The following is a 57,671-nucleotide window of genomic DNA, read 5'->3' as shown; positions in this document are numbered from 1 at the left end:
ACAGCCCATGATCAGATCCAGGTTGCGCAGGCCCACATCAAAATCGATGACGGCAGTTTTGTAACCACGCAGGGCAAGGCCCGACGCGAAGCTGGCGCTGGTGGTGGTCTTGCCGACCCCACCCTTGCCGGACGTTACGACGACAATACGTGTCACGGACTTTTCCCCGCAAATAGAAAGACGAGATTTTACCTGCAGAATTCGCTTTCTGTTGAATCGCCCTGATGCTTGCTGGCGAGTGTCAGACCAGCAGCGTCGCTAATCGGTCTGCAGCGGTTCGACGATCAGTTTGCCAGGTTCCGCACCGGGGGTTTTTGACAGCCTCACCTGTACCGGTTTGCCGGCCATTTCCAGGGGGACGCCACTATCGAAGGTCCGGTACAGACCAGCCACCGAAACCAGTTCGGCATCGAAGCGGGTGCAGAAAATTCGCGCCTCGGCTGCGCCGCTGGCGCCAGCCAGCGCGCGCCCGTGCAGGGGCGCGTAAATGTGGATGTTGCCGTCAGCGATGACTTCCGCTCCGGCATTGACCGCGGCCAATACGACGAGGTCGCCACCGCGTGCGTAAACCTGTTGTCCGGAACGTAGCGGCCGCTCAATGAAGACCGTTGGCGCGGCGGCGGACGCGGTTGCTATCGGTGGGGGTGCCGCTACACTGGTCAGGGCTGTTTGGGGCAGCGGCGAGGGAGTCGCTTGGCAAGCAGTGGCAGGGGGGGATGAACGTTCGCCAGCAGCATAGGTCGGCAAGCCGGCGAAGGCGGCGCCGTAGCGGAGTTCCTCGCTGCCACCACGGACGCCAATGACGTTCAGGCCATGCGATTTCAAGACCTGCTTCACTCGCCGCCAGTCGGGTTCCGGAACGTCTACGATTTGTGACAATTCAAGCAATGCCGCATCGCCGTCGAAAAACTCATCGTCACCGAAAAGCGCGCTGGCTGCTTCGGCCAGAGCGTCCGGGTGCAACGAGCGCAGGGTGACGACGACGACCGGCAGGGTGGTTCCCTTGAATTCGATCAGTTGGCGTGTCTTGTTGGTTGGTGGCATGGGGTCGTCACGAATGTCAGCCAAGTGCTGATTAAGCGGGCAAGTCTAGCCGAATCGGCAACAAAGCGAAACATGGCGGTGGCCGTTTCTCAATACCCAGCAGCTGCCCCGGTTTGCCTACCGGGTCAGCGGGCAACCAGATCCTGCGGCCGGAGGCAACCGGTCAAGGCCAGGCCCGTGCTCCCCACATCATGCGCCGGGCGACGAAATGACGTAACGGTGGCAGCAGGTCAAGGCTCAGCAGGCCCAGGCCGCGAGCGACCCGCAACGGCCCCAGGTCATTGGAGAAGAGGCGCACGATGCCATCGGTGAAGGCCATGCTGCCCCTCCGGTCACCCCGGCGTCCCTGCGCGTAGAAGGTGAGGGCAGAGGCGTCGCCTGCGTCGCCGCTGGCGCGTGTGAGCAGGGTTTCAGCCAGCTCCCAGGCGTCGCGCAGGCCGAGGTTGAAACCCTGGCCAGAAACTGGGTGCAGGCTTTGCGCAGCGTTGCCGATCCACACCTGACGCGGGACGGTGAGTTGCTGGCGGACGCGAAGCGCCAGCGGGAAACTGGCGCGCGGGCCGCTGGCAACAAAGTCCATACGGCTGCCGAACTGTATTCGCAGGGCGGCGAGAAACGCTTGCTCGTCCAACTCGATGAACTGGCCGGCCTTCTCGGGAGGCATCGTAAACACGACGGAGTAGTCCTTAGCAAGTGGTAGCAGGGCGACTGGCCCGTCCGGCGTGAATCGCTCCCAGGCGCGGTGACCGTGCCCGGCGAGTGGGCGGACTTCGGCGACCACGGCGTGCTGTCGGTAATCGTACACCCGAACCCCTGCGTCGTTGCCCGGCGTGCCCTCGGCATGAACGACCAGGCGGGCGGCGATCCTTCGCTTCTCGCCATCATCGCCGAGCGTAATGTCGGCAGCATCGCGGTTGGCCAAGATCTTGACGACCGTGCAGTTGCTCAGCTGTCGTGAGGTCGCCAGGCTTTGATCAAGGGTCGCCGCGAGATCGCGGTAACGCATCACGTAGCCGAGCGCCGGGATGCCGTAGTCGGCGGAGTCGATCAGCGTGCGGCCAAAGCCACCGCGCTGCGAGACATGAATGGTCTCGATCGGCGTGGCCAGGCGGCCGTTCCAGGCGCCGAGGCGTTCGAGAATCTGGCGGGTTCCATGCGACAGCGCCAGGGCGCGCGGGTCCGCGGCCCAAGCGCCGCGCTGGCGGGTGTCGATTAGCAGGACGCTGTAGGGACCGCCGGCCAGGGCCAGCGCGAGTGCCATGCCAACCGGGCCAGCGCCAACGATGGCGACGTCCACTGAGTCGAGGGTATCAGCCATGGCACATCACTTCTTCGATTTCGGCAACCGTCTTGGGGGCGCTGGTGTACACCGTGCAGCCATCGGCTCTGACCAGCACATCGTCCTCGATGCGCACACCGATACCATGTAGGTGCGGCGGCACATTCGTGCCCGGGCGGAAGTAAAGACCGGGTTCGACCGTCAGCGTCATGCCGGGAAGCAGCGTGACCCAGGCGTTGTCTTCGCTGCCGGTGCGGTACTCGCCCACGTCATGAACATCGAGGCCCAGCCAGTGGCCGGTGCGGTGCATGTACCAGGGCTTGTAGGCTTCACTCTCGATGGCCCCGTCGACGCTGCCGGCGATCAGCCTGAGGTCGATCAGGCCTTGCGAAAGGATGCGCAGTGCTGCCTGGTGATAGTCCATGAACGAGGCGCCGGGACGCACCGCGTCAATCGCCGCCTGCTGCGCGGCGAGGACGATTTCGTAGACCTCGCGTTGCTCCGGGCTGAAGCGGCCGCTGACCGGGAAGGTGCGGGTGATGTCCGAGGCGTAGCCGTCGAGCTCGCAGCCGGCGTCGATCAGCACCAATGAATGCCCGGCCAGTAACCGGTTGTTTTCGACATAGTGCAGGATGCAGGCATTGGCTCCGCCGGCGACGATCGGCGTGTAGGCATGTCCGGCGGCTCCCCGCCGGCGGAACTCGTAGCTCAGCTCGGCTTCGAGTTCGTACTCCGCCATGCCTGGCCGGCAGGCGCGCATGGCGCAGGCGTGTCCGGCCGAAGCGATGTCGGCAGCGCGGCGCATGATCTCGATCTCGTGCGCATCCTTGGTCAATCGCATCTGGTCGAGCAGGCCGCGCAGATCGCGGATTTCACCCGGTGCCCGTATGCCGCTGCGGCTTTCGGCACGCACGGCATTCAACGCGCTGGCGATCCGGCGGTCCCAGTCGGCATCGTGGCCGAGCGAGTGCCACAGCACGCTGCGGTTGGCGATCAACTCGGGCAGCTTCTGTTCGAGCATGGCGATCGGATGAGCTTCGGAAAAGCCGAAGGCGTCTGCGGCGGTTTCGGGTCCATAGCGGAAGCCGTCCCAGATTTCGCGCGCCTCGTCTTTCTCGCGGCAGAACAGGATCGACCTCGGTTCCTTGCCGCCGACCAGTACGATCGTCGCCTCCGGTTCGGGAAAACCGCTCAGATACCAGAAATAGCTGTCGAAGCGATAGGGGTAGTGCGCATCGCGGTTGCGCAGACGCTCTGGCGCGGTCGGGATGACGGCGACGCCATCACCGAGTTCCGCCAGGACCTGCTGGCGGCGGCTAGAATATGGCTGGTGACGCATGGGTTTACGCAAGCTCCCTGTCGAGTTCGGCGAGACGTTCGGGCGTGCCGACGTCGACCCAGCGGCCGCTATGTCGTTCGCCGGTGATGATCCCGCGGGCAATGCCCTCATCGAGCAGTGGCCGCAGCTTCATCACCGCGTCCGCGGGAACGGCAGCAAAGAATTCCGGCCAAAAGACGCCGATGCCAGCGTAGGTGGCGGTGTCGCTGGTAGTTTCGCCCGCGCTCAGCACGATGTCACCGGCGAGGCGGAAATCGCCGCCGCAATGGTGCCGGGGGTTGGTGACCAGCACCAGGTGGGCACGTCGTTGGTCGCGAGCCTGCGCCACATGGCGGGCGCGCGCAAAATCCCAGTCGCACCAGATGTCGCCGTTTACCGCTAGAAAAGGCTGCGATCCGAGCAAGGGCAGCGCGGCGGCGATACCACCGGCAGTCTCCAGGGCCCCGACAGGTTCCCGGGAGTACGTGATGCTGAGGCCAAATGAGCTGCCATTGCCGAGTGTTGCTTCAATCTGCTGCCCGAGGTGGGCGTGGTTGATCACTACATCGTGCCAGCCCGCTGCTGCCAGGCGTTCCAGGTGCCACACGATCAGCGCCTTGCCACCAGCGCGGAGCAGAGGCTTTGGCGTCAAGTCGGTCAGTGGCCGCAGGCGCTCACCGCGGCCCGCGGCAAGAATCATCGCTTTCATCAGAAGGTATAGCCGACTTCGACCGGCCGCTGCTCGAGTCCGTCGAGGAGCCGCGCGAGCGGCCGCAGCTCGCCGTAGCGCTGGCAGGTCCGCCGTAGATAGCTCAGCACACGCGGCATGTCCTTGAGGTAATCGTCCTTGCCGTCGCGGTGGCAGAGGCGGGCGAAGATACCCAGCACCTTGAGTTGGCGCTGCGCGCCCATCCATTCATAATCGCGGTAGAAGTCATGAAAGTCGGCGTGAACCGGTAAACTCGCCCGTCGGGCCGCTTCCCAATACCGGATCACGTAGTCGAGTTCCTGCTCTTCTGACCACTGGATGTAGGCATCGCGATAGAGCGAGACGAGGTCGTAGCTTATCGGGCCGTAAACGGCGTCCTGAAAATCCAGGATTCCCGGGTTGGTCGGGAAGGTCGGCGCATTGTCCCCGATGACCATCAGGTTGCGCGAGTGGTAGTCGCGATGGACGAAGACCTGCGGCTGCTTCAGGTTGTTGGTCAGGATTTCCGAAAAGACCCGGTGCAGCGTGTTTTGCGTCGCCTCGTCCGGCGTCAGACCAAGATGGCGTTCCAGGTACCAGTCGGGAAAGAGTGCGAGTTCACGGCTGAGCAGGGCGTAGTCGTATTCTGGCAGGACTCCTGGCCGGCTGGCGATCTGCAGGGCGAGGAGCGCGCTGGTGGCGTCGCTGTACAGTCGCGGCGCCAGGTTCCGGTCTTTCAGTGCTGTCAGGTAGGTCGTGCTGCCGAGGTCGGAAAGCAGCAGAAAGCCTTGCTCGAGATTCTCGGCCAGGACTACGGGTACATGTGCGCCGGCCTCCCGAAACAAGGCGGCGACCTTCAGAAAGGGACGACAGTTTTCCTTGTCGGGCGGTGCGTCCATGACGATGCGCGTTGTCCCGTCCGGCAGCGTGAGCCGAAAGTAACGCCTGAAGCTGGCGTCGGCCGAGGCGGGTTCAAGGCGGAAATCGCGATCGGGGAAATCTGGCTCGAAAAGCTCCCGGACCCAGTGACCCAGCAGGGCGGTGCGCGGCATGCCGCTTCTCCTTAAACGTTGATGCTAGAATGGCCGGATTTTAGCATCCGACCGCGCACGCACGCGCCGACCGCCACAACAACCCATCGTACCTCTCACTGATCACTCCGGAATGAAGTTTCCTTATCGACGCAAGCCGCTGACCCTGGTCCTCTGCTGCGGTTTCGCCGGAACCGTTGCCGCGAGCCTGGCTGGCGAGGCTTGCGGGCAGAGTCTGGTGCCCTTCCGGGTCGATCCCAGTTTGCTCGGCTTGCCACCAGTGAGGCCGGTCACGCCGCCAGCCAAGGATCCACTTGACCGACCTGCCGCCGAGACCAGGCCGGTCGATGCGCCTGTGGTTGAAACGCGGCCGATGCCTGCGGCGACTGCCCCGACCCCTGCGGTCCAGACTGATGCCAGGCGGCGCGAGTCGTCTGGCGATAGATCAGTGGCACCCGTATCGCCCCCGGTGGAGCGTCCAGCGCCGGAAGTCACTCCGGCGGCGCGCTGGGTGGCCGAGGATACAAGACCGTCGGCCGTGCCCCAGGGTTTGCCGCAGCCGTCTGCCGCCGTTCGCAGCACACGTTCGGAGGGCGCGGTTCCCGCAGCCAAACCCGCCGGCCAGCCGCAGGTGCCTGCGCCGCCCGCCGTGCCCGTCCCCGATGGGCCGCCCCTTGCCCTGCGGATGGCCAAGGCGATAGTGCCGTTGCCAATCGAGAGCGAGGCCCCGCGCCCAGTTTTTCTGAGCGCACAGCGCATTTCTGGCCTCGTCGGCCGGGAGGTACTGGCCGAGGATGATGGGGAATTGCGCAAGGCTGGGACGCTGTTGACTGCCGACCGTCTGACCTACTGGCCGATCGACGACGAGGTTGAGGCGATCGGCAACGTTCGCCTCCAGCAGGGGGATGACCTCCTTCTAGGGACCAGGGCTCGCCTGAAGCTCGAAGACCAGGTCGGGTTTGTCGACCAGGCTTCGTACTTCATGAAACGGCAGTCGTCGGCTGCCACCCGGGCGCAAGCTGGCGAGCTGTCGGACGCGTACTGGGCCGCGACGCAGCCGGATGCCGAAGCCTCGACTGGTTTCGCGGCGCCGCGCGTGTTGGACATCAAGCCCGGACAGACCAAGCTGAAGAGTTCAGGCACGGCTGTCGGCGAGGTCACGGAGGCGCGTGGTGAGGCAGAACGCATCGATCTTGAAGGTGAGAATCAGGTTCGCATGACTGCTGCCACCTACACCACCTGCAAGCCCGGTAACGACGACTGGTATCTCAGTGCCAGCGATCTCCAGCTCGATTACGACAATGATGTCGGAACGGGCAGGGACACGACCGTTCGTTTTCTCGGTGTGCCAATCCTCTATTCGCCGTGGATGTCCTTTGCGCTCAACGATGAGCGCAGATCGGGTTTCCTGATGCCGACCTATGGCTCGAGCAACAACAGCGGCTTCATGATTTCGGTGCCGTACTACTGGAACATCGCGCCGAACATGGACGCGACCTTCACGCCCCGGTTGCTAACGAAACGCGGGTTGCAGATGGGCGGCGAGGTTCGCTATCTCAACGCGGCCTTTGGTGGGTTCTACAACAGCAGCGCAACCGTCGAGTACCTTCCGAACGACCGGGAGGCCGGCATTGACCGCTGGGGGGTGGCTCTGAGCCACATCCAGACCACAGCCAACGGCTTTTCTGGCTCAATCAACTACAGCCGGGTGTCGGATAACGACTACTACACCGATTTGTCAAGTCAGATTACCAGTACCGCGAAGACCCAACTTCTGCAGCAGGGTGTGCTGAGCTACGGTGGTGCGGGGTGGTGGACGGCGACCGCGAATTTGCAGTCTTTCCAGACTTTGCAGCCTGATCCCCAGAATCTCATCGCTCAGCCATATCGTTTGTTGCCGCAGATCACGGTGAACGCGCGGCAGCCAGACCTGTTCTTCACGGACAGCGCCTTCTTTGGGCAGTACACCAATTTCGTCAGCGCTGGCGCTACCAAGGTCGCTGGACAGGTGATCATCCCCAGCAAGTTGGAAGGACAGAGGACCGTTCTCCAGCCACAGATCTCGCTGCCCTATGTCACGCCAGGGTGGTACGTGACGCCACGGCTGGGCGTGAATCTCACCCACTACGCGTTGTCGTACCCCACCTCGGGTGACGTTCGTCCCGATTCGATTAGCCGGACGTTGCCGATCTTCAGTGTCGATTCGGGGATGACCTTCGAGCGATCGAGCACCTGGTTTGGTCGCGACTACACGCAGACCCTTGAGCCACGACTGTTCTACCTGAACATCCCATACAAGAACCAGGACAATATCCCGATATTCGACACCGCTCTGGCCGACTTCAACTTTGCCCAGATATTTGCTGACAACCAGTTTTCCGGTTGGGATCGCATCAACAATGCCAACCAGTTGACTGCCGCTCTCGGTTCTCGCCTGATCGATCCGTCTAGCGGTGGGGAAATCATGCGGGCAATGTTTGGCCAGCGACTGTACTTTTCTGACGACAGGGTGACGCTTCCGGGGACCACCAACCGCAACTGGGACAAGTCGGATTTCCTGGCTGGCTTCAGTGGCCAGGTGTGGCCAAGCGTGTATGCGGACGCAGCCCTGCAATATGATCCGGGTGATCAGCAGTTCGAGCGCTACTCGTTCGGCGCGCGTTATTTGCCGGCGCCGGGCAAGGTGATCAATGCTACCTATAGTTACAACACCGACGCCGCGATTCCGATCAAGCAGGTGGACGTTTCCGGCCAGTGGCCGCTTAGCGGTCGGTGGCAGGCGGTTGGTCGCTATAACTACTCGTTTCTGCAGAACCAGCCGATCGAGATCATAGGGGGGCTGGAGTATAACGCGGGTTGCTGGGCGCTACGTACGGTGGCTCATCGCGTGCAGACGACCGAGGCCGACTCGACGACTCAGTTCTTCGTGCAACTGCAATTGAATGGCCTGGCGAGCGTTGGCTCAAACCCCTTGAGTCTACTTCAGCGCAGGATTCCGGGATACGCCGTCGGTCCGGCGATGATGGACCAGGGTCTGGCTGAATGGTAGGTCACAGAATGATGCTTCTATTGCGCACCGTCCTTGTCTCAGTCTGCCTGGTCGGGCTGGCGGGGGCGCAGCCCCGGCCAGCTGCCCAACCGGTCGCGGTCGATCGTATCGTTGCCGTTGTCAATGATGAAGTGATTACCCTTCATGAATTGCGTTCTCGCCTTGACTCCGCCTTGGGCCAGTTGCAGCGACAGGGGATGGCCCCACCACCGCGCGATGTGCTCGAAAGGCAGGTCCTTGAGCGGTTGGTGATGGACAAGGTCCAGCTACAGTTGGCGCGCGACATGGGCTTGCGCGTCGACGACGGGCAGCTGGAGCAGGCGCTGCAGCGCATTGCCTCCGGCAACAAGCTGTCGCTTGCCCAGTTCCGGGCAGCACTCGAAAAGGACGGAGTGACCTTTGCCAGCTTTCGCGAGGAAATTCGCGCCGAGATGACCATTGGCCGGCTGCGTGAACGCGAGGTGGAGAGCAAGATTTTCATTTCTGACGGCGAGATCGACAATTATCTCGCCACTGTGTCGGTGCAGGGCGCGGCAGGGGAGGAGTATCAACTGGCTCATATCCTGCTACGGGCGCCAGAGTCAGCGAGCCCCGAACAGATTCAGAAGCTTAGGGCCAAAGCCGAGCAGGTATTGGACCGGCTGCGCAAGGGCGAGGACTTTGCGCAGCTCGCGGCCGCTTATTCAGATGCACCCGACGGTATGAAAGGAGGCAATCTGGGCTGGCGTTCGCTCGATCGTCTGCCAGCCATGTTTGCCGAGGCAAGTCTACAGCTCAAGGTCGGCGAGGTGTCGCCGGTCCTTCGCAGTTCGAATGGCTTTCACGTGATAAAGCTGCTGGCCAAGCGCGGGGGTGGTGCGGCGCAGGCGATCGAGCAGACGCACGCGCGGCATATTCTGATCAAGGTCAACGAGGTCGTATCCGAGCCGGAGGCTCGCCACAAGCTGGAGGGCTTGCGTGAGCGCATCCGGCATGGCGAAAGCTTCGCCGATCTGGCCAAGTTGTTCTCGCAGGACGGGTCGGCTTCAAAAGGCGGTGATCTTGGCTGGATTTATCCGGGTGACACCGTGCCAGAATTCGAACGGGCGATGAACCTCCTCGCGCCGGGAGAGCTCAGCCAGCCGGTGCAATCACCCTTTGGTTTTCACCTGATCGAGGTGCTCGAGCGTCGGGTCCAGGATGTGTCGACCGAGCGACAACGGGCGGCTGCCCGTCAGACGCTCCGCGAACGCAAGCGCGACGAGGCCTACCAGGACTGGTTGCGCCAGGCACGCGACCGAGCGTATGTGGAGATTCGACTCGAGGAGGGTTGAGTGTATGCAGTCATCGCCAACAATTGCGGTCACGGTCGGCGAACCCGCCGGGGTGGGGCCGGAGATCTGCCTGCACTTGATGGATCCTGTTCGCCAGGTACAGTTACCCGCCCGGATCGTCGTCCTGGGCGATCTTCCGTTGCTTGCCGAGAGGGCGTCGGCGCTACACCTGACCGGTACCCTGCGCCACTGGCATCCATCGCTGCCGTTGCTGCCCGGTACGCTTGACGTTCTCCATCTACCCCTGGCGGCCAAGGCCTGTCCCGGTCGCCTGGATCCCGTCAATGCCCGCCAGGTCCTCGGCTTGCTCGATCGCGCGCTGGCCGGTTGCCAGTCCGGAGAGTTCGCCGCAATGGTCACTGCACCCGTAAACAAGGGGGTGATCAACGATGCCGGCATGCCTTTCACCGGTCATACGGAATACCTTGCCGAGCGGACAGGTACGCGTCGGGTGGTGATGATGCTCGCCGGGGGCGGGCTGCGGGTCGCGCTGGTGACGACGCACCTGCCACTCAAGGACGTGCCGGCGGCTGTGACACAGGCGGCCGTCGAAGAAACCCTGCGTATCCTGCATTCTGATATGGGGCGAAAATACGGCATCAGTAGTCCTCGCATCCTGGTTGCCGGCCTTAATCCACACGCCGGAGAGGGGGGCTACTTGGGGCGTGAGGAAATCGACGTCATCAGCCCGGTACTTGAACGCTTGCGGGCTGAGGGCATGACGTTGCTTGGGCCGCTACCGGCCGATACGATGTTTTCACCGCCCGTGCTGGCACGTGGCGATTGTGTTCTTGCGATGTACCACGATCAGGGCCTGACCGCGCTCAAGTATGCGAGTTTTGGTCACGGCATCAACGTCACGCTTGGCCTGCCGATTATTCGCACCTCGGTTGATCATGGCACGGCGCTGGAACTCGCGGGGACCGGCCAGGCGGATCCGGGCAGTCTGTTCGCGGCCATCGAGCAGGCGATCGGGATGGCGGAGCGCGCCAACCGCGAGAGCTGAGCGCATGCGGCCACACGTCGCGCGCAAGCGCTTCGGCCAGCATTTCCTGGTCGATCGGCAGATCATCGCCGATATTGTCGAGCTGCTGGCGGTGCAGCCGGGTGACCACGTGGTGGAGATCGGGCCGGGGCTGGGCGCCTTGACCCGCCCGCTGCTGCAGCGCCTTGATCACCTGCAGGTCGTCGAGATCGATCGCGACATCATTGCCCGGTTGCAGCGAGAGTATTCGCCTGGCAAGTTGACGATCCACGCTGGCGATGCCCTGTTGTTCGATTTCGGTCATCTTGCCAGTGGCGCCGGCCTGCGGATTGTCGGCAATCTCCCCTACAACATCTCGACGCCGCTGCTTTTTCATCTCGCCAGCTTTGGCAGCAGCGTGCGCGATATGCACTTCATGTTGCAGAAAGAAGTGGTCGAGCGCATGGTCGCTGCCCCGGGCAGTGGCGAATTCGGCCGCCTGTCGGTGATGCTGCAATACCGGTTCGTAATGGAACGGCTGCTGGATGTGCCGCCGGAGTCTTTTGATCCCCCACCGAAGGTCGAGTCGGCTGTCGTCCGCCTGGTTCCTCGCGCAGCCGCAGACCTGTCGGCGCGTGACGAAAGGCAGTTCGCCACCTTGGTCTCAACCGCCTTTGCGCAGCGCCGAAAGATGCTGCGCAACAGTCTTAGGGGACTGGTCGAGGACTCTCACCTGGAGGGCCTCGGGCTTGCGCCAAGCTGTCGGGCCGAGGAACTTTCGGTCGATGACTACATTTTGCTGGCCAATAGTCTGAAATAGAAACGGCGTGCCGTGGTGGCACGCCGCTGAACTGCGAGCATGGGTTTCAGGTGCTTTTTTTCAGCGGGCAGGTATTCATGCCGAGCAGCGAGTACGCCGGGCAGGTGCCAAGCAGGCCGGTCAGCAAGGGGACTACGCCGATCCAGCCCCAAGTGCCGACCACTCCCAGGGCGGCCATGGCGATCAGGGCGATGCCGACAACGATACGCAGGATTTTGTCGATTCCACCGACGTTTGTTTTCATGATGGGCTCCGTGAGATGGTTAAGTAACGAAGCCAGTTTACCCAACTGCCCTGGTCGTGTATGTAACTCAGGTCACATAGCGCACATGCGCCGCATCTCAGCGGTCAAGGCCTGCCAGCTGGTTCAACTTGTCCCGGTCGATAACGTGATCTGCTCGCGGCCGAGTGCGACCACTCCCTGGGCGGCGAAGCCCTTGAGCAAGCGGCTGACAATCTCTCGCACGCTACCGAGCTCTTCGGCCAAAGCCTGGTGCGTGGCATGGATGGCTCCACCTTTGGCGAGCAATAGTTTGGCGAGGCGCTGGTCGAGACGGTGAAACGCGACTTCCTCAACCAGTTGCAGCAATTCCGCTATACGGTCGCCAAAGAGGTGGAAGACGAAGTCGCGGAACAAGCCATTTTCGGCGACCAGTTTCTCGAACAGGGGAACTGGCAAGAGCAGCAGCGAGAGGGGTGTTTCGGCGATGCCGCGGGCTGAATAGGCGCTGTGAGCGAGCAGACAGCTCGAGGTAATAATGCACGAGCCGCCCGGCTCAACACGGTAGAGAAGCAACTCGCGGCCGGCAGCGGTGTTCTTCACTACCTTGATCGTGCCGGCGAGAATCAGTGGGAACCCCAGGCAGTTCTGCTTTTCCGTAAACACCTGGGTGCCCGCGGGCAGCCTGAGCAAGGCCGTCGCCCGGCAGATCGCGGCGAACTGCTCCGTCGGCAGCGAACACAGTGCCGGGTAGAGCATCAGCACTGATTCTGGCAGGTTTCCCGGGAGACTGTGCATCAATCAGCCAGCTCCGCTATGACCGGCGCGTGGTCCGAGGGGCGCTCAAGCTTGCGCACCTCCCGGCTGATCCGGGCTGCCTTGCAGCGCACGGCGAGTGCCTCGGAGAGCAGGATGTGATCGATTCGCAGTCCCCGGTTTTTCTGGAAGCCGAGCATTCGGTAGTCCCACCATGAGAAGCTCTTGGCGGGCTGGTCGAACAGTCGAAAGCTGTCCTTCAGGCCAAGGCCCAACAAGCTGCGGAAGGCTGCTCGCTCGGGGTCTGAGCAAAGGATCTGCCCGGCCCATGCGGCCGGATCGTACACGTCCTGGTCATCCGGCGCGATATTGAAGTCGCCCGCCACGACCAGTTGTGGATTGGCGGCAAGTCGCTCGCTGACCCACCTGGCGAGTCCCTCCAGCCATTCGAGCTTGTAGGCGTATTTGTCGCTGCCGACTGCCTGGCCATTGGGGACGTAGGCACAGACGACACAGATGCCCCTGATTGTGGCGGTCAGAAGGCGCTTCTGTTCATCTGGGCAAAGCGGGTTGCCGACCACGATGTCCGTCGGCCCTTCTCGTGCCAGGAGGGCGACGCCGTTGTATGTCTTCTGTCCGGCGAAACAGACGTGATAACCGGCGGCCTCGATCTCCTGTCTGGGGAAGCCATGATCTTCGAGCTTCGTTTCCTGCAGACAGACGACGTCCGGTTGTTCCCCGGACGAGCCATGTGAGCAGTTGCGGCAGGCGGACCTTCAGTGAGTTGACATTCCAGGTGGCAAGCTTCATAGGTGACCGAAGTGATTGATCAGATTGTACAAGCGAGGTGGCGATGGGCTTCAGCTCCGGTCTCGGCGGTGAGCCGGATCGGTGAGTTGAATAAGCAGTTATATAAATATGTTATCGTGTCACTCGCCTTTCGTGGCTTCTCGGGCTAAAGAAATGCGGAAAATGTGCGTTATTTCTCTCAGGCAGGTCGGTGCAGCCATTATTCTGCAGTTGGCGAAGGGCTTGTGACGGCGGCAGACGGCAAGACAATTGTTGGGCAGGGCAAGAGGGGATGCAACAGCCGTAGACTCGGACGTGCATCTTTTGCCCTCACGGGGAATTCCACTATACTGTGGCGCGCTTACGAGACCCGTCAGCGCAATGGTCTTGCAACTTGCCGTAGACCGTTTCCAGCTGGCGACTAATAAAGGAGAGCATCATGGTTACACGCTTGCATACTGTGATGGCGTTGCGTTTCGTTGGGTTCTGCTCGGGCTGGTGGGCGGGCTTGGTGCGGGCTGTGCTTCCCACCCGCCGGCGCCAGTGTCCGCGGCTTCCGCGGACTATCGCTACATCATCGGCCCTGGCGATAACGTCAATATCATCGTCTGGCGCAACCCGGAACTTTCGATGTCGGTGCCCGTGCGTCCCGACGGGCTGATTGCCGGCCCGCTGATCGAGGACATGCCGGCGATGGGCAAGACGCCCACCTTGCTGGCACGAGACATGGAGAAGGCGCTCGGGCACCTTCATCCGGGATCCGATCGTGACGGTGGTGGTGACCGGTTTCGTCGGAACGCAGAGCGAACAGATTCGGGTGGTCGGCGAGGCCGCCAGGCCGCAGGCGCTCCCCTACCGACAGAACATGACGCTGCTCGACGTGATGATCGCGGTCGGTGGCCTGACCGATTTCGCCGATGGCAACGCGGCGACAGTCATCCGTTCCGCTGCCGAAGGTGCCCGCAAGCAGTACAGCGTTCGTCTGACTGACCTCATCCGGCGCGGTGACGTCTCGGCCAACGTCGACATGAAGCCCGGTGACGTGCTGATCATTCCGCAGAGCTGGTTCTGAACGGCATCTTGCCTGGCTTGACGACCTGCGCCCTCGCGTGGCTGGCGGTCACGGGCACTCCTGAAACCGATACTGATAGAGTCTGAATGCGATGGATGAACTGCTTCGACAAGCGATAACGCTCCTGCGCGGGATGTGGCAGCGTCGTTGGCTGGCGATCGTCGTTGCCTGGATCGTCGGCGTGGCGAGCGTCGCTGCGGTGCTGGCGATTCCCGACAAGTACGAGGCGTCGGCGCGTGTTTATGTCGATACCCAATCGATTCTCAAGCCACTGATGAGCGGGCTGGTCAACATGCCCAACGTCGATCAGCAGGTCATGCTGCTGAGCCGCACCCTGATCACCCGGCCCAATGTGGAAAAGCTGATCCGGATGGCCGATCTCGACCTCAAGATCGAGTCCAAAAGGGAGCGGGACCTCTGGCCGAGTCCTGATGTCCTCGCTCAAGATCAACAATACGTCGCGCGACAACATCTATACCATCACCTATCGCGACACCAGCCGGAGAATGCCCGGCGGGTGGTGCAGTCGCTGGTCTCGATCTTTGTCGAATCGAATCTCGGCAGCGCCCGCAAGGATACGGAAGCCGCCCGGAAGTTTCTTGACCAGGAGATCGCAGGTTACGAGAAGAAGCTCGAGGAGGCCGAGGCGCGCCTCAAGGAATTCAAGATGCGCAACCTCTCGACTGCAGAATTCCGACGGCAAGGACCACTTCTCGCAGATGAGCACGACCGCCGGCCTGCTCGAGCAGAGCCGGCTCGAGTTGCGTGAGGCGGAGCATTCCCGCGATGCGCTCAAGCGCCAGATCCTCGGTGAAGCGCCCACACTCCTGCCGGATGCCAGCCAGGAGCCGGTTGCCGGTTTCTCGATTCCCGAGATCGACGGTCGCATCGACACCCAGCAGCGCAACCTGGACGCCATGTTGCAGCGCTATACCGACAAGCATCCTGATGTCGTCACGACGCGTCGCCTGATCAAGGATCTCGAAGAGCAGAAGCAGGAGGAGATCGTTGCGCGCCGCAAGGCGACGGCGGACCAACCCGTCGTCGTCGGCCAGTGTCAACCCCGTGCAGCAGCAATTGAAGGTTTCCCTCTCCGAGACCGAGGCGAGAGTCGCAGCGCTGCAGACGCGGGTGGCGGAGTATCAGTCGCGCTACGAGCGGCTGAAATCTTCGATCGGCCATGGTGCCCCAGGTCGAAGCCGAGTTTGCACAGCTCAATCGCGACTACGACATCAACAAGAAGAACTACGAACAACTGGTTCAACGGCGAGAACAGGCGAGCATGGGGAGCGCGATGGAAGAGGCTGCCGGCGTCGATTTCCGCCTGATCGATCCGCCGCGGGTCTCGCCCAAGCCCGTAGCTCCCAACCGCGCCCTGTTCCTGCCACTGACCCTGCTGCTGGCGCTCGCGGCCGGGGTGGGGGTCGCATTTGCCGCCAGTCAGCTGCGTCCGGTGTTCTTCGATGCGCGCTCGCTTGCGCGAAGCCTGCGGCCTGCCGCTTCTGGGCACGGTGTCCCTGCTCACCGACGAGGCGACCAAGCGCCGCGAGAAAAAGGATCTGCTGCGCTTTGCGGCCGCCTGCCTGTCGCTCGTCGGCGCCTATGGTGCGGGACTTCTCGCCTTGTTTCTGCTTTCCGTGCGTACTGCCTGAGGAAAACTGATGAGCCTCATTGAACAAGCGGCGAAGGCGCCTGGAACAACTGCGCAAGGCGGGGGTCGAGGTTCCAGTCCGCCGGTCCGGCGAGGCGAACTCCCGACGCCGGCGCCGGTGAGCGGACAGCGACGGATGGCGCCACTGCGACCCTGATGCGCTCATCGGCAGGGGCCTGCCCCGTCGGCTGCCGTTTCTCGCCGCGTCGAGATCGATCTGAATGCGCTCGCGCCGCCGGTCTGATCAGCCCGGATGCGCCGCGATCCCAACTCGCCGATCAGTATCGCGTCATCAAGCGGCCCCTTGATCGCCAACGCGATGGGCAAGGGCGCTGCGCCGATCAAGCGTGGCAACCTGATCATGGTGACGAGTGCGATATCCGGCGAGGGCAAGAGCTTCACCGCGATAAATCTCGCCATGAGCATCGCCATGGAACTCGACAACACGGTCATGCTGGTCGATGCGGACGTGCCGAAGCCGTCGGTGCTGAAGATGCTTGGGTGCCGCCCGGGCCGGGCCTGCTCGACGTGCTGACCGATGAGTCGGTTGAACTGTCGCAGGTGCTGATGCGAACCAACGTCGATAAAGCTGAGCATCCTGCCCAGTGGTACCCAGCACGCGCGCGCGACCGAACTCCTGGCCAGCGATGCGATGATCCGCCTGCTGGATGAGATGGCCAGTCGCTATCCGGACCGGATCATCATCTTCGATTCCCCGCCGCTGCTGATGACCACCGAATCAAGGGTGCTGGCCACCCATATGGGGCAGGTGGTCGTCGTGGTGAAGGGCCGAACGTACGGCGCGCAGTGACGTCAAGCACGCCCTGGCAGCCATTGACGCCTGCCCGGTGAAGCTGGTGTTGCTCAATCAGGCGCGAACGTCGACCCAGGATGGCTACGGCTATGGTTATGGCTACGGCTATGGTTACGGCTACGGCTATGGTGAAGGAGGTGCTTGAGTCGATGGGCTGCGCTGCGCGCATCAGCCCGCGCTCGATTTCCGGGGAACTTGATCAGGCCGGGCCGTGGCAAGGACCGCCTAACCTCCTGTCGGCGCGTTCAGCTGTCGCCTCCTGGCTGGGCTGTGCCTTGCTGTGCATCGCGCCCCGCGCACGCCGAGAACTGGCGTATCACGCCGAGCATCGGGGTCAACGAGACCCTGACCGACAATCTCTTTCTCACTTCGACGAACAGAACCAGTGACCTGGTGACCGGCATCACGCCGGGAATCTCTATCGACGGCAAGGGTGGCCGCGCCAGCCTGCGTTTGAATTACGGCCTCACGCAGAACCTCTATGCGCGGGAGTCGTCGCAGAACAACCTGCAGCATGCGCTTGAACGCCGTCGGTACGCTCGAGGCCATCGAAGACTGGTTGTTCATCGACGCGACCGGAACGATCTCACAGCAGTACCTTTCGGCGTTCCGGCGGTTTCGCCCTCCGATGCCAACATCAACAACAACCAGACCGAGACAGCCTACTACTCTATCTCGCCGTACATCAGAGGCCGCTTCCTGTCGTCGACCGAGTACTTGCTGCGCTACACGGCGAGTACCACCCGGGCGGACTCGCCGCAGGTGTCTGATACGACCACCAGCCAGTGGCTGGGCCGGATCAATGGCAATACCCGCTGGGGTCCTCTCAGTTGGTCGCTCGACGCCAGCAGCAACAGCACCCAGTATGACATTGGCGGGACCGCGACGACACGCGCTATCAACTGACCCTGTCGTACCGCCTGACACCGCAGTTCCAGTTCTCCCTGATTGCCGGGCGCGAGACGAACAATTTGGTCAGCCTGGAGGAGGAGACCATAGCGATTCGGGTTACGGCTTCGTGTGGACGCCGAGCCCGCGGACCAAGCTCGATGCGCGCATGACGCAGGCGTTTCTTCGGCGACGGCTACCAGATTGGCTTCAGCCACCGGATGCCTCGCTCGCTGTTTAGCTATACGGCTACCAGGGATGTCTCGTATCAGCCGTCGGGGTCGGAAACACCGGCCAGGGCAGCAACTACGACGCCTACTATGCGATCATCGCGGCCAGCAATCCCGGGCTCGCGCCCGATGCGATCAGGGCACAGGTCAATCAGGTCCTGCAGAGCAGAGGCGTGCCGGCAGACGGAACGGTGGTCAACGGATACCTGAACAACCGCCCAACCCTGCAAAAACTGCAGCAGCTCTCCTACGCTCTTCTGGGTGCCCGGAATACCGTCACTTTCAATGCGACCGAGAGTCAGCAACAGCCGCTGGGTGTGGTCAGCGGGCTGACCGATGATTTTCTCTGGCGAACGAAGTCACTCAGCGTGGTTTCGGCGTCATCTGGGGCCATCAACTGACCGGTCATTCTTCGCTGTCGCTGTCGCTCAACGAGCAGCGCAGTCTTGCGAAGGGCACCAACGCAGTGGACACCAAGACGAAAGGCGCGTATCTGCTGTTCAGCACCCAGCTCTCGCCCAAGACGCAAGCCAACATCGGTGCCCGGGTGGTCTCCGATGGGGGGTCAACGCGGACTACACGGAGAGCGCGCTGACCGGCGCACTTTCGCACAGTTTCTGATCGGTCATCATGTACGAATCTTTCTATGGCTTGACCTGCAAGCCTTTTCAGCTTAACCCCGACCCCTCGTTCTACTTCGCCAGCAAGCAGCATCGGCGTGCGATGGCCTACCTGGAGTATGGCCTGAACCAGAATGAGGGCTTCATCGTCGTCACCGGCGAGGTGGGTGCGGGCAAGACGACGATCGTGCGGGGACTGCTCAACGACCTTGATTCAGAGAAGGTGGTGGCCGCACAGCTGGTCAGTACACAGCTCGACGCAGAAGATACCTTGCGCATGATTGCCGCGGCCTTCGGTGTCGGGACGCGGAATGTTGGCAAGTCGGAAATGCTGCTTGCCCTCGAGGCGTTTCTGGTCGACGTCACCCGTCAGGGCAAGCGTTGCCTGCTGATCGTTGACGAGGCACAGAACCTGACGCCCCGTGCGGTTGAAGAACTGCGCATGCTGTCGAACTTCCAGTTCGGCACCCAGGCCCTGTTGCAGAGTTTCCTGATCGGCCAGCCGGAGTTCAGGAAAATCATGCAGAGCCCGCAGATGCAGCAGTTGCGGCAGCGCGTGATCGCTGCCTGCCACATCGGTCCGATGGATCAGGACGAAACGCAGGCCTACATCGAACACCGGCTCAAGTGCGCCGGATCGAAAGGCTCGCCACGTTTTGACGCAGGCGCTTTCGAGGCACTCTTCGAGGCCAGCGGTGGTGTACCCCGACGCATCAACGCGCATTGCGATCGCCTTCTGTTGTCGGTTTCCTGAATGGGAAGAGCGAGTTTACGCGTGCGGACGTCGAGGAGGTCGCGAGAGAGCTTCGCGAGGAGACCCAGTCGACTTCGCAGATCACTTCGAGCAAGAACATGGATGGTGGCCAGGCGGCTATCAACCCGCAACTGACCGACAGCGGAATCCTGGACATCGACCTGTCGAGGCTGGCAGTGGATCCCAGTACGGCGGATCAGGCCTCACGGGTTATTGCCGACCTGAGAACCGGACAGTCCGAGCAGCGCTTGATCCGCATCGAGCGCAGCATGGTCCGTCTCGAACGCAACAATGCAGCGCTGTTATCGTTGCTGCAGCAACTGGTTGATGCGGTGCGGGCAAAACAATGAAAGGAAGCAGTCTTGGTTAATCAGGCATGGCCCAACAACTTGGGGCCGGTGATCTGCGTCGTCGGCGCACGCCCCAATTTCATGAAAATGGCGCCGATCCTGCGCGCTTTCACTGGCCATCATCCGGCGCTGCCGACGCTGCTCGTGCACACCGGGCAGCACTACGACAAGGATATGAACGATCGCTTGTTTGCCGATCTTCGCCTGCCGCGTCCGGACATCAACCTCGAGGTTGGTTCAGGTACACACGCGGTGCAGACGGCGGAGGTGATGCGGCGTTTCGAACCGGTGCTTGATGCCCATCGGCCGTCCTGCGTGCTGGTCGTTGGCGACGTGAATTCGACGTTGGCTTGTGCTTTGGTCTGCGCCAAAAAGGAGGTACCCGTTGTGCACGTCGAGGCGGGACTGCGCAGCTACGATCGTTTGATGCCGGAGGAAATCAACCGGGTGCTCACCGATCAGATTGCTGACCGGCTATACACCACCGAGCGCAGCGCCCACGCCAACCTCGCGCGCGAAGGGATTGCCAATGAACGGATGTGCTTCGTTGGCAACGTGATGATCGACTCGCTGCTGGCGAACCGCGAGTTGGCCCATCCACCGGCCGTCACCCTGCGGGCGGCCGGTGTCGATCCGGGTATCCTCAACGGGCCTCAGGGCTATGGTTTGGTCACTCTGCACCGACCGTCCAATGTTGATCATGCGGAGACGCTGGCACCGCTCTTGGGTGTGCTGCGTGAAGTCGCAGAGAAAGTCCCGCTTGTTTTTGCCCTGCATCCACGCACGCGTGCCAACGTTGAACGTTTCGGCCTCGGCGAATTGCTGGGCAGCAGGCGCATCGTCCTGCTGCCGCCGCAGGGCTATCTGGAGATCCTTGGCCTGCTGGCCGGCGCGAGGCTTGTGCTCTCCGATTCCGGGGGGCTGCAGGAGGAAACGACGGCGCTTGGCGTGCCCTGTCTGACAATACGTGAAAACACGGAACGTCCGATCACTGTCGAGCAGGGAACCAATACCCTCGTCGGTTGTGATCCGGGTGCGATTCGCAGGGGTGTGGACGACATTCTGTCTGGCCTCGGCAAGACCGGCCGCGTCCCCGAGTTCTGGGATGGACGGGCGGCAGAGCGAATCGCGTCTGATCTCGCATCGTGGCTGATCGCTCGCCATGCGCAGCGCGGCCGTTAGCCGCGGAGAGTCCCGTCAGATGCCCGGCCCGCCGATCACCAACGCCCTGACGATCGATGTCGAAGACTACTTCCAGGTTTCCGCGCTCGCGCCCTATATTCCGCGCGATCAGTGGCACCTGCGCGAGTGTCGGGTGGAACGTAACGTTGAGCGGATTCTTCTGATGCTCGAAGAACAACAGACGCGGGCCACCTTTTTTACGCTGGGCTGGATCGCCGAACGTTATCCGCATCTCGTGCGCTGCATTGTCGATGCCGGTCACGAACTGGCAAGCCACGGCTATGGTCATCAGCGTGCCAGCGAACTGAGCGAAGCCGATTTTTCTGCGGACGTGGGACGCGCCAAGAAGCTCCTCGAGGATCTCTCGGGTCAGCAGGTCAGAGGCTACCGGGCGCCGAGTTTTTCGATTGGCGAAGCGAATCTCTGGGCCTTTGATTGTCTCCAGGAGGCGGGTTATTGCTACAGTTCGAGTATCTATCCGATTCGCCATGATCACTACGGTATGCCCGGCGCGCCACGCTTCGCCCATCGGGTGCGTTGTGGCTTGCTGGAACTGCCGGTGACCACGGCCCGGCTTTTCGACCGCAACTGGCCAGCCAGCGGTGGCGGCTATTTCCGCTTGCTGCCGTATGCGCTGTCCCGCTGGCTGCTACAGAAGGTCAACCAGCTCGATGGTCAGCCAGCGATCTTCTATTTCCATCCCTGGGAAATCGATGCCGCGCAGCCGCGCATTGCCGGTATCAGTGCCAAGACGCGTTTTCGCCACTATGTCAATCTGCGGTACACCGAAGGCCGGCTGAAGCGACTGCTTGCCGATTTCAACTGGGGGCGTATGGACGAGGTGTTTCTCGGTGCCGATATCTCGGCGGCGGTGGTGAGACGATGACAACGACCATCGAGGAAGTGACCCGGCTGGCAGCGGCGAGCGCGCCACTGGTCATCAAGCGCCTCAATCACGATGATCCGGTTGCGGTGGCACGCTGGGATGCCTTCGTCCAGGCGTGTCCGGAAGCCACTTTTTTCCACAGATCGGGATGGCAGTGGATCCTGCGTGAGGTTTTCGGTCATCCAACGCATTTCCTCTACGCCGAGCGTGCTGGTGTGGTCGAAGGCGTTTTGCCGCTGGCCCAGGTGAAAAGCCGGCTCTTCGGGAACTCACTGGCCTCGCTGCCGTTTGCGGTCTATGGCGGCGTGGCAGCCAGTACTCCGGCAGCGGTCGAGGCCTTGGAGCGGGAAGCGCAGGCGACAGCGGGGCGCCTCCACGTCGATCACCTGGAAATGCGCAATCTACGGCAACGTCACCCGGAATGGCCGACGCAGGCGCTCTACGTCAGCTTTCGCAAGGAGATTGCGCCCGAGGTGGAGGCCAACATGCAGGCCATCCCGCGCAAACAGCGGGCGATGGTGCGCAAGGGGATCAGGAATGGTCTGCGGAGCGAGATCGACCCCGATCCTGGCCGCTTCTTTGCGCTTTATGCCGACAACGTCCACCGGCATGGGACACCGGCCCTGCCCCGACGCTATTTCGACGCGCTGCAGCGGGTCTTCGCCGACGACTGTCAAGTGCTGACCGTTGTAGACGGCTCAGGGCGTTCGCTGAGCAGTGTCCTGAGCTTCTATTTTCGCGATGAGGTACTGCCCTATTACGCCGGTGACGCGCTGGCGGCGCGCGAACTGGCGGCCAACGACTTCAAGTACTGGGAGTTGATGCGCCGCGCCTGCGAGCGTGGGGTGAAGGTTTTCGACTACGGCCGCAGCAAGCAGGGCACCGGCTCCTATGCCTTCAAGAAGAACTGGGGCTTCGAGCCGCAACCGCTGTTCTACGAGTATTGCCTGTATCGCCGTGAAGCCATCCCGCAGAACAACCCTTCGAATGCCAAGTACCGTCTGCTGATCAATACCTGGCGGCGGATGCCGATCGGCCTGGCCAACTGGCTTGGGCCGTTCATTGTGCGCAACCTGGGTTGAGTGACCCCGGGGATGATTCTACCCGGCGTTGATCGAGCGGAACTGATCGTTGCTGACCACACATGTTTGCCGAAAGCAAGTCCATGAACCAAGCTGCCGCGAGCCCGACATTGTCTTCCACCAGCCCCGCCTGGCGCATCGCCGTACCGACGCTGGCGCTGACCCTGCTGGTGATTCTGGTGCTTTTCCGCGAAACTGCGCTTGACATGGCGGCGATCTGGCGGCGCTCCGACACCTATGCGCACGGGATGATCGTGCCACCGATCACGCTCTGGCTAATCTGGCGGGTGCGCTCAAGGATTGCCGTACTGGCGCCCAGAGGCAGCTTTCTCGCCGTCCTGCTATTGGCTGGCGCCGGCTTTGGTTGGTTGCTTGGCGAACTGGCCGCAGTCAATGCGCTTTCCCAGTTTGCGCTGACAGCGATGCTGATCTTCGCCGTGCCGGCGGTGCTTGGCTGGACGGTCGCGCGCCGCATCGCCTTCCCGCTGTTCTTTCTGCTCTTCGCCGTTCCTTTCGGTGACTTCACCCAGCCCAAACTGATGGAATGGACTGCACACGCCACTGTGTTTGGCTTGCGCCTCACCGGAGTTCCGGTGTTCAGCGAAGGGCAGAACCTGGTGATTCCATCGGGCAGTTGGTCGGTTGTCGAGGCGTGTAGCGGGGTCCGCTATCTCATCGCCTCGGTCACCGTAGGAACGCTCTTTGCTTATCTTACTTATTCCTCCTTGAAGCGGCGACTGCTGTTTGTTGGCGTTTCGATCATTGTGCCGATCATCGCCAATTGGTTGCGTGCTTACATGATCGTGATGCTCGGCCATCTGTCCGGCAACAGGCTGGCTGTCGGCGTCGACCATCTGATCTACGGTTGGGTATTCTTCGGCGTCGTGATCCTGGCCATGTTCTGGATTGGGGCGCGCTGGCGGGAGGACGAGCCGGACGTGGTACCCACGTCGTTGTCGACGAGTGGGGTGACCGTTGGTGGCATGCCAGCCGTTGCCTCGGTGGTGGTCGCAGCCGTTGTCACCGTTCTGGTGGCGGCACTATGGCCGCTCGCGCAAAGGCAGATCGATCAACAAACGGCGCAGCCGGTCAGTCAGATTTCTCCCCTTGGGCCGATCGTCGGCTGGCATGAAACTCGCGAAGGCTTGTACGACTGGTCGCCAAGCTTCGAGAACTACGCGGCGAGTAAGCAAGTGATCCATCAAAAGGACGGGCAGCAGGCAGGACTTTTTGTGGCGTACTACCGCAATCAGGACCAGCAGCACAAGCTGGTCACTTCATCGAATGTTCTGGTGACCAGCGACGATCGCGTATGGTCGAGAATCGGCGGCGGCACGCGAGAAGTCTCCTTCAACCAGCAGCCAGTCAAGATTCGAACGACAAGTCTGCGGGGACCGGGCAGCACGCAGATGGTCGTCTGGCAGTGGTACTGGATTAACGGGCGCTGGACCTCCAGCGATGTTCTGGCCAAGGCGTATACGGCATTTTCTCGGCTGACCGGCCGGGGGGACGATTCGGCAGTGATCATACTGTACGCGCGGCAGACCCAGCCTGGCGAAGCGGAGGCGATACTCGCTGCCTTTGCCGATGCGGCCGGCGAGGTGATCGAAACCGCGCTGCGGCAGACGGCTGATTCAAGGTGACGACGGTGCACGACCTGCGTCCGCTGGTTGCCCATGTGGTCTATCGATTCGACGTTGGCGGCCTCGAGAATGGCCTTGTCAATCTCATCAATTGCATGCCCTCGGATACGTATCGCCATGTTGTGATTTCCCTTACGGAAATCACCGATTTCCGGCGACGAATAGGACGTGACGACGTGCAATTCTTCGCGCTGAAGAAGGCGCCGGGACACACGGTCTGGCTCTATCCCCAGTTGTTTCGCCTGTTCAGGGAGTTGCGCCCGGTGATCGTGCACAGTCGCAATCTCGCTGCATTGGAAGTGGTCGTTCCGGCCTGGGCGGCAGGTGTTCCGGTGCGCATCCACGGCGAGCATGGTCGTGATGTGGGCGATCTCGATGGCTCGAACAGGAAATATCAGTGGCTGCGCCGCTGCTACCGGCCATTCGTGACGCATTACATAGCGCTGTCGCGCGATCTCGAGCAGTATTTGACTTCACGAGTTGGCATGCCGCCAGCCAGGGTGACGCAGATCTACAATGGGGTTGATACACGACGTTTCTATCCGGCCGAGACCCGTCAGCCGATTGCCGGCTGCCCATTTTCCGATCCGATGGGTTGCTTGATCGGTACTGTCGGGCGCATGCAGGTGGTCAAGAATCAGACGGCACTGGCAGAGGCTTTCATCCGGGTACTAAAGGCATTTCCCCAGTTGGAGAGCCGTCTGCGACTCGTGATGATCGGCAACGGGCCACTGCGTGCGCAAGCGCAGGCTTTGCTCGAGCAGGCAGGCGTGGCCGAATTGGCGTGGCTACCGGGCGAGCGTGACGATGTGCCCGAGATCCTGCGCGGACTGGATTGTTTCGTGCTCCCCTCGCTGGCTGAAGGCGTATCCAATACCATCCTGGAAGCGATGGCCAGTGCCTTGCCGGCGATAGCCACCGACGTCGGCGGCAATGGTGAATTGGTTGAGTCGGGTCGGACCGGCGAGCTGGTTGAGCCTGCCGATATCGATGCAATGGCTCAGAAGATCGCAGCCTACGCGATCGATCCCCGACGGGCGAGGGTAGCGGGAGCGGCCGGGAGGGCGGTCGTCGAGCGTCGCTTCAGCCTTGAAGCCATGACTCAGGGTTACCAGGATCTCTACGATCGACTGCTCAAGTCCCGGAGCCGAATGCCGGGTCGTAATGCATTGGTCCATCCGTAGGCCAACGCGCGACTTGAAGAAGGGAACAAAGACAGATTTATGTGCGGCATTACCGGAATATTTGATACTCGTGGCCGACGTGACATTGATCGCTCCGTGCTTACCCGGATGAACGAGTCGCAGCACCACCGTGGCCCCGATGAAGGGGGCATGCACTTGGAACCGGGCGTCGGCCTGGGTCATCGGCGGCTCTCGATCATTGACCTGTCCACTGGCCAGCAACCACTCTACAACGAGGATCAGAGCGTTTGCGTGGTGTTCAACGGCGAGATCTACAACTACCAGGAACTCATTCCCGAGTTGCTGGCGCTTGGCCACGTCTTCCACACGCGCAGCGACACCGAGGTGATCGTGCACGCTTGGGAGGCGTGGGGCGAGGAGTGTGTTCGCCGTTTTCGCGGCATGTTCGCCTTCGCTTTATGGGATCGAAACCGCGAAACTCTTTTTCTGGCGCGCGACCGGTTGGCTGTCAAACCGCTCTACTACGCGCAGCTGCCCGATGGGCACTTTATCTTCGGCTCCGAGCTCAAGTCACTGCTGGCGCATGGCGTACTGGCACGAGACATCGATCCGCTCGCAGTTGAGGAATACTTCGCGCTCGGCTACGTGGCCGAGCCGAGGACGATCTTCCGTCAGGCCAGAAAGCTGCCGCCAGCCCACACCCTGATGCTGCGTCGCGGGCTGCCGGTACCTGAGCCGCGGGAGTACTGGGACGTACGTTTCAGTCTCGACAGCCGCTGTTCGCTGACCGAAGCCTGCGCGCAGCTGGACGAGAAGCTCGGCGAGTCGATTCGCCTGCGGATGATCTCGGAAGTGCCGCTCGGCGCGTTTCTCTCCGGCGGCGTCGATTCCAGTGCCGTCGTCGCCCTGATGGCTTCTCAGTCGGCAGAGCCAGTCAACACCTGTTCGATTGCCTTTGATGACCCCGCATTCAACGAAGCCGCATTCGCCCAGACGGTTGCTGACCGCTATCGAACCAACCATCACTGCGACCTGGTCGCCAGCGACGACTTCGACCTAATCGACACGCTGGCTAGGCTATATGACGAACCCTACGCTGACAGCTCAGCGATTCCGACCTACCGGGTCTGTCAACTGGCACGAAAACATGTGACGGTGGCCCTCTCGGGCGATGGCGGTGACGAGACTTTTGGGGGTTATCGCCGTTATCGCCTGCACCTGATGGAAGAACGACTGCGTTCCGCTCTGCCGCATGGTATTCGCCAGCCGCTGTTTGGCCTGCTCGGCCGCGTTTTCCCCAAGGCGGACTGGGCGCCGCGCATGTTCCGCGCCAAGACGACGTTTGAAGGCATGGGGCGAACCTCCGTCGAGGCCTATTTCCATTCCGTCTCGATCCTGCGTGGCCCAATGCGAACCAAACTCTTTACTGATCGTTTCCGGAGTGAGATCGACGGCTACAGTGCGCAGGAAGTCTTTCGGTCTCATGCCGAGCGAGCCGGCACCGACGATCCTTTGGCTTTGATTCAGTACCTTGACCTCAAGACCTACTTGGTGGGCGACATCAATACCAAGGTTGACCGCGCCAGCATGGCACACTCGCTCGAGGTGCGTGAGCCGCTGATGGATCACGAACTGGTCGAATGGATGGCGACACTGCCCTCATCGCTAAAGGTGCGTGGCCAGGAAGGCAAGTTCCTCCTGAAAGAGGCGATGAAGCCGCGCCTGCCGGAGGATATCCTCTTTCGCCCGAAGATGGGTTTCGCCGTGCCGCTCGCCCGCTGGTTCCGTGGCCCGCTCAGGGAACGTGTTCGGCAGGCGGTGCTTGGCCCCCGCCTGGCGGCGACCGGCTGGTTCAATCAGGATTACCTGCGCCATCTCGTCGATGCCCACCAGTCGGGAGCGAGCGATTACAGCTCACCCTTGTGGACGCTGGTGATGTATGAAGCCTTTCTGCGCAACGTGCTCGACGCGCCGCCAGACCAAGCCGCCATTGCCACAGCTCTTGAGTTGTCGCGATGATCTCGCGTAGCTTCATATGAGCAATCTCCTATATCTGGTACACCGCCTGCCGTATCCGCCGAATAAAGGCGACAAGGTTCGCTCGTATCATCTGCTCAAGCATCTGGCTGCCAGGCATCGTGTGTTCCTCGGGACCTTTATTGACGACCCTCAGGATGCTGCTTATGTCGAGACCGTGCGTCGGTATTGCGTAGACCTGCACGTCGCCCAACTCACTCCCCACCTTGCCCGGCTTGCCAGCCTGAGCGGTCTGCTTGGCAAGCAGCCGCTGAGTCTTCCCTACTATCGCAATGCGGGTCTGCATGCCTGGGTTGATCGTACGCTGCGAGAACAGCGGATTGACGCGGCCGTGGTTTTTTCCTCGGTCATGGCGCAGTTCATCCAGGATGTTCCGCAGCTCCGCAAGCTGGTCGATTTTGTCGATGTTGACTCGCTTAAATGGACCCAATATGCAGCCAATCACCGCTGGCCGATGTCCTGGCTCTATCGGCGGGAGGGAAGGTCTCTACTGGCCTTTGAACGCTCATTGGCAATCCAGGCGGATCGCTCCTTTTTCGTCACTCAAGGAGAGGTCGACCGGTTTTGTAGTCTCGCACCCGAGTGCGCTGACAAAGTTGAAGCCATGTGTAACGGCGTCGACGCGGACTATTTTTCGCCCCAACACAAGTTTCCGTCACCGTTTGCTTCGCAGGAACTCCCACTCGTGTTTACCGGTGCCATGGACTATTGGCCGAACATTGATGCAGTGACCTGGTTCGCGGCAGAAATGCTCCCTCGCTTGCAGCAGAGCTGGGCCAGAGCGAGGTTCTACATTGTTGGACGCAGCCCAACGTCCGCGGTGCAGGCGTTGGTGGGAGAGCACATTGTTGTCACAGGAACGGTCCCCGATGTGCGTCCGTACCTGCGGCATGCCGCGGCTGTCGTCGCACCGCTACGGCTGGCGCGTGGCGTGCAGAACAAGATCCTCGAAGCCATGGCCATGGGTTTGCCGGTTGTAGCATCCCAGGAGTGCGCGACCGCCATCGATGCCATCCCTGAGCGTGATTTGCTGACTGCCGGCACTATTTCACAGTTTGTAGACCAGGTTGAATCCATACTTCGGGAACCCGGGCGCGCTGCCGCCATTGGATCTGCGGCGCGAAGGCAGGTATCGGCGCGCTACAGTTGGAACGCCCATCTCTCATGCATCGATCGCTATCTTGACCAGTGACATACCTTACCTTGCCACGAACATATCGAAACGCTCCCGGGTGGTCGGGATATTGGGGCCGGATTATGGGCGGTAGTCGATGAGTCTGCGCGTTCTGCACATCCTCGACCACTCGATCCCGCTGCACAGTGGCTATACTTTCCGCACGCTTTCCATCCTGCGTGAGCAGCGCAAACTGGGGTGGCAGACCTTTCACCTCACCACGCCCAAGCACATTGATTGCCAATTGAGTGAGGAAGACGTGGATGGCTGGCATTTCTACCGCACCCCCGTCGCCAAAGCGCCCGCTGTACGCCGGCCCGGCCTTGATGAACTGGAATTCATGCGTCAAGTGGAAAAGCGCCTGATGGAAGTGGCCAAGACCGTCAAGCCCGACATCCTTCATGCCCACTCACCAGTGCTCAATGCCCTTCCGGCACTGCGCGTGGGCAAGCGCCTTGGCTTGCCGATGGTCTACGAGGTGCGGGCCTTCTGGGAAGATGCGGCGGTAGACCATGGCACCGCGACAGAGAGCAGCCTTCGCTATCGCCTCAGTCGTCGCATGGAAACCTATGCCCTCAAGCGCGCCGATCATGTGTTCACGATCTGTGACGGCCTGCGGAATGACATCCTGGCGCGGGGCGTTTCCGCTCGGAAAGTGACCGTGATTCCCAATGCGGTGGATATCGAGGCCTTCTCCGTGGGTGGCGAGCCTGATGGCGCACTCAGGGCCCAGTTGGGTCTGCAAACCGCCACCGTCGTCGGCTTCATCGGCTCCTTTTACGCCTACGAAGGCCTCGATCTTCTTATCGACGCCTTGCCTCGGATTCTCACGGCACGTCCTGAAGTCCGCGTGTTGTTGGTTGGTGGTGGTCCCCAGGAGCAGGCCCTCAAGGAGCAGTCTGTCCGACTCGGATTGTCTGACAAGGTGGTTTTTACCGGCCGCGTACCCCATGCCGAAATCCAGCGCTACTATGATCTGGTTGATGTCTTGGCCTACCCCCGCCATTCTATGCGCCTTACCGAGCTGGTGACACCCCTGAAGCCGCTCGAGGCGATGGCACAAGGGCGTCTGCTGGTGGCTTCAGACGTTGGCGGACACAAGGAGTTGATCCGCCATCACGAGACAGGAATGCTCTTCAAAGCGGGTGATCCGGTGGCGCTGGCAGATACAGTGCTTCAGCTCGTGTGCCAAAGCAGCCGCTGGCCGGACTTGCGGGCTACCGGCAGGCGCTTTGTCGAACAAGAGCGCACTTGGCAACGGAGCGTTGCCAACTACCAAGCGCCATTTGCGCGCCTCTGTCAGGTCAAGCCAACAGCATGAACGCTCCCAATCGCCTGACCCACCTGCACGGGGCCGCGCCCGAACAATATCGGCCGACTCGTCCGCCCTATCGCCTCGGGCTTCCGCTGTCGCCGCTAGGAACCAGCGGAGCGAACGCGTCGAGCAGCTGCGCGGCCACTTTCACAGCCTCGTCCCGGGGTAGCCGGAGTTGAGACAACATGGCTAGTCTGTACACAACGCTCGCTGCTGGTCTGATCTTTCCTCTCCACGAGCGCTTGAAACACCATGACACGGTCGCCGTGCGTAAGCACATGGAGGACGCCCAATGGTGGTCACCGGAACGTCTGGAAGCCTTCCAGTTGCAGCGATTGCGCGCGCTGCTGACAAATGCTCAACAGCATGTCCCCTACTACCGCGAACTGTTCGCAAAGCTGGGGTGCAAAGCAGAGGACATCCGTTCTTTGGGCGATCTGAAATGCCTGCCTTTCCTGACGAAGCCAATCATCCGCCAGAACCTGGAACAGCTCAAGTCCGGGCAGGCGCAAGGGCTTGCTCGCTTCAATACCGGCGGGTCTTCAGGCGAACCTCTAATTTTTTTCATCGGCAGGGAGCGCGTCAGTCACGACGTCGCGGCCAAGTGGCGGGCCACCCGCTGGTGGGGCGTGGACATCGGCGACCCGGAAATCGTCGTCTGGGGCAGCCCAGTCGAACTGACCGCCCAGGATCGCATCCGCCAGATGCGCGACCGGCTGCTTCGCAGTCAGCTCTTGCCAGCATTCGAGATGAGCGAGGCCAATCTAGATGGGTTCGTGGCGACCATTCGCCGCACCCGTCCGACGATGCTTTTCGGTTACCCTTCGTCGCTCTCCCTGATCGCCCGCCATGCCGAAAAGCGTGGTCAATCGATGGACGGCCTGGGTATCAAGGTCGCCTTTGTGACGGCCGAGCGGCTCTACGACCATCAGCGCGACGATATCGCGCGCATCTTTGGTTGTCAGGTCGCCAATGGCTATGGCGGGCGGGATGCCGGTTTCATCGCCCACCAGTGCCCACAGGGTGGGATGCACATCACAGCCGAAGACATCATCGTCGAAATTGTCGATCGGGATGGTAATGCACTGCCCCGCGGGGCTGTGGGCGAGGTAGTGGTGACACACATGGCCACCGGCGACTTCCCCTTCGTCCGCTACCGCACCGGTGACGTCGCGATTCTTTCGGATAAGACATGTGCCTGTGGGCGTGGCCTGCCCATGCTGGAAGAAATCCAGGGCCGAACAACCGATTTTGTGGTGGCTGCCGACGGCACCATCATGCATGGCTTGGCTGTTGTTTATCCAATTCGTGATATCCCGGGGATAGAGGCTTTCAAGGTGGTGCAAGAAACGCGGGAGCACGTGTCTGTCCAGATCGTTCCGGGGGAAGGTTGCGGTGCGGAAGTCGAGGTGGCGATCGCCAAAGGTATCAAGGCTCGCCTGGGGCAGAGCGTAACCGTCGCGGTCGAGAGAGTGGGGGAAATACCTCGGGAACAGTCGGGCAAGTACCGTTACATCGTAAGCCATGTCATGCTCACTTGAGAGAGGACAATGCAGATGCTTGGAAGCTGGCTGGCGGCGGTCTCAGGAAATCTAGTTCGCGGCTTGATGACGAGAATGCGTCAAGATGACATTGGGTTGCTTGTGGCCTTCGGCGGTTTCGTGGGTTCTTGTGCTCCTGCCAGATCTGCGACAACGCCGGCCTCGAATCAGACACCGAGACCCACCGGTACCGAAGCCCGGTTTACGGCCAGAGGCCTTTGGTTCGTTCGTGAGGTCACCAATGCGTGACCTGCTGATCCTGGGTATTGTGCTCTCCGTCTTGCCTTTTGCACTGCTTCATCCCCGGATCGGCGTGCTCTTGTGGACCTGGATCAGCATCATGAATCCGCACAGGCTGGCCTTTGGTTTCGCATTCAGTGCACCCTTTGGCACGGTAGCGGCGGCTGTCGTCTTCCTTTCGCTGTTCATCACGCGCGACAAGATACGTATGCCGTGGGCGTCTCCGGTTGTGGCGCTGCTTCTGTTTGTGCTGTGGATGTGTTTGACCACTGCTTTTGCGATTGATCCAGCGGGTTCGCTGACTCAGCTTGAAAAGGTCCTGAAGATTCAGCTCATGACCGGGGTAGCCCTGATGGTATTGCATGAGCGCAGACATATCGAACTGTTTGTCTGGGTCAACGTTCTCTCGATTGGCTTCTATGGGCTCAAGGGCGGCATATTCACCCTTCTGACCGGTGGCCAGCATCGCGTGTGGGGCCCAGATGGCAGTTTCATCGGCGACAACAACACCCTCGCTGTCGCCATCATCATCGTTATCCCATTGATAAACTACCTGCGGATGGTTGCCACCCGTCGAGCGGTGCGTCTCGGCTTACTGGCGCTGATGGTGTTGTGTGGTCTGTCTGCCTTGGGGTCACAGTCCAGGGGGGCATTGGTCGCAATCACAGCCATGACTCTGTTCTTGTGGCACCGATCCAATCGTAAGATTGTCTTTGGGGTAGCCATCGCCTCGGTTGCCAGTGCGCTGCTTGCTTTCATGCCTTCATCATGGGATGAGCGGATGGGGTCGATCGGGGCGTATGAAACGGATGAATCTGCGCAATCAAGATTTGGATCCTGGGGTTTTTGCATCAAGGTTGCCAATGACCGGCCGCTGGGCGGCGGGTTTGATGTTTATGGCACGACCAACTATGCGATTTACGCTCCGGCCGTTAAAGGAACGCCTGTCGCCCACAGCATTTATTTCTCGGTACTTGGCGAGCATGGCTACGTGGGGTTGGGTCTCTTCCTGCTCCTTTGGTGGTTGACATGGCGTGAAGCGGCACGGATGCGAAAGGAATCGGCGAAACGATCCGAACTGGCGTGGATCCATGCGCTGGCCGGGATGTGTCAGGTCTCCCTGATCGGTTACCTGGTCGGTGGTGCATTTCTGCAACTTGCCTATTTTGACTTGCCTTACAACATTATGGTCATGGTAGTCGTCGCCCGGCGCTGGATGAGACAAGAGGACTGGAAACGCGAGACGAGTGGTGCTTTTGGGTCTGGCAACCCCGTCACAGGAGTTCAGCTTGCGCGTCCGGAGCCAGCGAGATGATCGTGAAGGGTTTGATTCATGCTTGTTCCTCTGGAGGCGCACGAGGACAGCTTTCCATCCTGATTTTTCATCGTGTTCTCGCTCAGGCGGATTCCGTTCTCAACTGGGATCCCGATGCACGTGAGTTTGGGCAGGCCATGCGCTGGATAAAGGAGTGGTTCAACGTCCTGCCGCTGGATCAGGCGATCGCCCGGCTCGATGCGAATACGTTGCCCCCAAGGGCTGCGGCGATTACCTTCGATGACGGCTATGCCGATAATTGCACTGTCGCAATGCCAATTCTCAAATCCCATGGCCTGACAGCCACGTTCTTTGTGGCTACAGCGTATCTCGATGGTGGACGGATGTGGAACGACACGGTCGTTCACTCTGTCCGCAATTGCGCCAAAGCAAAGCTGGATCTCTCCAGCAACGGGCTTGGGGTCCATGACTTGGCTTCAGTACATGCCGTTCGCGCGGCAATTGCGAGCATCCTGAATGACATCAAGTATAGAGACCCGCCAGAGCGTCTCGAACTCGCCAATTTTGTCGCCGCAACCGCTGGGGCGAGGCTGCCATCGGACCTGATGTTGACCTCGGAGCAGGTAAGAATCATGCGCGGTGCCGGAATGTTGATAGGCGCTCACACGGCGACGCACCCGATTCTCGCCCGGTTGAAGCCCGGCCAAGTGCGCACGGAGGTTCTTGATAGCAAGGATTTTCTCGAGTCGTTGCTACAGGAGCGGATCAGCCTGTTTGCCTACCCTAATGGAAGACCGAATGTCGACTATCGCGCGGTCGATGCGGAGATCATTCGAGCATTGGGGTTTGACGGAGCTGTGACTACCGCCTGGGGAGTCGCCGACCGGACCAGCGACAGGATGCAGTTGCCCCGCTTTACACCGTGGAGTCGAAGTCGATGTGGGTTTGGTTTACAACTCGTTAGAAATATGTGGCAGAGCCCATCGATGCGGACAGACCAAACCGCGAGCTGACAGCAAGAATAACTATCCTGGGGAAGGCGACAACTCGAGGAAAAATCGCAAGGAATAGCCATGAAAATTGCGCTGTTGTGCTCTGGATTGGGTAATGTGTATCGTGGGCACGAAGTGTTTGCTCGGGATCTATTTTCACTTCTGAGGGGGTCGCTCGATATCACCCTTTTCAAGGGCGGTGGGGAGTCCGCACCGGGGGAATTGGTGATTGACAACATTCCGCGTGGAGCCTCCTGTCTCGACCACGTTCATGTCGCTTCTTCCCCAAAGTGGGCGGAGTCGTTGAGGGTTCAGGAACGTTGCAGAATTGAGGCAGAGACGTTTGCCTATGCGGCGCTCAAGCCGCTTCTTGAGGGCGAATTTGACGTAGTTCACTGCCTCGAACGCGAAGTTTGTGGAATTGTTTTCGACAAACGCCACCTTTTCAAGTCGCCACCAAGGATTCTTTTCTCCAATGGCGGGGCCATTCCCGCCAGGGATCTGCCGCCGTGTGATTTCGTTCAAGAGCACACGGCGCTAAATTTGTCACATAGTGCGAAGGGAAAATCGTTCATGATTCCCCACGGTGTGGATATAGGACTTTTTCGCCCAGACCTTGTTTCGGATTTCAGAGCCCAGCATGGCATTCCCGAGGATGCCTTTGTGGTGGTTAGCGTCGGTGCTGTTTCATATGGACACAAGCGGATGGATTATGTGGTTCGCGAGGTTGCCGCCGTGAACAATGCTTATCTGGTGGTGGCCGGACAAGAAACTCCAGATACGCCGGAGATTGTGGCCTTGGGGCAACGCCTGATGGGTAAAAGGGTCGTTTTCACAAAAGTCCCGCATGAGGACTTGCCCAAAGTGTACGCTGCCGGCGATGTGTTTACCCTGGGTTCTGCGTTTGAGACCTTTGGCATTGTTTTCATCGAGGCCATGGCAGCGGGATTACCGGTAGTCTGTACCAACCACCAGAACCAGCGCTCCATTGTCAAGGAAGGGATTTTTATCGATATCACAAAGCCTGGTGAGCTCACCAGGGTTCTCCGTGACACCGATCGGGAAGTGTTGTCGACACTTGGAAAGCGTGGCAGAGAAACGGTTTTGAAGAACTACGACCTTGCCCTGCTGAAGCAGCAGTACATCAAGCATTACGAAAGGATTGCCTCGTGCCCCGTGGCGATGCCGGAGTTTTCCTTGAAGGACAAGATAGCCGCCAACGCCAAGAATGCAGTTCGGAGTGCAGTGAGTGTTGTTATTGGGCGCTCGGGGTGAAGGTGTTCCTGCCTCGGGGAGTGAAAACGGTTTCTCTGCAGCGTTCGACTTCGTTCGATACGATCGTAGATGTGACCTTCTGGAAGATGACGCACTGGTGTGCCGAACTGCCAAGGCGTCTTGCCGAGAGACCGCACGGCTCCGGAAGGAGCGCCTCGTCATCGGTCACAGTGATTATTTCTTGCTTCAGCGCGCTATCTCCTTCGATGGCCTTGGCAGCGACTGGAGGAAAGATGGAATTAGGCGGTTGTTTGAAGCTTCTGACATGGAAGAGCTTTTTTTGGGGGGGGAAACATGGCTATGTTCCTGATGACGAGAGCCAAATCAGGTCGGCTCGCCGTGGTGGGGACGGCGTTGCTATCGCTTCTGACGGTTTGGCCGATGATCGCCGCGGCCAAGCCCAAAGCGATTACCAACGAAGAAATGGCATTGATTCCGAGGTATTGTCCTTACACGCAGGATTTTCCTCTGCGGAATAGTCCAGATCGGCGGGTCTGGGAAGCTCGGATAGGCGCCGGCTTTCTTTCGCACCTGCATCACTATTGCTGGGCGCGGGTCGGGATGCTGCGTGCGGAGCGCACCAGTACACCCTCATCACAAAGATACAACTACATCCTGGAGGCGGCGAATGACATGGAATATGTAGTTGAAGTCATCGGAATCAATCGAGGTTTTGTCCTGATGCCTGAGCTTCTGACGAAACAGGGAGAAATCGAGCTACGTCTCCCAGATCGCGACCTCAATAAGGCGGCCAAGGCATTCGCCCAGGCGCGTGCGCTAAAGCCTGACTATTGGCCAGCTTACGCGAGTTGGGCCGAGTTCCTGATCTACTCGGGGAAAAAAGCCGAAGCAAAAACCTTGGTGGAATCAGGCTTGCAGCACAGTCCAACGTCGAAGGTTCTGCTAGAGCTGCATCGTGTACTCGGGGGCAAGCCCTCTGACGTTCGGAGTGGCACTCGTCAGCAGGAAAGTGTGGTTCCTGAACGCAGAGCGTCGGCACTGTCAAAAGGCGGCTCATCTGCACTCGATTCGAGCGCCGGCGTAGCGGGTGAGGCCGTAGGCAAGTAAGTGACAGACATTCAAATGTTTGCAGCAGACATTAAAATGTTTCCAGATTTCTTGCGACCGACGTTGCAGTGCCATGGTGCTGCCGGTGGAGGACTGTACCTTATGCTTGCGCCGAAACCTTTGCGCGCGAGCCGAGAACACCTGCTGGTGTTCCTGCGCGTCCTTTTTCCCTATGGACGGCACGAAGCCTGGAACGTCTTGACACACACCAGGTAGTGGCCTGCGTGGCTGGACGCTTATCCCGGCGTTTGTGTTAGCAACCAGTGTCCCATGTTCATTTGTGTGAAGGAACTGATGATGCAAGGAACATTGAAGGACGTAAGCGATCTTCTGGCCTGCCCGAAATGCAAGTTTCCCCTTGAGATTGGCACCTCGAGTTGCCGTTGCATATCGGCCAGCTGCGGTCGAGTCTTCCCAGTCGTGCGCGACACACCGGTACTCATCGTCGAAGAGCAGTCGGTCTTCCGTCTTTCGGACTACAGACCAAGCGACTCGATCTCCCTCGGTTACCGGCCACACCGCAGGTTCGTCTCCATCATTCAGCGCTACGGACCGTCCATTACCGAGAACCGGATCGGGGAGGCGCTCTACGCGGAACTACTGACTCAGCTCAGGCGGCTGCCCGGTGAGGGCCCAAAGCGCGTCCTGGTTGTCGGCGCGGGTGACGCCGGAGCGGGGATCACTGGGTTGCGCCAGGCTGCAGATATGCTGGTTCTCGAGACCGATGTGTACTTTGCTGGCACTGTGTTTGTCATCGCCGATGGGCACGATCTACCGTTGCGCGATGGCAGCGTTGACGCAGTGGTTCTGCAGGCAGTGCTTGAGCACGTGGCCGATCCCGTGCGTTGCGTGGAGGAGGCGTACCGAGTGCTACGAGAAGGCGGCCTGATCTACGCCGAGTCTCCCTTCATGTATCCTGTGCACCTGGGTGCCTATGACTTCCATCGTTTTTCGTTGATTGGCCATCGGCGCCTCTTCAGTCAGTTCAAAGAGGTCCGGATCGGTGTCGGTGCTGGCGCTGGCACCGCGCTGGCGCTGGCTTTTCGCTCGTTTCTGCTCAGCCTGTCGGCTGTGAAGTCCTACCAATCCATTATCCGGTTGCTCACGCCCTTCCTGGTCTTCTGGCTCAAGTACTTCGACCGTGCGACCGCCACCAAGCCGCATGCCAGCGATTACGCCTGCACGACCTATTTCCTGGGGAGCAAGGACACGATGCGGATGACGGATGCTGAAATCATCGGTACTTATCGGAAGCTGCGGTGATCGTCCACCAACCGTGCTCCGGATCGACTAAGCCCGAGGGCATGACAACAGACCTGCCAATCAACTCGTCTGAACGGGCATCGGCGGTGAAAGCCATGACTGTCTCCGTCATCGTACCAACGTTCAATCGCGCTCATTGCATCGGTGAGTGTCTGGAGAGCCTTCTGGTCCAGACCGTTCCGCCACTGGAGATCGTCGTTATTGACGACGGGTCCGAAGACGGAACGGCAGACGTGCTAGCACGCTATGGGGATCGTATCAGGTACGTTCGGAAAGAGAATGGAGGCAAGCCGAGGGCGGTCAACCTTGGGCTGTCCTTGGCCCAGGGGGCGCTGATCTGGATTTTTGACGACGACGACGTCGCACTGCCCGACGCCATTGAGCGGCGCCTGGAGGTGCTGGAGGCCAAGCCAGGCATCGGGTTCGTTTACGGTCAGCACTTCATCGGCACGAACGGCCCGGATGGTCACATTGTCCAGGGTCGTCTTTACTCGCCGCCGTGCCCAAGGGACGAGGAATTCTTCTTCGAAATCATGCGCAGCTGCTTCTTTCATCTGGGGACTGCGCTGGTGCGACGCGAACTGCTGGAGGCGCTGGGTGGCCTTGATCCCGCGTTGCTCAGCGGAGAAGACTACGATTTGCAGATCCGCCTGGCTCGTATCGCCAAGCCGGCCTTCTGCGAGTCTCCAATCTTCGTCTTCCGCCAGCACGGTGGTGTCCGCGGCGCCAAGGCCATCCGCTATACTGCGTCACAGCGCAGCAGCGTCTTCAGGAAGCACAGTGGAGCAATTGGCAGGAAGATCCGGTCATCGCTCGCCCTAGGCGGATACCTGACGCCGCCGGTCACCGGCGCCATTGATCAACGGTCGACCAGGGCCGCACTCCTGAACCGTATCCGCGTGATGGCCAACCATGGCTGCATCGACGAAATGTTCGAGGATCTGCGTGCGGTGCTCGACCTGTGCGCACCCGATGCTCCTCTCACGGGGCCCGAGTGTGAAGCCATCGCACTGGCGATGCGTGAAGGCTGGGCGTACGAAGCCAGCGTGCAGGACTGGCCCCGATTCCTCACCGAAGCGCGTCGGCTACGGGGTTCTTACGGCGGTAACCGGGCGGTTCGGGCGCTTGCCAAAGGAGTAATAGTTCTAGCCAGGTCCTATCCCGCACCCACTGGGCAGCGTCTGGAAAGGGCTGTCAAGGGTGCTCAGATCTACATCTGCGCATGCGTCGGATAAAGGAGTAACGCACGATGAGCTTTCTCGATCAGTATTGCAGCGGGTGCATTTCATCCGACTCTTCTCCGTGCTGCTGTGTTGGACTGAGCAGGTGTAACGATGAGTGATCTGGCCGCACGAGCCACCGACACAATTGCAGCGCATCTGCGCCTGTGGGGTGAGCATTGGCGAGTACAAAAAAAAAAGATGCTATCACCGTCGTCGGTTTCGCCATCAGACAAGAGACTACTTCTCCTGGTTGGCGAATTTGCGCCCGCCATTGCTGGCGGAGTTTATCGGCCTGCGGCCCTCGCCCGTTATGCCAGCCAAGCCGGGTGGAGTGTTACCGTCGTGACCGGTCAAGCGCCACCTTCGCCCAGCGCAGCAGGAAAGCGATTGCTAGAGTACGTTGGGGCAAACGTACGCGTTGAGCGCTTCTCGCCGCCTACGCTGGTACCTAGCTACCGGCTCTTCCCGCAAGTCGATGGTGGGATGCTTGGCGCGTTGGACATGGTTGCTGCCGCACATCGATGCTTTGGTAACGACGTCCCGAAGACAATCATAGCCACCGGCCCTCCGTTTTCAAGTTTTGTTGCCGGATGGTTTCTCGCCAGGCAGCATGGCGCTCGTCTAGTACTTGACTACCGAGATGAATGGTCGGAATGCCCGTTTGATTTTGTCGCGAAAACACCAGCGGGCAGAGTTTGGGAGGCAAAGTGTCTGGCACACGCCGAGCGTATCGTTGTTACAACCGAGTCGCAGCACCAGCATCTAGCGAAGATTTTTGGTGCGGCCATTGGCAGCAAGTGCTCGGTGGTGCCCAATGGATGGGAGCCCGCAGAGTCCCAGGAGGTGATCGTCCCCAACTCGAGAACACTTGACAGACGGATAGTTCTGACATTTGCGGGCAAATTGGGTGGTCACACCGACCCTAAGCTTTTTCTCGATGCTGTCCAGTCAGTGCTTGCTCACCGACCCGAGCTTAGAAAACAGTTATTGCTTCGCTTCGTTGGCTACAAGCGCGAAGATGCCTTGTTGCAGCTGCAATCATTCCCGATGCAAGACGTTATTGAACTGGTGCCCGTTGTGCCATTGGCTGAAGCCGCACGGCTGATGCGCGAATCGGATGCATTGTTGCTGTTGCACGACTCTCGCTTCGATCGCTATCTACCTGGAAAACTGTACGAGTACGCGGCCTCTGGGACCCCTGTTCTATTGATAGATGACGACGGTGAGTCTGATCGCCTGGTCAGGAGTCTGAACTTAGGCTGGAGCGTTCACCATGGTGACTTGGACTCCCTTGCCAAGGTCCTAGAAGAGTTGGGGATGCGCCGTAGTATTGGCGACTTGCATCAATCCTCGCGTTCTACCGATCTGGGCGAATGGCTCCGGCGGCACACCCGAGAAAACCTGGCGCATCAATTCCTGTCGCTAGTCGACACCAACGAATAGGATTGGGTCGGGAGCCTCGTGCAACACTCCCCCGCGCGGAACGTATCAGCTGAGGTTCCCTCGGTTTTTCGTCTTTCAAGGAGTTAGCGTCCTTGGTAACTGTTTTTCCTGATGCGCGGTGTGGAGTCTGCTCGCCTTGGCTCGCTCGGCGTTGGGGCATGCACTTGCTGTGTCGGTCAGCCCTCGCCACCCAAGAAATCGCGGCCAGTGAGACCCGTGTGCTGAAATTTCAGGCCTTCCAGGGGGGACGGCTATGTTACGTTATCCTTGGCAGACGCAAATTTGGGGGGAAAATTACTCACGACCGGTGAAGGAATCTGCGTGCCAGATCACTGAAGTCGCGTAGATACTGGCGAGACAGCAGGTGCAACGTCAGCAGATAGACGCAGCCACCCAGCACGACGTACAAAGCCAGTCGACCGCCGGCCATGGAGATCCATTCCGTGGAGAACGGTCGTGCTAGGTAGACCGACGCCCAGAGTACCACTGCGGCCAGGGTGGGCAACCCGAGGATCTGCCAGATATGGCGGAAGCCTAGCCCGATAAGCCCGAGCGCCGTGCGGAACGGTATTAGCGAATAGAAAGAAACCAGCACCAATCCCTGCGCTACGGCTTCGATCCCATAGGGCAGAGTCAGCCAGATCGCCGCGACCACCAGTAGCGAACTGACGACGTTGTACTTCAGGGCCAGGCCGACGCGATTGTGCGCATTGAATAACGGCGTGGCGATGGCCATACTGGCCTTGAGTGCTGCGCTAAGCCCGAACATACTCATGACGGGAATCATCGCCGACCATTGCGGCCCGTAAAGTGTCGGCACCAGTTCGGGTGCGGTGGCCGAGACGCCGAAGCCAATCGGGATGACGATGGCTGCCAGCATCCGTCCGCTACGCATCAACATCTCGCGTCCTCGCTCGGGATCCGCCTGTACGGCGGCGAATGCGGGGAACAATACATGCTGCAAGGGCATTGCGATGCGGGCGCGAATCTCGTCGGTGAGCGAACGCGCGGTCTGGTAGTAACCAAGCGACACCGCACCGAGCTGGCGCCCGATCAGCATCAGGTCGACATTCATGTTGGCGTAGAACAGCAGCCCGCCGCCAAAGTAGCTGCTGCTGGTCCGCCAGGTGGACATGATGTAGGGGAGATGGAAGCGCAGGCGCGGCCGATAGGGCACCACTGCGCAACCGAGTACAACCTGAACCAGAGTGCTGGTCAAGGCGCCGGCCACCAGGCTCCAGACGCCGAAGCCGATCCAGGCGAATCCGATCGCTACCAGGGTACGCGTGACGATGGTGGTGATCTGAATCCAGAAGTCGGTGCGAAAGTGCATCAGGCGCGCGAGTACGACGCCGGGGATGATGGTGAGGCCAATCATCAGGAATGGCAGGCAGAGCACTTTCAGGAGATCGCCGACTAGCGCGTCGTCGAACAACCAGTCGGCGAAGAAGGACATCACGAAGACAGCTGCGGCCAGCAGCACACCGAGCGCGGTGCCGGCCCAGAATACGGTGTCCATCTGTAGCCGGCTGATCACTCGGCGCTGGATCAGCAGATTGTTGAAACCGAAGTTGCTGAACAGTGCGGCAAGTTCGGTGACCACAGTGGCCATGGCAATGTAGCCGAAGTCCGCCGGCGTCAGTAGCCGCGCCAGGATGGCCGTGGAGCCGATGGTGATGACCGTCCGGAGCATGATGCCGAGGAACTGAAAGGTTGCGCCGTTGATGACCCGCCGCCCGAGATCGTCGGCGCGCAGGACCAAAGCTCGACGCACGAGAGTGCTCCGTCGGGAAGCGACGGAGCTTTGTGGCGATGGGTTGGTCATCGTGGTCTCATCAGGAGGAATCGGGCAAGGGAATTGTGCTAACGGGCGACCCGTTTGCGGTGGAGCAGTGAATGCGCCATGGACTTTCCGAGCAGTTTCCAGCCGAGCAGGCTACGAGGATCGGTGCACAGTGCCATCGTTGCGCCGTAGCGAGCCCGGCCCAGGTCTCCGGCCACCAGGTTCGCGCCAGCGAAATCGCTCCAGCTGCGGGCCAGTCCACGATCCACTTCGGTCTTGCGCGCGGCCGTGCCGTCGGGCGACACGTAGCCCCATCGCGCCAGCGCGCGTGAGATCACGACGTCCTTGTAGTTGGTCTCCAGCGGTCCCTTGGTGATATTGTTGGGGTGCATGCGGTAGAGTGCCAGGGGGCGGGGTACCCGAACAATGGGCGTGACCCGTGAGGCGCGCAGCCACAGGTCCCAGTCCTCACCGATGGGCAGTGTGGTATCGAACAACCCTACCTCGTCGAATACCGATCGGTGGGCGAGGACAGTGGAGGTCCACACTGCGCATTCGAGCAGCAACTGCGGATAAATCCACCCTGTAGCGCCGCTCCAACGTTCAGTATCATCGGCTTGCGCTTGCAGCTCGGCCAGGAAGTCGGGTGTGGGCAGGGGAGCAGCACTGGACCAGACCTGCCAGGCCGTATAGGCCATCCGGGCCTCAGGCTCCATAGAGAGAAGGTCCATTTGTGCGCGTAGCTTGCCGGGGAGCCAGATGTCGTCGGCATCAACGAAGGCGATCCATTCGCCTCTTGCCTCTCGAACACCGTGGTTGCGCGCGGCTGCGACCCCCTGGTTGGCCTGCTGCAGCAAGCGGACGTTGGAAACCGATCCGTAGCGCTGCCTGATGAGATCCGCCGAGCCGTCACGGGATCCGTCGTCGACGATCACGACCTCCAGGTCCGGACCATTCTGCAGTAGCACCGAATCAACCGTCGAGGCGAGATAGCGCTCGGCGTTGTAGCAAGGAATAACCACGGACAGGGAGGCGCTCTTGTTCATTGGCCGTCGGGGCGCTAACCAGGGTGAACCAACACAATGGAGTGTCCATATCCCATTAGCTTACCAAGCGCGATGACCGCAAGGACTGTCCAGTGCCGCATGGGGTCCTGCCCGGGAGCTTTGCGGCGGCTCCGACAGGGATGTCCGTTGGTGCAAAAGAGGGCAACGGGCTCCAAGTTGGCAGATATCGGCTTGGCGCCCCCACTGTCCGGTAGCACAACGGCGAGTCTGTCGAAGGCGATCATCGTCGTGAAGTTGGTTCTCAGGGTTGCTTGAAGGCAAAAATAACCGTGCCGGGGGTCAGCAGGTGCCCCGCGAAGCGCAGCGGCGGCAAGGTTCGCGCCATAGTCGCCACTGCTTTCTCCAGCGGGTTTCTGTTCGCCGTATCAATCAGGTCGAAGCGATCCAGGCAGCGAAACCCCCGTTGCCCCAGATAGCGGGACAGCGAATAGAAGCTGAACCAATTGACGGCTGGATACTTCGCGTGGTTCACGATTTCGGGCCTGGTAGTGACAGCGAGGTGTTCGTACTTGCGTTTCACAAAGCCGGGGTACCAGCTGTACAGCGGGAGTTCGAATTCGTCCTGCTTCGGGCAGAGCCAATTGGTCGTGCTGAGAAAAAGCAAGCCGCCTGGCTTGAGAATACGGGCAGCCTCGTTCAGGACGCTTTCCCAGTCGACTACATGCTCCAGAAGTTCGGGCAGGAGGCTGACATCCATCATTTTGTCAGCATAAGGCAGTTCCGTAGCCGAGCCGACAGCAAACTCGATGTCAAGGTGTTCATCCTCTGCTCGCTGTCTGGCCACCTCGATCAATGGTGCATTGACATCCAGTCCATGAACGTGGTGCCCCAGTTGAGCCCACAGGCGAGATTGAGTGCCGGCGCCGCATCCGATATCTGCCACCTGCAGGCTAGACCGGTTCTCAGGACGCTGAGCGAGGAGCGCAATGGCCTTATCCCTCACCCGGGTGAAACGTTTCACCGTTTCAGGTTCGAGGCTCTGGCGCGCATAGTAGTCTACGAACTCTCGGTGGCTGGAGTGGTCCCATGATCCTGGGTTCTCTGGCTCGGGGGGGGGGGTGTTAGGCATCTTGTTAACCTGGAAGGGTGTTTGGCTTCCCTTGGCTTTGCATTGTCCAAGGGCCATTTTTCGTGCGGCTAGCTTCTCGCGCTGGTGGAATCTGACCACCCAATGCTCTCGGATTCGCAGTGATGACCCGACCACAATGCACGCTGCGTCCGGAAGTGGGCGCCCGGCGGGCGTTATTCGTCCTCATCCCTTGACATCCACGACGTCCGAAGTCAGACGCAACTCGACGCGCCGCTTGGGCGAACAGCTTACCGAAAAATATGGCGGAATCGACGCCAGCATCAGCTCGAAGCGCCCTGCCTTGAGGACAGTTGTGCGCCCAGTCGGTTTCGCTCCCAAGCGGTCGTGTGCGTGCCGCGATGCCAGGTTGAAATGTGTTATCCGACTGAATGTGTAGCGAACGCCGCATGCGTGCAGGTACTCGTTGGCCGCGTGCCAGATGGCCGCGAACGCGATGCCCATTCGCTGTTCGGGAAACACGTACAGATCGAAGTCAAACACCGACTGCTTGTCCTCAGTCAGGCAATATCTGAGCCGCACCTCGTCTTCATCATAGCAGTTGAAGCAGAACCACACGTATCCGAGCAGCACTTCCTTCCGGAATACGCCCAGGCACCGCGCCCCTTGATCGATCCGTGACGCCTTGATTTCCGGCCGTGCCTGGATACGTTCGAACGCGGGGTCACAGGACTGGATCTCGGCGAACGTCAGATTTCTGGCCATTCTGGCCGGAAGCAGAGGCGTGCTGGTTATCGGCTGCACCATGAGGTCATAAACATACAGACCGAGACTGGGTGAGAGTTGGCCCATCAGACGGTCCAGGATGTATAGCGCACCCCCGATCCAACCGAACTCCTTAAGCGGGTGCAGCAGGCGGCGTAAAGTGCTTCGCATTTTCAGTCTTACTTGCTTGGTCATTGGTAAGGAAAAGTACCGGTTTGTTAGGGCAGTGGACACGTGCTCGAAGTGCCAGCAGGGCTTCGATGAGTCCGTGGCCATTGATATCTTCCACTGGATGCACCTGAGCCAATCTCGTTTGCGCGCCTGGTAGATCAAGATTTGCTTCCAGATCGATCACTGGTACCTGACCCTCTTGCAAGGCGCGAATCACGGCCAACCCATGACCGCAGGTTCCGACAACGACGGCAGGAGCTTGGTCAAACGGATAGTCTTCTCTCATGAACAGGTTTCGGCCGCTGCATAACTCATTGGCATCGATGCTTCTACGTTGGCCGGAAGGTCGGGCTCCCCTGCACAGCAATAAGTCCTCGGGCGCCACGGGTTGATCTCAGAGGTGCTGGCCTGTGCAAGTGCCCTGCCGGCTGGATCAGAAAGCCTCAACGGTAGAATGATGGTCAGACCCCCCAAATCCGTATGGGCGCCATCAGCAGGCCGGCCCGGCGAGAAGTGGTTCAAGCATTGCTTGGCAACTGCACCGGAATTCCTTGCCCGCGGCCGATTCCGTAATACTCGATTCCCAGTTCCGCCATCAGATGCGGATCGAAAAGGTTACGGCCATCGAAGACTAGCGGATGCTTGAGTAGCTTCCGCATCTGCTCGAAGTCCGGACTCTTGAACTCGCGCCATTCCGTGGCAATCAGCAGCGCATCCGCATCGCGCAACGCATCCACCTGGTGGTTGGCGAAACTCAGCCCCGGGAGATCGCCGAATACCCGGCGCGCTTCGTCCAATGCGACCGGATCGTACGCCCGGATCACTGCACCGCGCCGCAGCAGTTCGTGCACGATCACCCGACTCGGCGCTTCTCGCATGTCGTCGGTGTCTGGCTTGAAGGCCAGCCCCCAGAGGGCGAAGCTGCGTCCCTGCAGATTCTCACCGAAGCGCAAGACGACCTTGTCGACCAACACCCGCTTCTGGGTTTCGTTCGCCGCTTCGACCGCGGTCAACACGCGGAGCTCGATGCCCAGGTCGTGGCCGGTGCGCACCAGCGCCTTCACATCCTTCGGGAAGCATGAGCCGCCGTAGCCGGTGCCGGCGTAGAGAAAGTGCGTGCCGATGCGTGGATCGCTGCCGATGCCATGGCGTACCAGTTCGATGTCCGCCCCGACGCGCTCGGCAAGCCGCGCCAGCTCGTTCATGAAGCTGATGCGCGTGGCGAGCATGGCGTTGGCCGCGTACTTGGTGAGTTCTGCACTGCGGGTATCCATCAGTTGCAGCTTGTCGCGGTTGCGCGAAAAGGGCGCATAGATTGCACGCATCAGCAGCGTCGCACGTTCGTCATCGGCGCCAACGATGATGCGGTCGGGGCGCATGAAGTCATCGACCGCAGCACCTTCCTTGAGGAACTCGGGGTTGCTGACCACGGCAAAATCCAGGTTGATGCCGCGTTCCGCCAGCACTTTCTGCACCGCTGCGCGTACGCGGTCGGCAGTACCGACGGGGACCGTGCTCTTGTCGACGATGACCTTGTAGTCGGTCATGTGCTGTCCGATGCTGCGCGCGGCCGCCAGTACATACTGCATATCGGCTGAGCCATCTTCGTCGGGCGGTGTGCCAACGCCAATAAACTGTAGCGTGCCATGATGAACCGCGGCGAGGACGTCGGTAGTGAATTGCAGCCGCCCGTCCGCCACATTGCGCTTCACCATCTGTTCCAGGCCGGGCTCATGGATCGGGATGCCGCCGCTGTTGAGAATCTCGATCTTGCGTGCGTCGAGATCCAGGCACACGACATGGTTGCCCATTTCGGACAGGCAGGCCCCGGTAACCAGGCCAACGTAGCCGGTGCCGATGATAGTTACCTTCATGGCTGTTGAGCTTCCTTTCAGGCTTTGTAATAGTCACGGTACCAGTCGACAAAACGCGCGATACCCTCGGAGAGCGGCGTGCTCGGCGCGAAATGGATCCATTGCCGGAGGGCGGAGGTGTCGGCGTAAGTTGCCGGCACGTCACCCGGTTGCATGGGCAGCATCCGCTTCTCGGAACGACGTCCGAGCCGTTGCTCGATGCAACCGATGAAGTCCAGCAGGGCCACTGGCTGATGATTGCCAATGTTGAACACCCGGTATGGCGCATCGCTGGTTGCCGGATCGGGATCGGCAACAGTGTACCCCGAATCTGTCTCCGGCACACGGTCAGTGACTCGCACAACGGCTTCGACGATGTCGTCCACGTAGGTGAAGTCACGCTGCATCTGACCGTGGTTGAAAACGTCGATCGGTCGGCCTTCGAGGATCGCTCGGGTGAATAGGAAGGGCGCCATGTCGGGTCGACCCCAGGGGCCATAGACGGTGAAGAAGCGAAGGCCGGTGGTCGGCAGGCGGTAGAGATGGCTGTAGGTATGCGCCATCAGTTCGTTGGCTTTCTTGGTCGCGGCGTAGAGGCTGACCGGATGATCGACGTTGTCACGTTCGGCAAAGGGCATTCGTGTGTTGCCGCCGTAGACGCTGGAACTCGACGCGTACACCAGATGCTGAACCCGGTGATGGCGGCAGCCCTCAAGGACACTCATGAAGCCGACCAGGTTGCTGTCAACGTAGGCCTCGGGGTTGACCAGCGAGTAGCGCACTCCCGCCTGGGCGGCGAGATGGATGACTCGTTCGAAGCGTTCGCGCGCAAACAGCGCAGCCATTGCGGCCCGGTCGGCGATGTCCATCGCGATGAAGCGAAAATTCCCGTCGCCGGCAAGGCAGGCCAGGCGCGCGCGCTTGAGCTGGACGTCGTAGTAATCATTGAGGTTATCGATGCCTACGACGGTGTCTCCTCTACGAAGGAGGCTCAGCGCAGTATGCATGCCGATGAAGCCGGCGGTGCCGGTGAGGAGGATTTTCAAGTCGGTAGACTCCAGGAATCAGGGGCGCTGCAAGGTAGCCTCACGGTGGATGGCTCGAAAATGCGTTTCCAACACCGTTACCCTTTGGTCCCAGGTGTTCTCCTCGGCATGTCGGCGGATCCGAGTGCGGTCCCAGGGGTGGCGAATCGCATTCCCAATCGCGACACATAAACTCTCCGCCTCGTCGAACGGCACGATTTCACCCAAATCCGGCGAACTGACGACCTCACGATTGCCGCCTACGTCGGTGGCAATCACCGGCAGGCCGCAGGCCATTGCTTCCAGCAAGACGTTGGCCCAGCCCTCGTTGCGGGTAGACAGGACGAAAACGTCGGCGGCCGACAAGACGCCGCTCAAGCGATCAGGCGGCAGGGGGCCAAGAAACTGCACGCAGTCGGTCAGTTCCATCGACCGGCACTGCTCCTGCAATCGATCCGTCCAGTCGCCCTCTGGACTCGGGCCGCCGACGATGAGGTACCGTAGGTCGGGAAACTGCTGTCGAAGTATCGGCAGGCACGCGATGACGCGATGGAAGCCCTTTCGCTCGACAAGGCCACCCACCGTGATCAGCACTGGCGCGCTTGCAGGCAAGCCGAGTTCCAGCCGTGCCTGGTTGCGGGGTACGATGCGAAACCGATCGATATCCACACCATTGCCGACGACGGTGACATGGTTCTCCGGTACGCCGAGTTCGAGCGCGACCTGACGCAAGGATTCAGACACCGCGAAGACGTGGTCGACCCTGGTCAGAGATCGTTGCAGCAGTGGGCGAAGCACTGCGTCGCGTGCGTGTCGGGATTCAGTCCCTCGTAGCGTGACTGTCACCGGCACATTCAGCCAGCGTCCCAGCAGACACGCAGCGAAACCATCGGGGTAGGCAAAGTGGGCATCCAGGATGTCGAGGCGGCCAGAACGTTTGAGTTCGCGCATGCGGGCAAAGGCACCGATCGCCATGAAAAATCCGTCAAATCGCTTGAGCAGGCCCGGGAGACACAGGAAGCGGGGGAACCAGACTTCCGTGCCCTGCTGTAGCTCGAATTCCGGAGCGCCAGGGCGGAATCCCGGTCGCCAACGCCGCAGCAAGGATTGCAACGGGAACCATGCCTTTGGGGAGACTACGGTCATCGGCAGATGCCGACCGACGCGGAACATGCGCTCGCGGACAAAAAGACCGGCAGTCGGTTGTCGGCTGCTCGGGAAAAGACTGCTCAGTACAACCACCTGCGGTTCTTCCGCAAGCATTCTTGCGACTGCTGGCCGCGTGGTGGTGCCGACGACGGGGGACACTGCGTCTGGGCTGCGCTGAGCGATGTGATCGGGGTTGGCGCTCACACCAGAACCTCGGCAGACGTTCGAGACTTGAGGAGATCCAGCGGGCTGGCCTTGAACCGATACGCTCCCAACTGAAAAATCATCACCAGATCCCCGAGGTTCGCCTCTGGCAGGCACATTCTGTTAGCCAGCAGATCGAGCGGGAGGCATAGCAGGTCAACGACTAAAACCGCTTCTATCGTGCCGGGTATTGTCCGGGTGACGACCGCGACCAGGAAGGTCGCGCGCATCCTTTCGTCGAAACTGCCCGATTCCGATAAGTGGAGGCGCAGACCACAGTGGGCCATCAGTTGCGGCTCCTGCTCTGGACGCCAGGCTGCAGGAGATCGTCCCCGTGCAGCCACTCTAGCGGAGCGCTGCTGGCGGGCGGCAATTGGGGTTGGGATGATGCGCATCACGCTGTGGCTCATCGAGTGCTTGCCGTAGGCGAGCGTGATGGCGTTTGCTCTCTGATCTGCGGAGCGAGCTATCGGTTCTGGAGCAGCTTGCATCGGTCATTGTTTCGGGGCGCTGAAGGATAGGTGATGGAGACGGATTTTAGCGGCAAGACACCCCGCTACTGTGGAATTGTTCCCATTGGTGCCGCTGTTTTCAAGCCGCTTAGCTTTCTTTAACCCAAAAACCGCAGTTAGCCGACTCCATTCGCATGATTTCCCAGCAACCGATGCGTTGATGGCCCACCGATGCCGGCGAGAATTTGCTTGAGGTGATCACAGACACGATGCCAGACTGTTTGGTGCATCTCTCACACTGATGTCCGGCGAGGAGGAAAAGGCACCACGTTTGTGGGGAAGGAGTTAGTTCTACTTTGTCAGATTGCCTTTCAATCCGATGCTGAGAGCATGGCGGCTTGCTTTCTGTAGGCGGATTCCATGGCTTGGTGCCGCCGTTGATGCCTGTCGATGATGGATTGCGCGAGGTCTTCGTCGGTGACGATCTTGGTGGGCAACCGATGGCGCATGATGTCCACCAAGTCGCGGCAGGAGAGCAGTTCAGCCGTCTCGCGATGGGCGAGGCGCTCCTTGGCCAGGAACATGGTCGCGATCATGACCAGGGCCATGTGATGGTGCCACGCCTGCCAGCGGCGGACCTGATACTCGGCCATCCCGCAGGCGCCCTTGGCCTCCCGGAAGGACTGCTCGACGAAGTGGCGCGCTCCCTGCATTTCCGCCAAGCGGCGCAAGGAAGCCCTCGGCTTGGCATTGGACAGGCCAAACTTGAGTTTCGTCCCATCGAGCTCCCGTCGTACCAGGAGATGCCAGCGACTCGCCGACGGTGCCTCGCCGTCCCAGACCCACACCCACTGGGTGAGATAGTTGGCCATCACCTCGCCCTTCTCGCCGTCACGGATCGACAGACACCCCCAGGCGGATGCCGACTGCGAGGCTGCCCACTCGGCCACCGTCATGGGCACCGCCGCGGTCTGCAGCCGACGGGGCGCTCGACCCTTCGACGAACGACGAGCCACCACGGTGGGTGCGGGATCCTGGAGATAGATCGCCTGATCCGAATGCACCTCGGCGAAGAAGCTCTCTCCCTCGCCATACAGTTCCCCGAGCAGCCAGGGCAAGTGCCCGTAGCCGCCATCAAAGGCGACGAACGAAAAGTGCAAGCCTTCCCGCCTCAGGCGCATCACCATGTCCAGGGCGATCTCGCCCTTGGTGCGGAACGTCTGTGCCTCCTCAGGCACCCCCACCGCCTCGCAACGTGTCGTATCTTTGGCCCACGTTTCCGGCAGATACAAGTCGGCATCCACCACGCTCGCCACGCCATCGCGTGTCACCGCCGCGAAGACGCCCACCTGACAGTTATCGACCTTCCCCAGGCGCCCGTTCCACTGCCGCGCCACGCCCGCGGACAGGTTCCCCTTTTTCCCGAACGCGCTCTCGTCCAGGAGTAGAGCGCTGGGGTAGCCGAAATGCGTGTTGGCATCGACCACCAGTTGCTGAAGCACCCCGCGCCGATCCCAGTTGGACTCGCTCAGCATATGATGCAGCGGCTGATAGCGGCTGTCGGCTACGGTTTCCGCCATGCACTCCAGGTTACGGCGCGAACTCTGGAACAGCCCGTGCAGATACTGGCGCGCCGTGTCTTCTACCGAACGCGTCCGGCTTTGAAAGCAGTGAAGGTACGGCGAGAAGTGCGAATCGAAGTGCTCTAATGCCGAAGCGACCAGCGCAGATATGCTATCGACGTATTGGAGTTGACATTGTCATTTACAACTCCATGAATAGATGGAACAATCACGACATATGACATTCTACCACATGACAAACGTAAATCACGGGAAGGTGAATGCGAATCTGACAAAGTAGAAATAAGGATATGGGGTAAGTTGTGTATAAGGATATGGGTCATACGTCAGGGCTGTTGGACAAGGCTGGTCTTGGCATTCTGAACAGAAATCCCGTACAAAGTAAAGCTTGCGTATTCAGTTCTATCTTCCACGACCAATGGCTTGGCATAGCGCTCCTGCACTAATTGCTGAAGTTGCTCAACATTATTATGAGATGCCACCAAGCTGAATCGTCTGCCGGAAGCAAGGCATTCCAGGAAGCCTCCGCAACCGCTTGCCAATTCTTGCTCTCTCAATTCAGGCAGCAGGTACATGGAACCTAAGAATATTATCCGCGGCGAGCGGCTGCCAACATCGAAAGGGCGATAACCTGCTCGCAAATTTATTTCTCCTCCAAAGGCATACACCAGCTTCTCGGACTCTAACATCTGGACATCTTTTTTCCAAGCCTGTTCTTCATAGTGTAATCGCATGCGATCGCTGCAAATAATAAGCGCCACTGGCGCCAACATTGCCATAGCTATGCATAAGGCAAGACGGCTTATTCTGCGCGCCCTAGGCGGTGAGCTAGCTTGAATGCTAATAGACGCAAGGAAAAACAGCCCGGCGGCGATCCCGCCAGCAACTCTCTCCGGGAATGGCCTAACGAATGATGCCGAAGCAAGATAGATCACAACAAACGTGCCGACTCCGACAAGAATAGCGTTTCGCATTCTGGAAAAAAAAGACATCCAAGTAGCCGCGAGCAGGAACCAGAAAAACAACTGCTCAGGCAAATTTTTGATGGATTCTATTCCGGCCCAGTATCGCGCTCTTAATACATGTTCGAATGGTACGCTTTCCATGAGCGCATACATTCTGGATGGCTCCAGCATGCTTAAATCACCAAAAAACCACTCACCTAATAGTCCTATATCGTTTTCTGTGAAGCCCGTTGTCAGGAACCCACGATAATAACGGATCGCTTCGATGTACCCGTAATTCTTTAGAGTCGCTACGGGATCGTTGAGCCGATAAAACTCCGATAACCAGGTATCCTGAAGTCCATACGACGCCAACGCATGCAAAAGAATGACTGCAGCTATTGCAGAAAAAAAGCCTATAATCCATGCCCTATTCAGCAAAGCACGTGATCGAGCGTTCCAGAGCAGTATCGGAAAAAGGCATGCTGCGGCGGCGGCGGCCATGCTTACACGAAAGAACATCGCCATCAGAATCAGCACCGCTCCGAACATCCATTCTCTTGGTGTTGGTTCCACATCGCCGCGGCCGGCCCATAGGACTGCAGCACATGCAACCAAAAAACCAGACACATACGTGTATTGGAGTTGTAGGATAAACGGCGCGATCCCTGCTGAAACAAGCACCCATGCAAACGGCCCCTGCTCATCCTTTAGTAGGCGATACCCGACAGCAATGGTGCCAATCAAAACACAGCCAATCAAAAAGATTGCGTAGGAATATCCCGTTTCAAGCAGCCGCACAACACTCAAGATCTGCCCAATTATTGGGTGCATATAGGGCATGGCTTCAACAGGGCGCTCCAAGATTCCGTAACCTTCAGCCAGCATTGCATAATAGACATCGTCATGTACTTGCCAAACTGGACGTATAATAAATAACGTCACGATCAACATTGCGACAAGAGCTATCACGCCATACCCTGGAGTGCGGGAGCATCCAGGCAGAACCAGGATCTTGGTTCGATGAATGAGTACTTGCATAATCAACAAAAACCTTAAGCCAGGTGTTCTCAAGGGTGGAGGATGTCAATCAAGTGCGTCGATAAGTGACAACATTTTCCTAATGATATGTGGCTGCTCCTCTTCCAGCCCCAGCCACATTGGCAAACGTACCAGTCGCTCACTAACGCTGTCGGTGTTTGCCATGTTGCCGGCCACTCGGCCTAAACGTTGCCCATAAGGTGACGAGTGCAAGGGGGTGTAATGGAATACGGTGTTGATCTGGTCTGATCTTAGCCGTTCAATAAAGGCCGTGCGATGTTCCAAGCTCGGCAAGAGCAAGTAATACATGTGCGCATTATGGCCACATTCACGAGGCATCAAGGGGCGCCGAATTCTCCCGGCCTTTTCCAGACCAGCAAACCATTGGTGGTAGTTAGCCCAGATGTCTAGGCGCCGCCTAGTGATGGCGTCCGCCTCCTCCATCTGAGCCCAGAGAAAGGCTGCAATTAACTCCGAAGGCAAATAGGACGAACCCAGGTCCACCCAGGTGTACTTGTCCACCTGGCCGCGGAAGAACTTGGAACGGTTCGTGCCCTTTTCGCGAATGATCTCGGCCCGTTCGGCGAGGGCTCGGTCGTTGATGAGGAGAGCACCCCCTTCTCCGCTGATGATGTTTTTGGTTTCATGGAACGAGAGCGCCCCCAGGTGTCCAATTGAGCCGAGGGGACGTCCCTGGTGGCTTGCCATTATCCCCTGGGCGGCATCCTCGATAACGAGCAGGCCATGCTTGCGGGCAATAGCCATGATTGAGTCCATCTCGCAGCCAACCCCGGCATAGTGAACCGGAACGATGGCCTTGGTCTTCTCGGTAACAGCCGCCTCGATCCTGGCTTCGTCAATGTTCAGCGTATCGGGGCGAATATCGACAAAAACGGGCACCCCACCGCGCAGAAGGAAGGCGTTGGCGGTTGAGACGAAAGTATACGATGGCATGATCACCTCATCTCCCGGCTGGATGTCCGCCAAGATGGCTGCCATTTCCAGAGCAGCGGTGCAGGAGTGGGTAAGCAGAGCCTTGTAGGTTCCGGTCCGTCTTTCCAGCCAGTCGCTGCACTTTTTCGTGAAGCTGCCATCACCGGCCAGGTGGCCATTGGCATGAGCCTGGGCGATGTACCAGAGTTCCTTGCCGGTCATGTAAGGTTTGTTGAAGGGGATCTTCATACCACGCATTCCATGATCCAATGGGTGTAAGGTATCCACTTGCGGTGCCTTAGCGTGCCATCGACCCGAGAAAAGGACCCGGCAGCTAGGTTGCGGTAGCCGTCTTGAGTGCGGACGTTCTGCCCGCGGTCACGGAGGATGAGGTGGCGAGCGATGGCATTCTGCCCCGGGGCGAGACAGGGATCAATTGTGATCACGCGGCCTCCCTCCACCAACGCCGCCCGCGCGAGACTAAAGATCTCAATAACCACCGGGTCGTCGAGGTGGTGCAGCACTCCTAATGCAATCACTACGTCAAACCTTGGCAGCTTCTCCAGTTCTACTCGGTCTAGTTGTTTGCACTCAAAATGAGCGTGATGCCCGAAGCGTTTCCTGGCCGCGCCGATGTATCTCTGGCTGATGTCATAACCCCTATACTGCACGGTTTCCGGAAGGAAGGCTAGGATTTCCGCAGTACCACAGCCGATATCCAGGATACGGCAGCCCGCTTGCGGGCGGATGAAGTTGTCCACCAGATCACGCCGGACAGCTTGGGCGCCCATGATGTTCTGCAGCTTGTCATAAACCCGGGGGTGTGAGAGGGTGGCTCGGATACCGCTAGTGATCTGGCTCATGGGCTATCCCCTCGCGATGACGATAATTCCGAGGATCACGAGGGCGCCACCCACCAGCTTGGCACAACTCAGACTCTCCTGGAACAGGAGGAAACCCGCCGCCAGCACTAGGATGTAGTTCAGGCTGACAAAGGGATAGGCGTAGCTGATCTCGAACTTAGTCATGGTCAGCATCCAGGATACGCCAGCCAAGAAGGTGGCCACGATGCCGGAGATCACCCAGGGGTTCAGGAGCAGAGCGACGATGTAGTGGACCTTGCCGGGCATGTCGATGGGCAGTGCACCCGCTTCTGTGACCTGCCAACGCATGATGAGCTGGCTGTAAACGGTGAACAGAATGGTGGAAAAGATGAACGAGTGTTCGATAATCCGGTTCAATGTATATTCCTTCGTGAACGCGATGAGCGGGGGAGGAAAACGCAATCCCATCCAAGCGCAAAGATCCAGCAGCGCTGGCTACGGGCGACCATGCGCATACGGACCCGGATAGCACCCTGCTGTCGTGCATGCGCGAGACAACTGGACATCCCATTTCATGTCTGCGGGCTCCCACTTTCACGCCAGCCCCAGATGTACCAGGGTGCGTCGGGCCCCACATTGAACAGTAAATCCAGAACGGACACCGCATGCTCGAAGGGCGGGTAGCTCTGCGGATACTCCGGGTAGCCCGAGTAATCCTTCCAAACTAGATCGATACTCGCATCGGCGAACCGTGCTGGCTCGATGTAGTCCTTTGCGGCAGCCCCGGAGACGTAGCGAGTTGCGCCGGCTTTGGTCACGAGTTCCACAAGCCTCTCAAGTTTGTGACCCGACAAGCCATAATCTCGGGAATCCCGGAACTCGGTCTTTATACTTAGCAGATCATTTGAAACTGCACGAATCAAGTATTGATTCAGCTCCGAAAGATTGCGCCACTGTCTCCCGCGATAGACTTCCTCGAAGAACGGCTGATAGTGCTTGAAATAAGCGGACTTCCCGTAGTGATGCTTTAGAAGATCCCAGTGGTTTTTCTGCCAGGCAGCATCTTTGATTGCGACCTCACAAATGAGCCGATGTAGATCAGTACCTACCGGGATAGTGATCCATTGAGCACCTCTCGGTGTCTTGATTTTGTTTCTGTTTCGCCAGTCGTTCTTTGTATACTGAAGATCGTCGTAAAAAATGAAGACATCTGCATCATGGACTAAATCGAAATAGCCTTTCCATGGGATGTAATTCGATTGGAGAACCACAACGGTTTTCATGAGAAAAGCGGCCCTGGGCTAAGATGTTTGCAATCCAGAAGCATATACAGGAGATGTTCCGCCTGCTCCGGGCTACAATAGCGGTCATTGAACAGATTGATAACATAGCGATGCAGCGTTTCGGCTAACGGTGCCCTGCCCGGCCCGAACATACCGGCCAGTGAATCATAATGGCCGCTGGCAAAAAGACCCCCTCGGCGAATGGCGTCGAGCGCGGCCTCTTTGTTTCTGACCTGAATGTTGAACCTCCATGACTGAAACACGCTCGGAAACTGGAGATCCTGCGGTAGTCTGGAAGCATAGATCGAATTAGTGACGAGCTTGATCCCCGAGGCCACACCCAATTCCTGCTCCACCCGCACCCGATACGACTCCCAGGACTCCCGGGGTATGGCGGTATCCAGCCAATCGCTATCACGGTATGAGAAGGATGCGCGCGTACGCAGGGTACGCTTGTATCGGTTGGTCACCTCGTCGAGATCCTCGTCACTGTAGTCGGATCCCGTGTGGGCATAGCGCATGTCGTCGCGGAGCACGCCGTATCCTCCGAAGCCGATGTCGACATACTTCGCATAGCCCGTGCTGAAGAGCGCGGCGTCGGAATGCGGCGCTAGCGTGCCGCTGAAATCAGGTGGGCACAGGCAGCGGTCGTCCACGATGAGCGCATCCGGAGAACGGGACTTGATAGCGGAAAACAGGTCTGTTGTCTTGAAGACAGCACCATAGGTCCTTACGTAGAGTATTCCGGCGGGCCTGTTGTTGGGGACGGACCAACGATCAATAATCGCATCGTGATTCATGCACAGAGTATCTCGCGCGATGTCAATGAATTCGAAGGGGCGCTGTGCCTTGAAGAAGACCATGGGAACAATGGGACAAACATTAGCCGGCAAGAGGAACGGGCCTCTAACCTCATGCGAACGCAAGAGATTGAATAGGACTGTTGAGGCCCTACTTTCGAATACAATCATCGCCTCGGCCTCGCAGGCACGCCGTATGCGACCACTCCTTGCCCGATGGACTGCACCACAGTGGACGCCATCCCGACGAAGGCGTAGTCGGCAATGACCATTTTCTCCCGGACGGTCGAGTTGAGACCGACGAATGCACCGGTTCCGACTCGAACGTGCGC

The 57,671-nt window shown here is 59.8% G+C and carries 49 protein-coding genes and 4 pseudogenes (2 of these 53 cut by a window edge); 28 read left to right on the top strand and 25 right to left on the bottom strand.

What is annotated here, in order from left to right:
• From minD to V5B44_RS18260, 6 genes are all read right to left on the bottom strand, one after another.
• On the bottom strand, window positions 1-156 hold the start of the coding sequence (gene minD / locus V5B44_RS18285) for a septum site-determining protein MinD (RefSeq protein ID WP_332358504.1). 666 nt of this gene lie to the left of the window's left edge; only the first 156 of its 822 coding nucleotides appear in the window; the start codon lies at window positions 154-156; its stop codon lies off the left edge, out of view.
• Between the two features lie 102 nt (window positions 157-258).
• The gene (gene minC, locus V5B44_RS18280; protein ID WP_332360412.1) at window positions 259-1,044 is read right to left on the bottom strand and encodes a septum site-determining protein MinC; all 786 of its coding nucleotides are present in this window, start codon (window positions 1,042-1,044) and stop codon (window positions 259-261) included.
• A gap of 163 nt (window positions 1,045-1,207) precedes the next feature.
• Window positions 1,208-2,362, bottom strand: coding sequence for an FAD-dependent monooxygenase (locus V5B44_RS18275; RefSeq protein WP_332360411.1), 1,155 nt, complete (start codon window positions 2,360-2,362; stop codon window positions 1,208-1,210).
• A complete protein-coding gene (locus V5B44_RS18270; protein ID WP_332360410.1) occupies window positions 2,355-3,662 on the bottom strand; it encodes an aminopeptidase P N-terminal domain-containing protein in 1,308 nt (435 codons plus the stop codon). Before V5B44_RS18270 ends, V5B44_RS18275 begins: the two co-directional genes overlap by 8 nt.
• A 4-nt stretch (window positions 3,663-3,666) precedes the next feature.
• Window positions 3,667-4,350 carry an N-acetylmuramate alpha-1-phosphate uridylyltransferase MurU gene (gene murU / locus V5B44_RS18265; protein WP_332360409.1) on the bottom strand — a complete coding sequence of 228 codons (684 nt, stop codon included), beginning with the start codon at window positions 4,348-4,350 and terminating at the stop codon, window positions 3,667-3,669.
• On the bottom strand, window positions 4,350-5,381 hold the full coding sequence (locus tag V5B44_RS18260; RefSeq protein ID WP_332360408.1) for an aminoglycoside phosphotransferase family protein: 1,032 nt from the start codon (window positions 5,379-5,381) through the stop codon (window positions 4,350-4,352). Before V5B44_RS18260 ends, murU begins: the two co-directional genes overlap by 1 nt.
• 112 nt (window positions 5,382-5,493) lie before the next feature.
• Here V5B44_RS18260 and lptD point away from each other — a divergent pair, with 112 nt between their 5' ends.
• The 4 genes from lptD to rsmA are packed head-to-tail and all read left to right on the top strand — an operon-like array spanning window position 5,494 to window position 11,506.
• Window positions 5,494-8,409: an LPS assembly protein LptD gene (lptD, locus tag V5B44_RS18255; protein WP_332360407.1), complete on the top strand. Its 2,916-nt coding sequence runs from the start codon at window positions 5,494-5,496 to the stop codon at window positions 8,407-8,409.
• A gap of 8 nt (window positions 8,410-8,417) precedes the next feature.
• Window positions 8,418-9,722 carry a peptidylprolyl isomerase gene (locus V5B44_RS18250; protein ID WP_332360406.1) on the top strand — a complete coding sequence of 435 codons (1,305 nt, stop codon included), beginning with the start codon at window positions 8,418-8,420 and terminating at the stop codon, window positions 9,720-9,722.
• Between the two features lie 4 nt (window positions 9,723-9,726).
• Entirely contained in the window at window positions 9,727-10,728 is a 1,002-nt protein-coding gene (gene pdxA / locus V5B44_RS18245; protein WP_332360405.1) for a 4-hydroxythreonine-4-phosphate dehydrogenase PdxA, read from the top strand.
• A 4-nt stretch (window positions 10,729-10,732) separates the two neighbouring features.
• Entirely contained in the window at window positions 10,733-11,506 is a 774-nt protein-coding gene (gene rsmA / locus V5B44_RS18240) for a 16S rRNA (adenine(1518)-N(6)/adenine(1519)-N(6))-dimethyltransferase RsmA (protein ID WP_332360404.1), read from the top strand.
• A 46-nt stretch (window positions 11,507-11,552) separates the two neighbouring features.
• Here rsmA and V5B44_RS18235 read toward each other — a convergent pair whose 3' ends face one another.
• The 3 genes and pseudogenes from V5B44_RS18235 to xth form a co-directional block, all read right to left on the bottom strand.
• The gene (locus V5B44_RS18235; protein ID WP_332360403.1) at window positions 11,553-11,750 is read right to left on the bottom strand and encodes a YgaP family membrane protein; all 198 of its coding nucleotides are present in this window, start codon (window positions 11,748-11,750) and stop codon (window positions 11,553-11,555) included.
• A 123-nt stretch (window positions 11,751-11,873) separates the two neighbouring features.
• Window positions 11,874-12,524, bottom strand: a complete 651-nt coding sequence (locus V5B44_RS18230; protein WP_332360402.1) for a Crp/Fnr family transcriptional regulator — start codon at window positions 12,522-12,524, stop codon at window positions 11,874-11,876.
• Window positions 12,524-13,292: pseudogene (gene xth / locus V5B44_RS18225) on the bottom strand (exodeoxyribonuclease III). The gene V5B44_RS18230 and the pseudogene xth overlap by 1 nt, the downstream one beginning before the upstream one ends.
• Window positions 13,293-13,652: 360 nt before the next feature.
• On the opposite strand from xth, the pseudogene V5B44_RS18220 reads away from it, so the two are divergent.
• From V5B44_RS18220 to V5B44_RS18105, 24 genes and pseudogenes are all read left to right on the top strand, one after another.
• Window positions 13,653-14,343 (top strand): annotated as a pseudogene (locus V5B44_RS18220) (XrtA/PEP-CTERM system exopolysaccharide export protein).
• 91 nt (window positions 14,344-14,434) lie between these two features.
• Window positions 14,435-15,112, top strand: a complete 678-nt coding sequence (locus V5B44_RS18215) for a Wzz/FepE/Etk N-terminal domain-containing protein (protein WP_332360401.1) — start codon at window positions 14,435-14,437, stop codon at window positions 15,110-15,112.
• Window positions 15,063-15,671: a hypothetical protein gene (locus V5B44_RS18210; RefSeq protein WP_332360444.1), complete on the top strand. Its 609-nt coding sequence runs from the start codon at window positions 15,063-15,065 to the stop codon at window positions 15,669-15,671. The genes V5B44_RS18215 and V5B44_RS18210 overlap by 50 nt, the downstream gene beginning before the upstream one ends.
• Entirely contained in the window at window positions 15,575-16,018 is a 444-nt protein-coding gene (locus V5B44_RS18205) for a GNVR domain-containing protein (protein WP_332360443.1), read from the top strand. The genes V5B44_RS18210 and V5B44_RS18205 overlap by 97 nt, the downstream gene beginning before the upstream one ends.
• Window positions 16,005-16,953 (top strand): annotated as a pseudogene (locus V5B44_RS18200) (XrtA-associated tyrosine autokinase). The gene V5B44_RS18205 and the pseudogene V5B44_RS18200 overlap by 14 nt, the downstream one beginning before the upstream one ends.
• Before the next feature lie 125 nt (window positions 16,954-17,078).
• Window positions 17,079-17,714, top strand: coding sequence for a TIGR03016 family PEP-CTERM system-associated outer membrane protein (locus V5B44_RS18195; RefSeq protein ID WP_332360399.1), 636 nt, complete (start codon window positions 17,079-17,081; stop codon window positions 17,712-17,714).
• Between the two features lie 385 nt (window positions 17,715-18,099).
• On the top strand, window positions 18,100-18,327 hold the full coding sequence (locus V5B44_RS18190; RefSeq protein WP_332360398.1) for a hypothetical protein: 228 nt from the start codon (window positions 18,100-18,102) through the stop codon (window positions 18,325-18,327).
• Between the two features lie 229 nt (window positions 18,328-18,556).
• A pseudogene (locus tag V5B44_RS18185) lies at window positions 18,557-19,650 on the top strand (XrtA/PEP-CTERM system-associated ATPase).
• A gap of 12 nt (window positions 19,651-19,662) precedes the next feature.
• A complete protein-coding gene (wecB, locus tag V5B44_RS18180) occupies window positions 19,663-20,832 on the top strand; it encodes a non-hydrolyzing UDP-N-acetylglucosamine 2-epimerase (RefSeq protein ID WP_332360397.1) in 1,170 nt (389 codons plus the stop codon).
• 19 nt (window positions 20,833-20,851) lie between these two features.
• On the top strand, window positions 20,852-21,718 hold the full coding sequence (locus V5B44_RS18175) for an XrtA system polysaccharide deacetylase (RefSeq protein ID WP_332360396.1): 867 nt from the start codon (window positions 20,852-20,854) through the stop codon (window positions 21,716-21,718).
• Window positions 21,715-22,800: a FemAB family XrtA/PEP-CTERM system-associated protein gene (locus tag V5B44_RS18170; RefSeq protein WP_332360395.1), complete on the top strand. Its 1,086-nt coding sequence runs from the start codon at window positions 21,715-21,717 to the stop codon at window positions 22,798-22,800. The genes V5B44_RS18175 and V5B44_RS18170 overlap by 4 nt, the downstream gene beginning before the upstream one ends.
• 83 nt (window positions 22,801-22,883) lie before the next feature.
• A complete protein-coding gene (gene xrtA / locus V5B44_RS18165; RefSeq protein ID WP_332360394.1) occupies window positions 22,884-24,443 on the top strand; it encodes an exosortase A in 1,560 nt (519 codons plus the stop codon).
• Between the two features lie 5 nt (window positions 24,444-24,448).
• The gene (locus tag V5B44_RS18160) at window positions 24,449-25,627 is read left to right on the top strand and encodes a TIGR03088 family PEP-CTERM/XrtA system glycosyltransferase (RefSeq protein ID WP_332360393.1); all 1,179 of its coding nucleotides are present in this window, start codon (window positions 24,449-24,451) and stop codon (window positions 25,625-25,627) included.
• Between the two features lie 39 nt (window positions 25,628-25,666).
• Window positions 25,667-27,607: an XrtA/PEP-CTERM system amidotransferase gene (locus tag V5B44_RS18155; protein ID WP_332360392.1), complete on the top strand. Its 1,941-nt coding sequence runs from the start codon at window positions 25,667-25,669 to the stop codon at window positions 27,605-27,607.
• Between the two features lie 16 nt (window positions 27,608-27,623).
• Window positions 27,624-28,817 carry a TIGR03087 family PEP-CTERM/XrtA system glycosyltransferase gene (locus V5B44_RS18150; RefSeq protein WP_332360391.1) on the top strand — a complete coding sequence of 398 codons (1,194 nt, stop codon included), beginning with the start codon at window positions 27,624-27,626 and terminating at the stop codon, window positions 28,815-28,817.
• Between the two features lie 85 nt (window positions 28,818-28,902).
• Window positions 28,903-30,120 carry a TIGR04063 family PEP-CTERM/XrtA system glycosyltransferase gene (locus V5B44_RS18145; protein ID WP_332360442.1) on the top strand — a complete coding sequence of 406 codons (1,218 nt, stop codon included), beginning with the start codon at window positions 28,903-28,905 and terminating at the stop codon, window positions 30,118-30,120.
• Between the two features lie 179 nt (window positions 30,121-30,299).
• A complete protein-coding gene (locus V5B44_RS18140; RefSeq protein WP_332360389.1) occupies window positions 30,300-31,655 on the top strand; it encodes a phenylacetate--CoA ligase family protein in 1,356 nt (451 codons plus the stop codon).
• 241 nt (window positions 31,656-31,896) lie between these two features.
• The gene (locus V5B44_RS18135) at window positions 31,897-33,210 is read left to right on the top strand and encodes a putative O-glycosylation ligase, exosortase A system-associated (protein WP_332360388.1); all 1,314 of its coding nucleotides are present in this window, start codon (window positions 31,897-31,899) and stop codon (window positions 33,208-33,210) included.
• Entirely contained in the window at window positions 33,207-34,184 is a 978-nt protein-coding gene (locus tag V5B44_RS18130; protein ID WP_332360386.1) for a polysaccharide deacetylase family protein, read from the top strand. Before V5B44_RS18135 ends, V5B44_RS18130 begins: the two co-directional genes overlap by 4 nt.
• A 60-nt stretch (window positions 34,185-34,244) precedes the next feature.
• Entirely contained in the window at window positions 34,245-35,438 is a 1,194-nt protein-coding gene (locus V5B44_RS18125; protein ID WP_332360385.1) for a glycosyltransferase family 4 protein, read from the top strand.
• 300 nt (window positions 35,439-35,738) lie between these two features.
• Window positions 35,739-36,506, top strand: coding sequence for a hypothetical protein (locus tag V5B44_RS18120; protein WP_332360384.1), 768 nt, complete (start codon window positions 35,739-35,741; stop codon window positions 36,504-36,506).
• Between the two features lie 420 nt (window positions 36,507-36,926).
• Window positions 36,927-37,769: a class I SAM-dependent methyltransferase gene (locus V5B44_RS18115; RefSeq protein ID WP_332360383.1), complete on the top strand. Its 843-nt coding sequence runs from the start codon at window positions 36,927-36,929 to the stop codon at window positions 37,767-37,769.
• Between the two features lie 95 nt (window positions 37,770-37,864).
• Window positions 37,865-39,004, top strand: a complete 1,140-nt coding sequence (locus V5B44_RS18110) for a glycosyltransferase family 2 protein (protein ID WP_332360382.1) — start codon at window positions 37,865-37,867, stop codon at window positions 39,002-39,004.
• Between the two features lie 99 nt (window positions 39,005-39,103).
• Window positions 39,104-40,435 (top strand): glycosyltransferase, encoded by a 1,332-nt coding sequence (locus V5B44_RS18105; RefSeq protein ID WP_332360381.1) that lies wholly within the window; start codon window positions 39,104-39,106, stop codon window positions 40,433-40,435.
• 298 nt (window positions 40,436-40,733) lie between these two features.
• On the opposite strand, the gene V5B44_RS18100 is transcribed toward V5B44_RS18105, so the two are convergent.
• The 16 genes from V5B44_RS18100 to V5B44_RS18025 all read right to left on the bottom strand — a co-directional run.
• The gene (locus tag V5B44_RS18100; protein WP_332360380.1) at window positions 40,734-42,209 is read right to left on the bottom strand and encodes a lipopolysaccharide biosynthesis protein; all 1,476 of its coding nucleotides are present in this window, start codon (window positions 42,207-42,209) and stop codon (window positions 40,734-40,736) included.
• An 89-nt stretch (window positions 42,210-42,298) separates the two neighbouring features.
• Entirely contained in the window at window positions 42,299-43,264 is a 966-nt protein-coding gene (locus tag V5B44_RS18095) for a glycosyltransferase (protein ID WP_332360379.1), read from the bottom strand.
• A gap of 262 nt (window positions 43,265-43,526) precedes the next feature.
• The gene (locus tag V5B44_RS18090) at window positions 43,527-44,246 is read right to left on the bottom strand and encodes a class I SAM-dependent methyltransferase (protein ID WP_332360378.1); all 720 of its coding nucleotides are present in this window, start codon (window positions 44,244-44,246) and stop codon (window positions 43,527-43,529) included.
• 291 nt (window positions 44,247-44,537) lie between these two features.
• Window positions 44,538-45,410 (bottom strand): GNAT family N-acetyltransferase, encoded by an 873-nt coding sequence (locus V5B44_RS18085; RefSeq protein ID WP_332360377.1) that lies wholly within the window; start codon window positions 45,408-45,410, stop codon window positions 44,538-44,540.
• 356 nt (window positions 45,411-45,766) lie between these two features.
• Window positions 45,767-47,122, bottom strand: a complete 1,356-nt coding sequence (locus V5B44_RS18080) for a UDP-glucose dehydrogenase family protein (RefSeq protein WP_332360376.1) — start codon at window positions 47,120-47,122, stop codon at window positions 45,767-45,769.
• Window positions 47,123-47,139: 17 nt separating this feature from the next.
• On the bottom strand, window positions 47,140-48,147 hold the full coding sequence (locus V5B44_RS18075; RefSeq protein ID WP_332360375.1) for an NAD-dependent epimerase: 1,008 nt from the start codon (window positions 48,145-48,147) through the stop codon (window positions 47,140-47,142).
• Window positions 48,148-48,165: 18 nt separating this feature from the next.
• Window positions 48,166-49,389, bottom strand: coding sequence for a glycosyltransferase (locus V5B44_RS18070; protein ID WP_332360374.1), 1,224 nt, complete (start codon window positions 49,387-49,389; stop codon window positions 48,166-48,168).
• A gap of 86 nt (window positions 49,390-49,475) precedes the next feature.
• A complete protein-coding gene (locus tag V5B44_RS18065) occupies window positions 49,476-49,877 on the bottom strand; it encodes a hypothetical protein (protein ID WP_332360373.1) in 402 nt (133 codons plus the stop codon).
• 425 nt (window positions 49,878-50,302) lie between these two features.
• Window positions 50,303-51,655 (bottom strand): IS701 family transposase, encoded by a 1,353-nt coding sequence (locus V5B44_RS18060; RefSeq protein ID WP_332360440.1) that lies wholly within the window; start codon window positions 51,653-51,655, stop codon window positions 50,303-50,305.
• Between the two features lie 185 nt (window positions 51,656-51,840).
• Window positions 51,841-53,430: a hypothetical protein gene (locus tag V5B44_RS18055; RefSeq protein WP_332360372.1), complete on the bottom strand. Its 1,590-nt coding sequence runs from the start codon at window positions 53,428-53,430 to the stop codon at window positions 51,841-51,843.
• A gap of 114 nt (window positions 53,431-53,544) precedes the next feature.
• A complete protein-coding gene (gene rffA, locus V5B44_RS18050) occupies window positions 53,545-54,681 on the bottom strand; it encodes a dTDP-4-amino-4,6-dideoxygalactose transaminase (protein WP_332360371.1) in 1,137 nt (378 codons plus the stop codon).
• Entirely contained in the window at window positions 54,678-55,295 is a 618-nt protein-coding gene (locus tag V5B44_RS18045; protein ID WP_332360370.1) for a class I SAM-dependent methyltransferase, read from the bottom strand. The genes rffA and V5B44_RS18045 overlap by 4 nt, the downstream gene beginning before the upstream one ends.
• Window positions 55,296-55,298: 3 nt before the next feature.
• A complete protein-coding gene (locus V5B44_RS18040) occupies window positions 55,299-55,673 on the bottom strand; it encodes a hypothetical protein (protein ID WP_332360369.1) in 375 nt (124 codons plus the stop codon).
• Between the two features lie 155 nt (window positions 55,674-55,828).
• Window positions 55,829-56,539 (bottom strand): WbqC family protein, encoded by a 711-nt coding sequence (locus V5B44_RS18035; RefSeq protein ID WP_332360368.1) that lies wholly within the window; start codon window positions 56,537-56,539, stop codon window positions 55,829-55,831.
• Window positions 56,536-57,339 carry a hypothetical protein gene (locus V5B44_RS18030; protein WP_332360367.1) on the bottom strand — a complete coding sequence of 268 codons (804 nt, stop codon included), beginning with the start codon at window positions 57,337-57,339 and terminating at the stop codon, window positions 56,536-56,538. Before V5B44_RS18030 ends, V5B44_RS18035 begins: the two co-directional genes overlap by 4 nt.
• Before the next feature lie 167 nt (window positions 57,340-57,506).
• A protein-coding gene (locus V5B44_RS18025; protein ID WP_332360366.1) for a sialic acid O-acetyltransferase crosses the window boundary here: on the bottom strand, window positions 57,507-57,671 show its final stretch. The gene runs 474 nt beyond the window's last position; only the last 165 of its 639 coding nucleotides appear in the window; the start codon falls outside the window, past its right edge — the gene reads right to left on this strand; the stop codon is at window positions 57,507-57,509.

It is taken from the genome of Candidatus Accumulibacter necessarius (assembly GCF_036625085.1).
The sequence above is the reverse complement of the archived record's forward strand: the minus strand, read 5'-3'. Positions and strand labels throughout refer to the sequence as shown.

Excerpts from the sequence above, each read along its gene's own strand:
- V5B44_RS18070 (WP_332360374.1), bottom strand. The coding sequence starts at position 49,389 with ATGCTTGCGGAAGAACCGCAGGTGGTTGTACTGAGCAGTCTTTTCCCG.
- V5B44_RS18030 (WP_332360367.1), bottom strand. The coding sequence starts at position 57,339 with ATGAATCACGATGCGATTATTGATCGTTGGTCCGTCCCCAACAACAGG.
- V5B44_RS18095 (WP_332360379.1), bottom strand. The coding sequence starts at position 43,264 with ATGAACAAGAGCGCCTCCCTGTCCGTGGTTATTCCTTGCTACAACGCC.
- V5B44_RS18260 (WP_332360408.1), bottom strand. The coding sequence starts at position 5,381 with ATGCCGCGCACCGCCCTGCTGGGTCACTGGGTCCGGGAGCTTTTCGAG.
- V5B44_RS18120 (WP_332360384.1), top strand. The coding sequence starts at position 35,739 with ATGTTCCTGATGACGAGAGCCAAATCAGGTCGGCTCGCCGTGGTGGGG.
- V5B44_RS18270 (WP_332360410.1), bottom strand. The coding sequence starts at position 3,662 with ATGCGTCACCAGCCATATTCTAGCCGCCGCCAGCAGGTCCTGGCGGAA.
- rsmA (WP_332360404.1), top strand. The coding sequence starts at position 10,733 with ATGCGGCCACACGTCGCGCGCAAGCGCTTCGGCCAGCATTTCCTGGTC.
- V5B44_RS18230 (WP_332360402.1), bottom strand. The coding sequence starts at position 12,524 with ATGCACAGTCTCCCGGGAAACCTGCCAGAATCAGTGCTGATGCTCTAC.
- lptD (WP_332360407.1), top strand. The coding sequence starts at position 5,494 with ATGAAGTTTCCTTATCGACGCAAGCCGCTGACCCTGGTCCTCTGCTGC.
- minC (WP_332360412.1), bottom strand. The coding sequence starts at position 1,044 with ATGCCACCAACCAACAAGACACGCCAACTGATCGAATTCAAGGGAACC.
- V5B44_RS18235 (WP_332360403.1), bottom strand. The coding sequence starts at position 11,750 with ATGAAAACAAACGTCGGTGGAATCGACAAAATCCTGCGTATCGTTGTC.
- V5B44_RS18275 (WP_332360411.1), bottom strand. The coding sequence starts at position 2,362 with ATGGCTGATACCCTCGACTCAGTGGACGTCGCCATCGTTGGCGCTGGC.
- V5B44_RS18135 (WP_332360388.1), top strand. The coding sequence starts at position 31,897 with ATGCGTGACCTGCTGATCCTGGGTATTGTGCTCTCCGTCTTGCCTTTT.
- V5B44_RS18210 (WP_332360444.1), top strand. The coding sequence starts at position 15,063 with ATGAGCACGACCGCCGGCCTGCTCGAGCAGAGCCGGCTCGAGTTGCGT.
- V5B44_RS18110 (WP_332360382.1), top strand. The coding sequence starts at position 37,865 with ATGACTGTCTCCGTCATCGTACCAACGTTCAATCGCGCTCATTGCATC.
- V5B44_RS18105 (WP_332360381.1), top strand. The coding sequence starts at position 39,104 with ATGAGTGATCTGGCCGCACGAGCCACCGACACAATTGCAGCGCATCTG.
- murU (WP_332360409.1), bottom strand. The coding sequence starts at position 4,350 with ATGAAAGCGATGATTCTTGCCGCGGGCCGCGGTGAGCGCCTGCGGCCA.
- V5B44_RS18045 (WP_332360370.1), bottom strand. The coding sequence starts at position 55,295 with ATGAGCCAGATCACTAGCGGTATCCGAGCCACCCTCTCACACCCCCGG.
- V5B44_RS18175 (WP_332360396.1), top strand. The coding sequence starts at position 20,852 with ATGCCCGGCCCGCCGATCACCAACGCCCTGACGATCGATGTCGAAGAC.
- V5B44_RS18150 (WP_332360391.1), top strand. The coding sequence starts at position 27,624 with ATGAGCAATCTCCTATATCTGGTACACCGCCTGCCGTATCCGCCGAAT.
- V5B44_RS18130 (WP_332360386.1), top strand. The coding sequence starts at position 33,207 with ATGATCGTGAAGGGTTTGATTCATGCTTGTTCCTCTGGAGGCGCACGA.
- V5B44_RS18155 (WP_332360392.1), top strand. The coding sequence starts at position 25,667 with ATGTGCGGCATTACCGGAATATTTGATACTCGTGGCCGACGTGACATT.
- V5B44_RS18215 (WP_332360401.1), top strand. The coding sequence starts at position 14,435 with ATGGATGAACTGCTTCGACAAGCGATAACGCTCCTGCGCGGGATGTGG.
- pdxA (WP_332360405.1), top strand. The coding sequence starts at position 9,727 with ATGCAGTCATCGCCAACAATTGCGGTCACGGTCGGCGAACCCGCCGGG.
- V5B44_RS18035 (WP_332360368.1), bottom strand. The coding sequence starts at position 56,539 with ATGAAAACCGTTGTGGTTCTCCAATCGAATTACATCCCATGGAAAGGC.
- V5B44_RS18125 (WP_332360385.1), top strand. The coding sequence starts at position 34,245 with ATGAAAATTGCGCTGTTGTGCTCTGGATTGGGTAATGTGTATCGTGGG.
- V5B44_RS18250 (WP_332360406.1), top strand. The coding sequence starts at position 8,418 with ATGATGCTTCTATTGCGCACCGTCCTTGTCTCAGTCTGCCTGGTCGGG.
- V5B44_RS18080 (WP_332360376.1), bottom strand. The coding sequence starts at position 47,122 with ATGAAGGTAACTATCATCGGCACCGGCTACGTTGGCCTGGTTACCGGG.
- rffA (WP_332360371.1), bottom strand. The coding sequence starts at position 54,681 with ATGAAGATCCCCTTCAACAAACCTTACATGACCGGCAAGGAACTCTGG.
- V5B44_RS18140 (WP_332360389.1), top strand. The coding sequence starts at position 30,300 with ATGGCTAGTCTGTACACAACGCTCGCTGCTGGTCTGATCTTTCCTCTC.
- V5B44_RS18170 (WP_332360395.1), top strand. The coding sequence starts at position 21,715 with ATGACAACGACCATCGAGGAAGTGACCCGGCTGGCAGCGGCGAGCGCG.
- xrtA (WP_332360394.1), top strand. The coding sequence starts at position 22,884 with ATGAACCAAGCTGCCGCGAGCCCGACATTGTCTTCCACCAGCCCCGCC.